Genomic DNA, 56,840 nt, shown 5'->3' with positions numbered 1-56,840 from the left:
ATGCGCAAAACCTTTCTTGATGATGAAGCGGTTAACCGCTATATCGCGCACGCCGATGAAGCCTGGGACGCCATGCTCAAGCTGAACGATGGCGGCATGCGCCGTATGGCTGACTATCTGAGCCGGGTTGCACGCCCGGAGGTGAAACTGGAACGCATAGCCGAACAGTTACAGGAGATTCGCCATGAGCTGGTGGAAGGTGGACTGGGCAACTGGTATCAGCCGGATGGTGAAGAAGAGGTAGCTAAAAAAGCCCAGATCGCTCAGGAAATTCTTGCCGCATTGAAAAAACGTAGCGGCATGCACGGCGAGTTGCTGGCGCGTCTGGTGCCGACGCGCCGCGATCTGCAAGCGCTCTATCTGCAACAAACCACGCTGCCGGTTCAGGAAGAAGATCCTGAAGAAGCAGACTTTTTTGATATCGGCGTGGGCGATGCCTTCGGTGCCGATGCGCCAGCCGCCGTTACCCACAGCCATGAAGTTGCCTTCGCTCACCAGAGCGTCCAGCACTGGATCAACCACCTGCGTGGCCTGTCGGAAACCCCGGCGATGCTGAACTACATCAATTTACCGCGTCGTATTGTCGATGTGCTGGCGGATGAGCTGATTACCGGGCTGCTGCGCCTGCGCCTGGAAGAAAAGCTGGTAGCCGTAATGACTAATACCGAACAGGCGGGCGTGCGGCGTGAACGTCTGGTCGATCGTCAGGTGTCACGCGTGTTGCACGTCATGGGCGATTTTATTACCTGGCTTGGCTATCTGGAGGTGCCGGAAGCAAAACGTCCGGTACGCCTGAATATGCCCGAACAGCCCATTTTTACCCGTCCTGCGCAGTGTGACAGCGTGGTATGGAAAGATGATGAACGCCTGGCGCACCTGACGCCGCAGCAGCTCAACTATACCGCCATTTTTATCATCGACTGGCTGGTTGGGCTGGAGTCGCTTATTACGGAAAACGCCGGGCATTCCGCCGGACGGGAAATCAGCGTGGCACAGAATGACAGGCTGGGCACCATCATTCGCCTTATTCAGACTTCACAGGAGTAATACCAGGTGATCAAACCAGAACTCAAAGCCCTGAATCCCGTGGTGCCAGGCTATGCGCAACTCATACTGCGGGCGTGGAAAGGTGGAACGGAAGGCGTCACCATCTCGGTGTTGCGTAACCAGGATAACCTGTATCTGGACGGCAATGGACAGTGGGGCAGCGGTGAAGTTTTCCTGGCACTGCCTACGTTGATGCTGGAGGAAGGCGTACCTGGCGTACAGATCGGCCCGTCGCTGCTCGATCCGTTACTGGCAAATCGCCAGGCCGCCTATCGCATCACCATCAAAGATGAGGCAACGCGTGACGCAGGCATCCTTATGATGAGCGATGGCTTGCTAACTTCGCAGGCCGGAGGGGAAAACCCGCTGCCGGTGAATGTTCATACGTTGAATGACGCACCGGTTCAACAGCCGGAAGCGCCACTACCTGAGCCGGTAACAGAGCCTGAACCAGAACCTGAATCAGAACCACAGCCTGCACCACAGCCACAGCCGGAGCTGCAACCGCTGCCAGCAGCTGCACCGTCGCCTGCCGCAGCGAAAAAAAGCGGAGCATTACTTTTAATCATCCTTTGTTTGCTGATTATTGCCGTCGCGCTGTGGTGGTTCTTGCGCGCCCCGGAAACACCCGCGCCTGTTGCCGCCGTGCCTGTCCCTGCACCTGCCGCCCCAGTCGTGACAAAAGTAAGTGGACCCTGCGGCGATGATTTGATGTCCAGCCTCAGCGAGCTGGAGTTTGTGAAGGGCTGCTTGCGTAGCCAGCCGAGCAGCGCCCGGCTCCTTGAGGTGATAACAAAAGCCAAAGCGGATAAGCATTGCGCTATCGCCCAGCGGCTATACGCCTATAAAGCACAGGCTGGGGATACACAAATGGCGATGCGCTATGCCCAGGAATACGATCCGCAAACGGCTGAGGCCGATGGCTGCTTTAGCCCTGACGTACCTACGGCCATTTACTGGTATGAAGCGGTCGTCAACCAGGATGCACAAAATAAAGAGGCCAAAGCGCGTATCGCCGAGCTGAAAAAATAGGACAACGGGATGAAATCTATCTATTGGTTTAGCGGACTGCTCTGCGCGGCCCTCTCTACGCTTCCGGCCTATGCGGATGCCGGGAAGCCGCTGTTGCAGGAAGGCAAACGCACCCTGTATCAACGTGTTTTAACCTCGCCTGGCTGTGAGTTAGCGCCCCAGCCGGGCGCAGGCGGCAAAGAGCAACCGGCGTTTAGCCGCTTCTATGTTTACCAGCGCCATATGCAGGGGCAGGAGGAATGGCTACAGGTCGGTCCGGACAGCTTTGGTCACCTTTCCGGTTGGTTAAAATCTTCCTGTACCGTTGACTGGAAAATGCAGCTTACGCTGGCGTTTACCAACCCCGCAGGGCGTCATCCAATGCTGTTTTTTCGTGATAAAAACGATGTGGAGACGCTGCTTAACAATCCGGATCCCGCCGCGGCGCTGGATCCGATACTGAAGGATTTGCAGAACCAGAAACCGGTGCCGCAGGTATTGGCCCGCGAGCCGGATTATATGGTTAATCAGTTGAAAAGCTTCTATCTGCTGCCGGTGTTGGGTTCGGATGATGTGTTTACCGATACGGGCTATCAGGTGCGGGTGCTTAATGTCGCCTCGGTAAGTGAAAAAGGATCTGCTGCCGCTGCCGGTAAGACGCCGGATGATAAAAATATGATGAAGGGGTTCTCCGCCTCCGTGGTTTTTGTCATCGACTCCACAATCTCCATGGGACCGTACATTGAGCGTACCAAACAGGCGATCGATAAAATCTATCAGCGCATTGAAAAAGAGCAGCTTCTTGATCAGGTGAAATTTGGTCTGGTGGCCTATCGTTCCAGCGTAAAAGCGGTGCCGGGGCTGGAATATGACAGCAAAATGTATGTCGATCCCGGTACGGTAAAAGACGGCAAAGATTTTCTCGCCAAAGTACACGATCTCAGGCAGGCAACGGTATCGAGCAGCAAAGTGGATGAGGATGCCTATGGCGGCGTAATGCTGGCGCTGGATAAGGTGGACTGGACGCAGTTTGGTGCTCGTTACGTGGTGCTGATTACCGATGCCGGTGCGCTGGAAGGGACGGACAACCTCTCCTCAACTCATCTTGATGCCGCGCAGGTGCGGCAGGAGGCGGCCTGGCGCGGTGTCGCACTCTATGCTATGCACCTGAAAACGCCCGGTGGCAAGAAAAACCATGCTTCAGCGGAGGCGCAATATCAGGATCTGACGCTGAATCCCTTCCTGCACAAGCCGCTTTATTACCCTATCGACTCCGGCGATCTGAACAGCTTCGGTGCCATGGTGGATAACCTGGCCAACGCCATTACCGGGCAAATTAAAACCGCCTGGAGCGGAGAAGAAACGGCGGGCAGCGCGTTGGGTGCCAGCGAGGAGTATGCCGGTAAGAAAGCCGATCCGCTGTTAAGCGATGCGGAAAAGTTGAGTAATGCGATGCGCCTGGCTTATCTCGGTGAGAAGCAGGGCACGCAGGTACCGCCGGTATTTAAATCCTGGATTAGCGATCGCGATCTGGTTAACCAGAATATTCCGGCAACGGAAGTACGGGTGCTGTTGACCAAAAGTGAGCTAAGCGACCTCAGCGACGTGATGAAAAAAATCGTCGATGCTGCTAACGAAGGGCTGATTTCGCCGGATGATATGTTTACCAGCCTGCGCTCGCTGGCGGCGACCATGGGCAACGATCCGCATCAGGCGAAAGGAAAAGATGCCACCCGTCTCGGTGAAATGGGGCTGCTGGGCGAGTATATCGAAGGGTTGCCCTACCTGAGTGAAGTGCTGAGCCTTGATGAGGAAACCTGGAAAAGCTGGGACGGCCTGGAGCAGGAACGCTTTATTCGTCGCCTTAACACCAAGCTTAATTACTATCAGCGTTATAACCAGGATGTCGATCGCTGGGTAGCGCTGGCACCGGACAGCGATCCCAGAGATTACGTCTATCCGGTGCCGCTGGAAAACCTGCCCTGATGCTGTGCATACGTGACATGGCGATCCGTCGGGGCGGGACACAGGGCTATCAGGTTTCGCTGCCGGAGCTGACCCTGACCCAGGGGGAAGTGGTGGCCTTAACCGGCCCCAGCGGCTGCGGAAAAAGTACGCTGCTGGAGATGATGGGGGCGATTCTTCGTCCACAGCACCTTGCTGAGTACCGTTTGGGTGAGCGCGATATCGCCGCGCCACTGCTGGCGGAAGATGAGGCTGCGCTGGCGATGATTCGTGCGCGGGAGCTGGGCTTTGTGTTGCAGCATGGCGGGTTACTGCCGTGGCTTTCGGTGTGGGAAAATATCATGCTGGCAAGGCGGCTGGTGGGATTAACGGCCACCACTCCCTGGCTGGATACCGCTATCGAGCGGCTGGGAATTGGCCCGTTACTCAAACAGATGCCCTCACGTCTGTCTATTGGTGAACGCCAGCGGGTCGCTTTTGTACGAGCGATCGCGCATCAGCCGCGTCTGCTGCTGGCGGATGAGCCTACGGCGGCGCTCGATCCTGACAATGCCGGACGGCTCTTTGCGCTGATGATTGAGATGGTGCAATCGCTGGAGATGGCGGCGGTGATCGTCAGTCATGACTGGCAGCGGGTAGCCGATTTCGGCCTGCGTGGTTATCGTGCCTGCATGCGGGAGGGGCAAAGTGTCTTTGAAGCCGCCTGAGACGCGTCCGGTGCCAGGTATGTTGCTGCATATGGCGATACGCGATTTAATCCACGATCGTAAGGTGGCGCTGTGCATTATCTTCTCACTGATAGCGGTGATTGCGCCGCTGCTGCTGCTGTTTGGCCTGAAAAACGGCATTGTTAGCCAGCTGCGTCACGATCTGCTGAACGATCCGCGCACGCGTGAAGTGCGCATGACCGGAAACGGTAACTACGATCTCGTCTGGTTTGAGCAGCTGGCCCGGCGTCAGGAGGTGGGATTTTCTATCCCTTTAACACGCTCACTTAACACGCAGGCCGATCTGGTACGCGACAGCCAGCATTTTGTCGCCGGAGCTGAAGTGATCCCCACAGCCGTGGGCGATCCGCTGCTGCACGGCATCACGGAAACGCCACAGGAAGGTCAGGCAGTGCTGAGCGCAAAGGCGGCGCACAGGCTCGGTATTCAGACGGGGGAACGCTTCCGGCTGCTGGTCAATCGCAAACTGAGCGGACAAAATCAGCGCGCTTCGCTGTCATTGACCGTTGGCGGCGTACTGGAGGAGGCGCGCTTTAGCCGCCCGGCGGTTTTTGTCTCGCTGCCGCTGCTGGTGGCGCTGGAAGATTATCGTGATGGTTTTCAGGTTCCTCTACTGGCGGTAAGCGACGGTGAAGCGCCACGGGAGCGCCTGCGTTTTTCCCGCGCCCGGCTCTACGCCGCCTCGCTGGACGATGTCGCACCGCTGGCGCAGTGGCTGGCGACGCAGCATATCGAAACCGTAACGCAGGCCGCGCAAATTGAGGCCGTGCGCGCTATCGATCGGGTTTTAGGGATCATTTTTGCGGTGATCGCCTGGATCTCGGCGTCAGGCTGCATCGCTTCTTTGATCGGCGCTTTTATTGCCAATATCGATCGTAAAAGAAAAGACATGGCGGTGCTGCGTCTGTTGGGTTTCCGTCGTCGGGCGGTGACCCTGTTCATTATGATTCAGGCGCTGTGCCTCACCGGCGCTGCCTTTGGCGTTGGTGTCGTGCTCTACCTGGCGGGCAGCCATATTTTCAACCTGCTGCTGGGCAGCGGGCTGTCGGAGCAGGCCTTTGTGTGCCGCCTCGATGCCGGTCATTTTATTGCTGCGCTGTTGAGCGTACTGGCGGTAGCGCTTGCCGTTGCTGCGATTGGCGCACTGCGTGCGTTGAAGATCGATCCTGCGGAGAGTTTACGTGAAATTTAATCTGTTAATGCCCCTGATGATCGCGGGGATGGGCTATGCCTGCGCCACAAAAGCGGCATGGGATGAGAAATACTGGAATCCACAACCGCTGCCGGACGATGTGATTCTGCCAATGCCCTGCGACGGAGCGATGGCGTTTCGTAAAATCAGCATTCCGCTGGATAAGCCGCTGGCCGATTACAGTATTACGCTCGGTCAGGAGGGCAGCGAGTGGGGCTACGTTGAGCAGTCTCGCCCTGAATATATTGCCGGTAGCTTCCCGGATGAGAAAGAAAAAGGGCGTTATTACCTGCTGGCGAAGTATGAGCTGAGCGACTTACAGTACCGCGCCCTCTCCGGAGAGTGCCCTGAGCTGAATATCAAAGGGCGTTTCCCTAAAGTCAATATCGGCTGGCCGGATGCGATGGCGTTCGCTAATCGCTACAACCTGTGGCTACGAAAAAATCAGCCGACCGCACTGCCGCAGGATGACGGACAACCGGGCTTTTTGCGCCTGCCTACCGAAACCGAATGGGAGTTTGCCGCACGCGGCGGCCTGGCGGTTTCCTCCGCTGAATTTCGCGATCGCTATTTTCCTATGCCGGAAGGGATCAATAGCTACGTCTGGTTTGCCGGATCGCAGTCATCGAATGGAAAAATTCAGCTGTCTGGCCTGCTGAAACCTAATCCGTTGGGGCTGCACGATATGTTGGGTAATGCGGCGGAAATGATGTTTGAACCCTTTCGCCTGAATAAGCTTGACCGGCTGCATGGCAAAGCCGGTGGCTATATCGTACGCGGCGGCAGCTTTGTCACCGCTCAGGCGGATATTCGCAGTTCACTGCGTACAGAAGAGCCTTACTACCGGGCGGAAGGGGAAAACGCGGGTAAAACCACCGGTATGCGTTTAGCGCTGGTTTCCGCCACGCTCACTTCGCGCGATCGTATTAAAGCGATCGAAAAAGAGTGGCAGGCCCTGGGCTCGGAGAAAAAGGGAAATAACGCTGCTGGTGAGGAAAAGGATTCGTTACAGAACCTGAATGCAATCTCTGCCAAAGTACAGGATGGAAGCGTTAAAAAGGAACTGGAACAGCTGCGCAGTGAGCTACGTGCTAATAGCCAGCTACGTAATGAACAGCGCGATCAGGCCATACGCACCTCTTTACAGCTGGGCGCGTTTCTCTGCACCAAGATGAAAGATGATGGCGAATTCTTTGATCGTCTGAATCAGCTTTATGCAAAAACCTGTGCGGCAGAGAGTCAGGTTGATGCTAACTGTGCACGTCGCCAGGAACAGCTGGATCAGCATCAAAAAGCATTAAATTTTATCACCAGCTATTACGCCGATACGCTGGTGGATATGGGATCGACCTACGATAAAAACCTTATTGAACAACAGATCGCGGTTGTTCAGCAGCAAATGGCCGCGCGGGGTAAAACCAATCTTAACGGATACCTGAACACCTACTGGAATAATCTTCAGGGGTATTGGCAGGATGGAAAAATTGCGCGTGATAGCTGGCTTAGCGCATGTAAAAAAAATAACTAATTATCAATCCGAAGGGGATATTAAGTAATGGCGATGTTTAAAACATTACGCACAGCAATAGTTACCGGTTTAATTGTCGTTCTCGCTGGCTGTCAAAACAGCGGCGGTATTAATACCGGTGGCAGTGTCGATCCACGTTTGTCGAGCAGTCAGGATATCGAATTCTTTAATAAATCAGGCATTATGGCCTGCGCCGGAGGCGCAGTACTGGGGGCGCTGGCCTGCGCGGCAAGTAACTCCAGCCATAAAGCCGTTTGTATGATTGCGGCGGCGGTAGCCGGTTGTGGTATTGGTGTGGGAGCGAACGCTTACCTGGATAATCAGCGTAAAAAATATGCTACCGAAGAAGAACAACTGAATGCATCCATTAAAGATGTTCAGGCAGAAAATAATCGCATTCAGAACGCTTCCGAGGTAGCGAAATTGGTTATAGCCAGTGATAAAGAGACGCTGGCGAAAATTGAGAAAGCGATGGCATCTGATGCGGTTAAAAAAGAAGAGCTGCAAAAGCAAATCAAAGGGGTGGATGCCAATATCGCTTATCTGCGTAACATTATCAGCGATATGAAAAAACATGAGAAGCAGTGGCAGGAGGTTTCAACCGTCATCAGTCAGTCAGGCAGTAATACTAAAAAGTTGGACACCGAAATTGCTCAAATGCGCGACAAAATCGGTTCGCTGCAATGGGAACTGGATAGCCTGTACGATCAACGTACCGCATTAAAAGTGAGCTGAGGAATAGCATGAAAGGTATATTCATCATTATCAGTACGCTGTTGCTGACAGGGTGTGTAACGAATATTAAGGATTGCGATCCTACTACCGGTGACGTGAGTATTATTACTAAGTTTAACTGTAATTATTCAGGGGCCTGGGATCAGCGTGTGGCGGATAAAAAACAGACTCTTCAGCATGAGCAGGCGCTGAATAAAGAGTTTCTTGCCGTTTATGCCGCTATTGCGGAAGAAAAAGCGCAGAGCAATGCCAGCGTTGCCAGCAAGCGGCAAAAACAGCAGGCGCTACAGCGTTCTATGACCACACTATTGACGCAGCTAAAGCAGAAAAATGCCGGACATGCAGAAGCGCAAAAACAGATCGCCGAGTTGGAAAAAAGTATGAAGGAGGCACAGAACCGTCCTTCCACCTCTGAAATGCAAAAACAGATGGAACTGCAAAAATTGCAGGATCAGCTTGCCAGTCTTCAGGAGATGCTGGCCTCACAGTAACACTTTACCCACCGATAGCCTGTCGGTGGGTATCATCCCATCCCGAACCATCCGTTATACGAATTTCCGCTGTTTCGTTGTTTTCTGGTAAATAACCATAATTTAATGCTGCCGGATTTGTTATGTGAACATTAACAATAAGATAAATCATTAACCACTCAGCGGAGTGAACAAGCCAATATTTACCCGTGGAATAGTAAATTTGTGACGTAACGCTATTCCATGAGAGTAATGATAGCGGGATAGTTTATCAGCGAATGCAGGAGATAAAAATACAGGGGAATAATGATATTAACCTGGTAAATTAATAAAAATTCAAAATATAGTATGCCCGGCAGGGTAAGGGACAGCATGAATAATAAAGCCGTTGCCAGATTAGAAGGCTGCCTTAATATAATTGCACGCATTGCCAGTACGAAAGCGTTGGTTGCTTTAAAAGATGGATTCGTTTTAACTATGCCAGCAACATTGATTGGCTCTCTATTTTTACTGGCCGCTAATCTGCCTGTTGCAGGATACCATGATTTTATGATTTCACTGTTCGGCGAGCGCTGGGATGCGGGCATAAACAAAGTTGTCGGATCGACGTTTGATATTATCGCCATCATTTCGGTTTTGGGTATCTCGTATCACTATGCGAGAAATGAACGTGTCGATGGCATATCCAATGCGATAACCGCATTAATTTCTTTCCTGATTGTTACTGCATCGTCGGTTGGTGCGCCTGACGGTGAGAAAATAGAATCGGTAATACCCAAGCTATGGACCGGCGGGCAAGGTGTGATTACAGCCATAATCATAAGTTTGGTTTCTTCTGCCATATTTTGTTACTTCGTTAAGCGAAAAATAACGATAAAAATGCCTGCCGGGGTGCCGGAAGGGGTGGCTAATGCGTTTATCGCCGTTATTCCTGGTTTCGTCATTATACTGCTATCGATGTTGACATACTGTTTTTTCAGTACGATGAATACTACCCTGACCGAGTATATTTTTACCGGACTGCAAACGCCCATGCAGACGCTAACCGATACCTGGATTGGTGCAGTTATCATGGTTTTTCTGTGCGCACTTCTGTTCTGGATGGGGTTACACGGGCCTAATATTGTTATGGGACCTATTCTTCCAATACTCACGGCTAACTCCCTGGCAAATGCGCAATTAGCCGCCGCAGGGACATTAACTCTGTCAGCCGGGGCTTATATTATGACGCCTCAGGTGCTTGACTACTTTGTAAAAACTGGCGGTACCGGCGTGACGATTGGGCTGTTAATCGCGGCGCTTCTGCGCGCAAAATCGAAGCAAATGAAAGATATATCCAGGCTGGCGCTGCTGCCGGGTTTGTTTAATATTAATGAGCCGGTTATTTTTGGCCTGCCGATTGTCTATAATTTTATTATGGTGATCCCGTTTCTATGCGTTCCGGTTATTACGCTTACCATCATCTATGCCGCTATTGCTACCGGGTTTTTACCTCCTTTTACCGCTATCCAGGTTCCCTGGACTATGCCCCCTGTTTTGTCTGGGTTTATATTGCAGGGCTATAAAGGCGTTATTGTACAAATTTTAATTATTATTGTTTCGGTGCTGATTTATTATCCATTTATGGTTATCCAGGACAAATTGTACCTGGAAAAAGAAAAGGCTCAGCAGGATAAAGATTAGCGTATTTCCTTGATGGTATTGATGATTAACTTCCTAACGCGTCTGAAAGAAGAATAAATTATGCAAAGAAAATCTTTAAAAGTAGTGACTATCGGCGGTGGCAGTACCTATACGCCGGAGCTGATTGATGGTTTTATCAAACGCTATGATGAGCTGCCGATTACCGAAATGTGGCTGGTTGACGTTGAGGAAGGCAGAAACAAACTGGAGATCGTGAGTAAGCTGGCGCAAAGAATGTGGGACGCCTCGCCTTATAACGTAAAGGTATATTCAACGCTGGACAGAAAAACCGCACTAAAGAATGCGGATTTTGTTACCACGCAGTTTCGCGTCGGGCAACTGGAAGCAAGAATAAAGGATGAAAGGATTCCCTTTTCATATGGGCTGTTGGGTCAGGAAACTAATGGGGCAGGCGGTATTTTCAAAGCCCTGCGTACCATTCCGGTTATATTAGAGATAATTGAAGATATGTCAGCGCTGTGCCCGAACGCATGGCTGATTAATTTTACCAATCCCAGCGGAATGGTTACCGAGGCGATACTCAGATACACCGGCTGGCGGCGCGTCATTGGCCTGTGCAATGTACCTGTTAACGCAATGATGAAAGAGCCGCAGTCTATCGATGCCACGCTGTCAGAACTTACCTACAAATTTGCCGGGCTTAACCATTTTCACTGGCATCGCGTTTTTGACCGTAACGGTAAAGAGGTGACTGCAAAGATTATCGACGCCATGTTCAATAACCGCGATACCGGTATACCGGCCAATATCCACAAGGTGCCTTTTTTGAAAGAACAGCTGAATCAAATGAATCTGCTGCCCTGCGGTTATCACCGTTATTATTATCGACAGGAGGAGATGCTACAGCGCGGTATAGAAGAGTACCACACTACCGGAACCAGAGCTGAAAAGGTTCAGGAAATGGAGGCGGCGCTTTTGGCGCTCTATCAGAATCAGTCGCTTAGCTCCAAACCTGAACTCTTATCGCAAAGGGGCGGACTCTATTATTCAGAATCAGCATGTGAGGCAATTTCGGCTATTTATAATAATAAACAATCACATATTGTTGTTTCCACGCAAAATAATGGCGCTGTGCCCGATCTTGATAATGACTGCGCGGTTGAAGTCTCCTGTTTTATTGGCGCAGCAGGCGCGCTACCTGTAGCCTTCGGACGGCTGGCACCTGCCGAGAGAGGATGGCTACAGTTAATGAAGAATATGGAGCTTTGCGTATGCGAAGCCGCCGTCACTGGTGATTATGGTCTGGTGCTCCAGGCTTTCATTATGAATCCGCTGATTCCGGGTGGTGAGACAGCAAAACGCGTAATGGATGAGTTATTTATTGCACATCAAAAATTTCTTCCGCGCTTTAAAGACGTGATTAACAGGTTAGTAAATATAGAGATAAAAGATCCTGTCGCCAGACGCCTATCTGCTTAATGTTTCATGTCAGCCGGAAGAAAACCATGCACTATTTAGGTATTGATATAGGCGGCAGCTTTATAAAATATGCCGTTGTCGATAAAAACTATACGATAATTAAATCCTGGCAGAAGCCTACGGTCGGGTTTGATGCAGTGCAGGATTTTTATGATTACCTGTGCCAGGGGATTGATTGTTCTGCCATTCAACGGGTGGGTGTGAGCGTCCCTGGCGTTATCGATAAGTCATCAAAAATTTTATCCAAAGCTGCCAGCAGCCTTGAAAGCATCTGTGGCACCACCGTTAATACTGAAGTTATGAAAAGGCTCAATGTCCCGGTCAAAACTTTAAACGATGGAAAAGCTGCCGCCTACTGTGAACTTAAAATGGGAAACGGCAGAAATAGCAAATCCAGCGCTTACTGGATTATCGGTACCGGCATTGGCGGGTGCATTTGCCTGGGCGATAAGATAATTTCTGGCGAAAACGGTATAGCCGGTGAGTTTTCACATATTCCATTGTCCATTACGCACGGAAAAATATGCGGTATTGGCCACGTGGCTTCCGCCAGCGCGTTGCTGGCTGCTTATAATGGCAAAGTCGCGGCGGCGTATAGCGTTACTGATGGTAAGGTGATTTGTGAAAGATACCTCAGCGGTGAGCCAGTAGCGCAGCAGGTTATTGATGAGTGGTGTCTGCATAATGTTATGGGTTTATATACTCTTACTGTGACCTTCAACCCTGAAGTGATATGTATTGGCGGTGCCATCAGCGAAGAAACCTGGCTGACAGAAAAGTTGCGGGATACCTATTACCAGGTGAGCTCCCGCTTTAATAAACTAATAACCACCAGAATAGTCGGCTGTAAGTATACGAAAAACGCTAATGTTTTAGGGGCGATTTGGTATGCAAGGGAAGGGGATATCGTTTCATCTTTACCCGCAAAGGAGTTATATACCTGATAAGAAGTGTTTACAGGAAAGGATATTTTAGAACAATTAATGGCACCTTAGCCAGATGCCGTCCTGACTTTGCCATTAGTGAAGCGGTAGTCTGTTATTGCTTTTAGCTCGTTATTGTTTTCCGTGAACCCAGGATGATTTGACCAGGGATAATAAATGTCGTGAAGTCAATTTGATTGTTTTTAATTATTGCCAGCCAGCCCGCTAAACGGCGGACATTTTTATTATCTTGCCGGAATGTGGAAGAGACTATCCTTCAACATATGCTGTTGTTCTGTGACTCGCAGCAAATTTTTATCTCCTGTTCAGTCTGTTAGCAGTAGGTCATTTTTCTGCGGCTATCATCTTTGCCTCTCGTCGCGGTTGGCAACTTTTGTGAGATGTGGTTCACGCTGTGATTCAATTGATTGTAACAATTGAAAGGTATAAGTGATCTGTATTGCAAATTTCACCTTTCCACTTGCTCAAGCTACGCGGGTAGATCTATTACTCTGCGCTAAAAAATTACAATCTACGCGAGTAGAATGAAAAAGGGATAAGCCTGCGGCCCTTTGTTGACAGTTACTTTAAGGATTCCTTATGAACACTCATTCAACCTCTGTTTCTCCGTCCGGCGATCAACAGGCCGCGCAGGAACGCCTGGCAACCTCTGAGGGACGCCGTGAATTTTGGCGAGCAACGCTTTCCTGCTGGCTGGGCACAACAATGGAATACGCTGATTTCGCCCTCTATGGTCTTGCTGCCGGTATTATCTTCGGCGACGTCTTTTTTCCGGAGGCGACGCCCGTTATGGCTCTGCTTTCCAGTTTTGCCGCCTATTCAGTCGGTTTTATTGCCCGTCCTATCGGTGCGCTGCTTTTCGGCTGGATAGGCGATCGTCATGGCCGTAAGGTTGTTATGCTTATCACTATTGGGCTGATGGGACTATCGACTATGCTGATAGGGCTAATCCCCAGCTATGCCCGGATTGGAGTGTGGGCCCCGATATGTCTGGTAATTCTGCGCTTTTCTCAGGGGTTAGGGGCCGGAGCGGAACTTTCAGGCGGCACCGTTATGCTGGGCGAATATGCGCCCGTAAAGCGACGCGGGCTGGTTTCTTCAATCATCGCCCTGGGTTCCAATAGCGGGACATTGCTGGCTTCGCTGGTCTGGCTGATCGTATTACAAATGGATAAAGAGGATTTGCTGAGCTGGGGATGGCGCATTCCGTTCCTGTGCAGCATTTTCATTGCCGCCGCAGCCCTGTTAATCCGCCGCCATATGCGTGAAACACCGGTTTTTGAGCGGCAAAAAGCTCAGCTACAGGTGGAACGTGCGCATGCGCTACAGCTGGGGCAAAAGATGCAGCGCCATGATACCCGTAGTTTCTGGCGGCGTACCAGAGCCTTCTGGACGATGGTTGGCTTGCGCATCGGCGAGAATGGCCCTTCTTACCTCGCTCAGGGATTTATTATTGGCTATGTCGCTAAGGTGCTGATGGTGGATAAATCCGTACCGACGGTTGCCGTATTCCTCGCCTCCGTGCTGGGGTTCGCCGTTATTCCTCTGGCGGGCTGGCTTTCTGACAAATTCGGCAGACGTATCACCTACCGCTGGTTCTGTCTGCTCTTGATTCTCTACGCTTTTCCCGCCTTTATGCTGCTGGATACGCGTGAGCCCTGGATTGTTATCGCCACCATCGTTACGGGAATGGCGCTGGCGTCGCTGGGTATTTTCGGCGTACAGGCTGCCTGGGGCGTCGAGCTGTTTGGCGTAACCAACCGTTATACCAAAATGGCATTTGCTAAAGAGCTGGGTTCTATTATGTCTGGCGGAACGGCTCCGCTGGTGGCCTCGGCATTGCTCTCTTTCTACGGACACTGGTGGCCTATCGCCCTCTATTTCGTGTTTATGGCAGCCATCGGCCTGGCAACCACCTTTTTCGCCCCGGAAACGCGTGGACGGGATCTTAATCTGCCGGAGGATGCGATTTAAAGGCGGTAGAACTGAAATGCACATGCTTCAGCCGGGATTTTTGGGTTGCAACGCCTTATGCTGTCAGGAAAAAATGGCTTAATCTAAACCAGGTAGGTGCCCTGTGACCCAATCACATTTGCAGCGCGTAACGCGCTCCGACGTCGCTCGCGAGGCGGGAACGTCAGTGGCGGTAGTCAGCTACGTTATCAATAATGGTCCGCGGCCCGTTGCGGAGGCGACCCGGCAGCGCGTGCTTCAGGCGATTGAGAAAACCGGCTACCGTCCGAATGGTATAGCGCGTGCGCTGGCTTCGGGCAGTACGCAGACCTACGGCCTGGTCGCACCCGATATCTCCAACCCGTTTATCGCTTCAATGGCGCATGCGCTGCAGCGCGAGGCTTTTGCTGACGGCAAGGTGCTGCTGTTGGGGGACGCTGGTGACAACAGCGGGCGTGAGCGTGAGCTTATCAACAATATGTTACATCGTCAGGTTGACGGTCTGATTTATACCAGTGTCGATCGGCATCCACATATTGGGCTAATCCAGCAGAGCGGAACCCCCTGCGTCATGCTGGATCGCGTGGATCCAGGGTTAAACGTCAGCGTTATTCAGGTTGATGAACAGCTGGCGGCCTGGCAGGCAACGCGTCATCTCATCAGCCACGGATACCGGGAGATCGGTATTATCTGCGGTCCGCGTGAAATGCTTAATACTCAGGATCGTATACGGGGATGGCAAAGGGCGCTGGAAGAAGCGGCGCTGAGCATCAACCCGGCGTGGATCTTTGCTACCAACTATACGCGAGCGGGTGGATATGAGGCGACAAAACGTATGCTGCGAGGAAGCGTGCCGCGCGCGTTGTTCGCTACCAATGAGCTGCAGGCGCTTGGCTGCCTGCGCGCTTTGGCGGAACAGGGGCTGGGCGTTCCACAGGATGTCGCTCTGGTCTGCTTTAACGCAACAGAGGAATCTGCTTATAACGTCCCGTCCCTGACGGCGGTCCGTCAGCCGGTAGATAAAATGGCCCGTGCAGCAATTGATATGCTGAAAAGCTGGGATGGAGAAGTACGCCGCGTTGAATTTGATTTCTATTTAAGAGTGGGAGAGTCGTGTGGCTGTCAAGGATATGAAGTGCGCCCTGAAGAGGGCTGAAGGCGAACCGATACGCATGATTATTGACTGCGATCCGGGCAACGGCATCCCTGGGGCTAATATTGATGATGGTTTGGCGCTGGCGTTGGCTATTGCCGCGCCGCAAATCTCTCTGGAAATGATATCTGTCGTAGCGGGTAACACCCCGGTCGCAACGGGATATGCCGTCGCCCACGATTTAATCCAGCAGCTGGGAGTAGCGTTACCGGTATACCAGGGCGCTTCACGAGCGCTGCTGGAAGATCCCGAGCCGTGGCGCGACAGGCTGGATAATGGGGTAGATCGTTTTGGTTTGCGCGAACTGTGGTCAGCGGTTCCTGCTCCGGCATCCTGTCAGGCGGCAAGCCCGCTGGCACCCAACGCTATCGGTGAGCTTATATGCAACAACCCTGGCGAAATAACCCTGGTGGCGACCGGCCCGCTGACCAACGTTGCGATTGCGTTGCAGCTCCATCCCGCGATGGTCTCTGCGGTAAAAAATATCGTTATTATGGGAGGAGCCTTTAACGTTGCTGGCTATATAAAAGATACTAACTTTGGTCTGGATCCAGAGGCTGCCCATGCCGTATTGACCAGCGGAGCGCCGATAACGTTGGTTCCGATGGATGTCACGACACAAACCCAAATGCTTCATGCCGATCTGGATCGTCTGGCGAAGGCAGATAATGTTCTGAGCCGCTATCTGGAACAAACTATTCGGCCATGGATCGCTTACTCCATGCAGACCCGTAATCTGCCTGGATGCTGGATCCACGATGTGTTAACCGTCGCCTGGCTACTTGAGCCTTCACTGGCTCCAATCGCGGAAGACTATCTGGATGTTTCACTGGACGGCATTACGCGCGGGATGACCTGCCGTTATGGACGTGAAGCCTTACGCCTGGATGTCGGCGTGCCTGTACCGACAGGCGCAGCGATCCAGATATTGCAAAGCATAGATAATAAACGGCTGCTTTCGTTGATAGAACACTATATTCACAGCTATACGCCATAGCGCTGGCCGGGCGGATAAAGAGAAATATTCTTTTGCACTGTTGCAGGATGTTTCCGGAGAATAATAATGAATACTCTGGCGGTAATTTTATCGGGTCAGGGAGAGACGCTTTTAATAACGTTGTGCAAAACCAGCGTCGCTTTTATTCTGGGAGGGGCGATCGGGCTGGAAAGAGAATCAAAAGGGAAACCTGTCGGATTTAAAACCTGCACGATTATTGCGGTAGCAAGCTGCATACTCACCATTGTATCTATTCAGTCGGCGGAGTATTACGCCGCGCTTTCCAGCAATATCCGTAGCGATCCGATGCGGCTGGCTGCGCAAATTATCAGCAGCGTCGGGTTTCTGGGCGCTGGCGTGATTCTGCATCGTCATGATGATGCGATTTCAGGCCTGACAACGGCCGCCATCGTCTGGGCCTCTGCTGGAGTAGGGATAATCAGCGGTGCCGGTTTTTTTGTTCACGCGCTGCTTGCTACCGGTTTATTCCTGTTGGCGATTAAACTCAGCTACTTTGTTGTTTTTTTGCAAAGTAAAAATCACCTGCCGGGCAAAGTAAAAATCCGCGTCATTCTTGATGAGAAATCCGGACTGAAAACGTTAACGGATACTATTTATCAGCAGCAAAATATTATTGAGGCCGTTACTATTCGCGATTTGAAAAAGGGAAAAATTGAAGTCAATCTTAAGGTGGCGATCAGAAAAAAAATGACGCTGCCTGAACTCTATACGCAGCTTTCCGCTATCGATCACGTCTGCGCCATTGCCCTGGAACACTAAGATTCGCCGTGTTTATCTGTTTGTGTGCTGCAAGGATCAGGATTTAGCCTGGATGGTTATCCCTGTGGTATAAACGAATAATTATAAGAGCGTTAATCTGAATTCTTTTCGTATACTCAGAAGGTGGGTTTTTACAACTGTTTAACTGGCGATAAACTAAAATAGCAATGATATGACGTTTTTGGGAGGGATATGTACGCCCTGGCGGCATAACATGATTATTATGATTGTATCCTGTCTGACATCCTGATGCGATTGCTTCAGATTTTTGATCTGATCCCCCGATCGTCAGGAACCAAATTTAATTATCTTGACAATCCACGGGATTCTTTTAGGTTTACCGGGCACAGCCTTAATTTCCGCTAAAAGAGGCGTGAAGGGTAGGCTCTAAGAGTCTGGATTTAGTATGCCTGTGGAGTGTTATTAAGGCTACCTGCTATGCAGGTAGCCTTTTACTGTTGTCTGTATCAGGTAAGAGAGGTGTTAGCTTAGCGAGATATACACATATATTTTCTCTCTACAAAAATGTAATTTAAAAGAGTAACAATACAGAGAATTACAGTTGAGATAAATATACTTTTATAATATCCTATATTATTGCTTATAAGGGAGAAAACTAAATGCATAATAAGTGCATGCATTATATAGATGCCATAACTACTTTTCCCAGCCCAATGCAAAGGTTTCAATTTTAGAACACCGAAAAAAGAATTTCCAGAAATTACAATTAAAATAAAGATGAAGGATGAGAATGTTATTTGTAAAGTGTATGAATTAGCAGTATTAAGAAAAGAGTAAATATAAAGTGCCATACAAAAAATTGCTGCAAATGGATTACCTAGCCACTTTTGCATGATTAATGGATAACTTTTAATTATTAATGCAATTGCCAGTCCAGACATGAAACATGCGTATATAGAAACTTCCTTTTCTGTTAAGTAATTAATGTTATATAGATAAATAATAAGACCTAGCGTTGAAATTAAAAATATGATGGCAGTTTTCCCATTGGAAATAAAATAACTGAGGAATGGAATTAAAATATAGAATTTCCATTCTAAAACTAAAGTCCAAAATACACCAGCAGTAACTGACCATCCAGGGATGGTGTCTGATAAATTAGGTAGACCTATAAATCCGAAAGAAAACCATGATACAATATAGCTGAGGAAATTATTTGATTGCGTTTCGTCTTTTAGTATAATTATAACAAGAATGTAAAGGAAAAAACCTGAAACCATGGCAGGAAGAAGCCTTTTAATTCTTGATTTGAAAAACTGTCTAACGTTTAATGGTGTATCAAAATTAAGTATCTTACTAAAAAAGAGAAAACCTGTGATCATGAAAAATAGCATTACAGATGTTTGTCCGAAATGAATATACACCTTTCTCACTATTAAAGATGAATAATGAAATATTCCATGAGGAGAAAATTTTCCAGTAACATGCTGGTTATAAACCATTCCTGAGTGGTGTATGAAAACAAGAAGCGCTGCAATGCCTCTGACAGGGTCAAGATAAATGTATTTCCCTGGAGTTTCAGAAGACATTAATTTATTTAATGGTGCGGTTTTTGTTAATAAATAAAATACTGCCAAGGGGATAGTGATAGAGTACAGAATGCTCAGAGGGGTTAACATTAAAGTTGTCATTTTTAACCATGTATATAATTTAAAGTGCAATAATATCAAAGAAGTTTAGCATAGCACGGGGTGGATATCGATCTTAATAAATCTACAAGCTGTTCATACGAGCCATTATCGAGCGGAAAAGATGGACAAGTTTGTGGTTCTGCTGTCATTCTACTATGTCGCAGTCGAGGAGACACCTTGTCATCACATGTCATTTTTGTGTCACACAAGGTAAGCATTGTCTACTATCTTACATTATGCGTTATTGAATTGTGTAATATGTGTGCGATTATATGCATATAAAAAATTAGTTATATGTAATTTTAATAATTTGTAATATGCGAAGGTCATGTTATTTACCATATAATCAATCCGTCCACCCATATGTTATTTTTCGATGTTTATCAATATATTGGTTATGGCTATAGATACCGCCAATATTATTGCAGCCTATGTGAGCAAGCTATCTTTACAGCTTCATAAAACTAGCTATGTTCGTTAATTAACAGGGCTAAATTGCGACCGCTTGCCAATCCCTTATAACCAGTCTGGTGAATTACATGAAAAATAGAGCCCTCACAAATTGATTTGTTTTGTCGTTCGATCGGCGAAAACAAAAGGGGAGATGTATATATTCGTTGTAGCTGCCTTAGCAAGTTATGAATTTGCCAAGACATAGGATCAAGTGCTGTTTTCAGTTTTCCATTACTTTAGCATCGATAGTGATAAGCCTGTTATCAAAATTGTTGCCCATCTATGGCATATTCAGAAGTTTTTTTGTACGTATCACTGCGTACTGCAAAACATACGTCGCAATCTTTGGAACGATACCACCTGAATAAACGGTAAGTGCCTGGTTGAAAGTAGGCATCTGCTTGGGGGCAGGAAAAGGAAGCTTTTTTAAGGTGTCTCTTTTCTTTGCAGCCGGATTAAGCCCGCTGGTAATGTTGCGTTTTATCTGAGAAGTAGTGTTGCGTGCATTTCCTGCCCGGTCTCTGGATACTTATCTACCGTTTGATTTTTTCCTTTCCCTCAAACTGACATTTCAACCGCCAAATCTTTTTTCCAGAGGCCGGGATATAAAGATAAAGCCCGTTACCGTCTGAAATCCTGTAGGGCTTATCCCTGGGCTTTGCTGCATCACTCTGCTTAACGGTGAGCATTGGGTAAAATCTTGATGGGTAAAAATGGTTTACCCATAATTTACTCAGTTAAAAGTCAGGCTGTTAACGTACAACGACGAACAAGCGCGAACGATTGTTTAGCATGAGCCTTAACAGGAGCGGATTTTTGCGAACTTTAGCGGATGGGTTACGAACGGTGAGATGGCGTCCCTGCAGGAATCGAAAATATGTTTATTGTTATGTTTTTTAATGATTATTTGTACGTTCATTTTTTCGATACCATCATGGATACCATCAGCCGATAAAAACGTCTCATTAAGACCATAGAGATCGGCCTATTTCGTCAGTTCCAATAATGAATAGAGGAATGAAATAACGGCGGGGCAGGGGACTGGCAAATCTGCTATTAGGCTGAAAAATGCTCAAAAAAGTTATCACACCCCACGCATTATACAATGCTGCTCGCAAACCAGCGCCAATCCTGACTTGAGGGGGTATAACCCTGAATGTATTTTAGGTATACCAAATGTGATAAAAACACGAACAAAGCCAGCGTTCATGCTGGCTTGCCCGTGTATACACGCATTCTGTTATAAATCGTATCCTCCCTGATCGCTGTAGTTGCTTCGGGCGCGGGATGCCAGTTGCCGCTGTTTCGCTTCAATGCGTTTCATCACTTCATCAGCAAGGTCTGCGGAGCTTTGGCCTGGTAATTGATGAATATGAATCTCGACTTTCCCTATAGAAGAACTCTGGACAGGTGCAACAACCGGAGACGATGGCGGCTTTTTATACTCCGATTTTGGCAGACTGTACGGATGCATTGGCTTTGCTTCTGCAGGCACAGATGCGACACCCATAACGCCAGCGACGACTGTAGCCAGAAGCATCTGACGCGCAGGCAACCCACCACCTGAAAAACCAGTATTATTTTTCAGGATATTAGCCGGGTTCATCGACGCTGCGAGCTGTGCCAGCTCAGCAGTACGTCTCCGGCTGGTTACTTTTGCCGGACCGTTCACAATCTCAGGTCCGTTCTCTCCCACAATGCCAAACTGACCGCGAGGAATAACGCCTCCACTGTCATACATCCCGGCGAACGGAACCGAAGCAGGCGCACTGCCAGACACCTGTAATTGCGCTTTACCCGTTATTTTATTGTTTCCCGTCATCCAGTCGGGCAGATAATCGGTGACGGATGAAAGTTTGTTTTTGAGTGCCTCCCATCTGGCATTAATTCCATTGAGAATACTGTCAATAATGGCGCTGCCCATATCCTGAAATTTCGCAGGAAGCGCGGCAACATCAGCCAGGATCGAATTCCATTTATCGCTGATTGATTGCCTGATACCGGCCCATGCCTCAGTAACGCCAGATTTTATTGCATCCCAATTTTTAGCGATTAATCCCGGCAGGGTATAATTAAAGAACAGCGATTTAATTCCTTCCCACGCAGTGCTGGCCTTTTCTTTGATCCAGTCCCATGCCGCACCTGTGGCATTACATACGGCATCCCACATGGCTTTAAACTTTGGTCCCAGCGTATCCCAGTTCCGCCAGATATAAACAGCACCAGCGGCGATCAGCCCAATGACCGCCAGTATAGGGTTTGCAAACATCAAACGGCCCAGCCATAACACGGAGCTGCCCACTGCTCTGACTGCATTACCAATAAGGGCAAATGCAGATGAAAATTTCAGCCTCAGCACGCCTGCACTCATTCGCACAACTGCCATCGGCCCCAGCACAGAAGCCAGCGCAAGTGAGGCAACCCCTGCACCAGTGGCAACAACCGCAAATCCTGCCGCCAGTTTAAACAGCGCAGAAGTCAGTTGCGGGTGTCGCTTGACAAAACCATCCAGACGTGACGCCAGCTCCCCCAGCCAGTCAGCCAGTTTCTTTAATGCCGGGGCAACTGTTTCACCAATGCTTGCCATAGCATTGGTGAAGGAGCCGGTAGCGGCTTCCCATTTATTACCCAGGGTATTCAGGGACGCATCGACGCGTTCCCGCAGTGAAGCCTGATTTTCAAGTTTGGCGGCAGTTTCACGATAGCCATTAATACCTTTTTCAATCATGGTGTTAAGGACTTTCATGACTTCCGCATCATTACCGAACAGATCCTTAATCGTTGCCATCCGGGTTTCATCGTTGAGCTTACTAAGCTTTTCCAGCTGGGCGTACATATTTTCCAGCCCGCCGAATCCACCTTTACCATTGGAAAAATTGAAGTTGATACCGGTGCCTTTCAGATCGTCGTTGACTGACTGAATATTTTTTGAATCCAGCGCTGCCTGGAAAATTTTTCGGTAAGCATTACCTGCAGACTCACCAGCCATCCCGCTCTGATCAGCCATCACCAGCAACGGAGCAAAAGTTTTAGCTGCTTCAATCCCTTTTTGATTAATAATGCTCATGGCGCTGCTGATATTAGAAAATCCCTGCAGCATATTCCCGGAGTCAACACCGGCATAAAAACCCTTCTGGATCAGATCCATCAGGCTCATCATGTCTTTTTCTGAGGTCTGTGTTGCATCCTGCAATTTTGCGGCAAACTCAGCCGCAGCAGTGGGAGCCATCTGCAACTGCACCCCCAGATAAGCCGCCGATTCCCCCAGCCCGCCAAGAATGACCTGTGCTGACATCCCCTGACGACGCAGCATTGTCATCATGTTCTGGAAATCTGCAGTGGTTCCCGGCAGCCTGTCTCCAAGCGCTACCGCCAGCTGGTTAATTTTCTCAAATTCAGGTGCGACCTTTCCGCCCGGCCCCATCATTGAACCGGCGAGCTGATTAGCGGCATTTTCAGATTCAGAATAGGCTTTCACCGGCGCAAGCAACGTCATACCTGTCGCCATGCCCGCAGCCACAGCACCGGCCCCATTGCCGGCAAGTTTATTTCTCAGATCATAGGTTTTATCTGCTCTTGCCCGGATCGCATTCAGCTTTTGCTGGCGTTCTCCTGCTTCCCGCAGTCGGCGCTCCTGCTCTGCCAGTTGCCGGTTGTATCGCTCAGTTTCGCGGGTGATACGCGAGGTTTCCCGCGCTCCGCCGCCTGCAGACAGCCCCAGCCGGTAGAGTTCGGCTCTGGCTGCCGCCATCTGCCGGGTTTCCTGCTGCTGCTTTTGCTCCAGAGTCGATACAGCACGCCACTGCGCTTCAAGCGCCTGTGTTTGCTTTTTGGTTGGTGACTCCAGTGACGACATTTCGCGCGTTAACATCTGCGCCCGCAGCCTCGTATGGTCCAGTTCTGCGCTGGTCCGGCTGAGACTTTGGGTAAGATTATCAAAGGACTGCAGACGGGCACCGGCGTCAGTCAGATTTTTAATCTGCTCACGGGTTTGTCGAATTGCAGAAGCCAGCTCTTTAGAGCCAGCCTGGGCATTTTTGAAGGGGCGGGTCATTTTATCCACCGCCCCCAGAACGACCTGCAGACGCAGGTTATTATTACTCATCGCTGACTCCGCTTCTCACGATCGCTTTATGCCGCCATTCCAGAACCTCAGTCAGCGGCATGACGTCAGTGATGGACGGCGACCAGTGAAAGATGGTGGCAATATCTGCCACCAAATCATCAACCGTCAGGCTGGCAGGGAACCCGACAACACCGATTTCGGCAGCAAAAAAGCCACAACCTCCAGCGCCAGCGCTGAAAGATCGGCAGGGTCCAGCTCCGCCATCTCCTGCTGGGTCAGCGCCGGAGTCGAGATACGCGGGATCACCGTCATCATTGCGGTAACGTCCATCTCCATAATAGCGTGCAGGCGGAGGCCTCTCAGCGCCCCGGACTGTGGTTTACGCAACACGATTTCAGTAATGGCTGTGTCACCACGTTTAACTGGCGTATCCAGAACAACAGTGGTTTCATTTTTAGCGGTAACAGTTTCGCTCATAATACGATCCTCAATGGCTGTCAATGTGCTGGCAGTGTAACGTGTTCAGCACAACCATTCGGGGTTGGGAGATTGTTCCGCTGACTATACAACTGCAGCGGCGGACAACCAGCCGGAGAACGTACTTTCCCCCCTCAGCGCGCGCTGCCCCGCCCGCCTGCCCGCTTCGCTTAACAGACTGGTTTTCATGCACCCCGTAAATCGTCTCAGAAGCCGCCGCACAAGGGCTTTTGCGTCAAAAATGGTGCATGAGACTCATGCGTTTTCATGCGCCATAGACATGCACTCATGCGCTCTCAGGCCAGCCAGGGAAAAGGCGTAAAAAATCCCGGTACTGGACCGGGATTACGTGGGCGTTTTTTGCTAATCAGACAGGGATTTGCTGACGGCTTGACAGCTTTGACGCGGAGCCATAGCGATTGAGCGTTTGCTGTTGTTTTTCCGGCATTTGTGCCTGGTCTGATTCCTGTTCATTGCGCCGGGGCTTCATAATTATCGTATCCACACTCTCCAGTGCCGTAAACGTGCAGGAACATTCCAGATTCTGACACTGATACCATGAGCGTTTAACCGACGGCGCTTCATAGGCGGAGGTTCTGGCATGTGCAACCGTGCCGCATTCGGGACATTTAAGTGCCATTAATATCACTCCTGTATATCGTTAACGTCATTCAGGCGTTGCTGAAAGCGAAGATGTTGTGCCGGGGTATAAGAACGCTGACAATCACGACTCATCAGGGGGTCTGGCATCACACCAGATTCATCCAGAATCTCACGATAATCCCCGGCAATTTCAGGCGGGGTTATTGCCAGCTGGTGAGCCAGGGCACTGCGTAACATACGGGACGCAACTTCCAGCCCTCCGCGCCCCTTAAGAAACGGAGCCAGCGCAGATGTCAGAGCCGCTCCGTTCGCCTGCATAAAATTGCTGAGAGCGTCTTCTGTGCAGGCTTCCATCAGTAAATGCTGCGAGTAAATACACTCACGCGCAGCACAGTTAATTTGCCATTTCAGCACATCCAGACGTTCCCGCTGTAACTCAAGCTGTCGGGCATAATCTGCTGGTTTTTCCGTGGCAGTGAGGAGAGATTCTATCTGTTGTTCAACGGCTTTTCGGCTCTCACTATGTCCGGCCCACAGAATACGGGCATTTCGAAAACCGGTAAGCGCCTGGGCGGGAGTGGCTCGGGTCGTCATACTGATTTCTCCTTCTCAGCCCGTTCCTGACGAACCTTCATTTTATGAATGGCTGCCGGAGAGAGTTGATTACTGAAATCCAGACGGGCCGCATAATCCGGCGCAACGCCCGCCAGTTTAAACACAGGGTCCTGTTCCGGCATCGCAGCGTTAGTAAGAGCCGGTTTGGTGATATGTTTGTGAATAAACTCTTTCAGCAGTGTGTCCGGATCATTAACTGAATGCACCACACCGACAACTGCGCTGGCTTCCCGGCCCATTGTGGATTTGAGCAGGCTCAGTGTCTGGATTAGCGCCTTACCATGCGCCTGCATAAAATCTTCCCAGATTTGTTTTGCGCGAATACTCGCAAGGGTGTCGTGCGCGTGGATATACTTTCCGGCTAATTCCGCAGCCTCCTGCGGCAAAAGTGCATTTTCGCATTCCTGAGCCGCCAGCAGCTCGTCAAAATCCTCAAGCGTTTCGCGTCCCAGCGCAATTTCCGTGCGCAGCTTTCTCATTTCCTTTGAGACAACGCCCTGACTTTCACGAAACAGCGTGCGCCACTCCTCATTCAGTGCGTTCGTCGTGGCTTCCATTTCAGCCCGGCGCTGGCGGATAGTTGCAATATTATCCGCTGCCGCTTTCTGCCGACGACGTGCTTCAAGCCATGCGCTTCTGGCTGTGTTCAGGGTTTCCAGCGCCCGCTGCGTGACAGCCGGAAAAGTGGAAAGGTTGTTATTCTCTGCAGTGTTGTTCATGACTTCTCCTGTCGGGTTGGTTCGTTACGTCAATTGTGTCGTGGCTGACACAAGCGCACTATCGGTGCTCAGTGTGTGGTAGCTGGCACAACGGGCGTTTGCGGTTATTCAGACGTGGCTATGAAAGCCAGCCAGATAAAAATGCCTCTGCTTCAGCCTGCTTTATGTCCCCGGTGCGGTGGAACAGGTGGAACAGGTGTTACAGCCTTGTTTTGTAATGCATTTATAGGTACAGCACAGGTGGAACATCGCGGGTAACAAGGTGGAACAGCGGATCGGCTGGCGTTCCACCTGTTCCACCTCACTATTTCAGAAGGTGGAACAGTTTCAGCCCTTGTAAAACACGGTTGTTCCACCTGTTACACTTGTTACCCTTAATAAGTAAAACTCACGCAAAGCCTTAACCCGGAACCTCGCTGTTGAAGACATAGAGCCTGCGGGGATTCATCTCTGGCGGGCGAATGTTTGTCTGCAGCTTGCCATCGGTGGAGGGCAGCAGATATCCACGATCCGCGCACAGACGTGCCACCTTGCGCGGGTCAAATCCCCGGCAGATTTCTTTCCAGCCGGATGGCATGACGTAGAACGTGGTGACGGCTTCCGTGCCCTGCGCGGTACTGCCTTTCTCCACCCTGCGCCAGCCCACCATATTGCCGGGGCGGTTACGCTCGTCGTGCCAGTCAGCAAAGCGGCTGTACTGATTCGCGGTAAAGAAGCTGCGTACCTGCTCCAGTGCGGCAATATCTTCCTGATTGGCGGTGTGCCCACGATCTTTCAGCCATGCGTTCAGGCAGACGCGGGTTGCCCGCAGCGCTTCACCCTCAGGCCAGCCGGTGATACCCAGCCGGGTTGCCAGCTCGCCCGCCATCGCCACCAGTGCAAAGCGGTTCACAGCCCGGCCTACCTGATTACCCGCATCTTTCGGGGTCAGGGCGGCGGTATATTCCTTCATCAGTGACTTTGCCTGTGCCGTCAGCCCGTTAAGATCAGCGGTCAGGGCTTTCAGCCACTCACGGAACGGCGAACCGTAGTAACTGGACGTGGCCCATTCAAGATGCTCCGCCAGCGCTTTGCCGCTGTCGAAGCCGTGCAGCTCCTCAAATACGCCAAACTTCCCGGAATCGCTGGGGATCTGGATCATCCTGACTTCCATCCCGGCAAAAGTACGCTCTCCGGCTTTTGCCGCATGTTCAGTCAGTGACAGCTCGCCGGTTGAAAAGAACAGCAGCCGCCACTGCTTACGGGTGCGCAGCTCACCGTCCGTACCGGCCCGGCCCTTGCCCTGACCGTTTGCCAGCATGTAGGCGATATTGCCCGCTTCGCGTCCGTCCACCTCCCGGATCTCATCGAGCATCATGGCGGCATCGTTGCGGCGGCTGGCGCATCCCTCCAGCGCGTTGCCGGTTGCCCGCCACGTCTGCCAGTAGTCAGGCCCGCCGCAGACGGAGGTTGCCGCTTTCATGGTGGTGGTCTTACCGTCCGTCGATTCCCCCTTGAGGTGGTAGCCGCCGCCGTCCATACCAACCAGCCGTAACAGGGGTGCAGCAAAAGCCAGACTGACGGCAAATGCCACGCGGGAGTTGCCGGTGCAGTAGCGGGATACGTGCTCCCGCCATTCCTCCGTTGTGCCCGACACACGGAAATCGCGCCCCTGCACGGAAGTGGTCTGGAGAATGACCCCCTCTGCACCTTCACCGCTGACCTCATCCTGCAGGACGTAAACCTGACCATGCCAGCCGGTGCGGCTGACGCAGGTCACGCGGCGTTCCGGTTTACACAGCGAGATATATTCCATCAGGCGGGCGCGGGCCTCGCCGGTGGTGCTGATATAGGAAAGCCCGTTAACCAGTAGTACCCGGCGCAGCTCCTCACCGCTGCCGCTCAGCATTTCCATTGGCATCGCCCAGCGGCGGCGCTCTCCCCACGTATCTTCCCACTCCAGCAGTCGCCCGAAGTTACCGCCATCGGCATCGCAGGTGATTGCCGTCACGCGCAGCGGGTTGCATATTTTGACGTTCTGGATCTCCGTCTCGCCGTTGCGCTGTACCTGTTTTTCATACCAGAGATATTCCTGGGTAAGACGGAACCCGTGCGGCAGCTGCGTGCGGCCTTCCCCACACAGCACCAGACCGTTACGAAAGGCTTCACGGGCGCGGGTAATACCGTGCTCCCGATGGAAATCATTCCAGTCAGCCTTAATCTCTCCCGGTGGCAGCGTCATCCAGCCGCCAACGGCTTTTGCCGCCCGTTCAGCAAAGGATCTGCCGGGGTTTTCGCCCCCGTCCTGAAAATCGTTATCACCGGCGATGATAATTTTTACCTCAGGCCAGCGTGCCCGCAGCGACTGCGCCACGTTGGGCAGGTTGCCCGCAGATATGGCAGCCACTACGCATCCGGCGGTGAGCTGGCTTACCGTCAGCGCCGTGGCGTAACCTTCGGTAATCACCACCTGTACCGGCGGTTCAGGCGGTAACGGGCTGAGCGCCACAAACGCGCCTTTCATCGTGCTGCCGGGCAGTATGCTTTTTTCACCCGTCGGGGCGATAAGCTGCGCACCGGTCACGGCTCCGGCATTGGTGGTGAGCGGTAGCAGCAGGGAACCGGCAGGAAAATCCTTGCCGCTGATATGCTGCACGCTCCCGGTCAGGGAGGCCGGGTATCCGGCAAACCCTTTCCCGGTCAGATAGGGGCTTTCTCCCGTGTGGCTCTCTTTCATCAGCGCCGCCACGGTAAGGCTCATGTCGCGTTTAGGGGCTTTTTGCCTGGCGGGCTTAACGGGCAGTTCCTGCACATCCGGCACATTAAGCACCTGCGCCACCTCCTGCGCGGCCTTTCTGACGCCGTAGCCGGTCATGAGCTTAACCAGATCCAGACCGTCACCATTGCCGCACTGGCTGCAAATCCACGTCCCGCGCCCGTCAAGGTCATCGAGGCGAAAACGATCCTTGCCCCCACATTTCGGGCAGGGACCGTGCCTGCCGTTTTCAGGTACATCAATACGCAGCATCTGCAGAATAACGGGCCATTTCCCCCGCGCGGCGGCTGAAATCTGCGTAACCGTCTGTGTTGTCATACTTCCCCCTGATACAGCGCCACACCTGTGCTGCAGAAATCATCAAAGGCCGCCGGAAGCGTGCGGTACAGCTCCGCCATCACTTCACAGCCGCGCGCGGTCAGTACCGGCGGCGCGGTCAGCAGTGACGGCTCCAGCATGTCAGTCAGCAGTGCCAGCGCAGCAGCGGCTCCCTGTGCTTCGCCGTACTCGTTAATCAGTGCGCATTCGATATGCAGCGCAATGGCCATTTCAATACGCTCAACCGTCAGGCTGTGCGGACCATACTGATCGCTGCCGGTTTCGTTCAGAGTTTTCTGCCGCCATGCCGACGCAATAGCCCGCCGGTACAACGCGGTAGTCATTTCTGCCGGGAAAATGGAAACCTGCGGCTGGTTCATTTGGCACCTCCTTCAATCAGTGCGCAGCTGTGCGCAATATCCGTCAAATCTGCCCGCAGGTACTCCATCAGCGCGGCGACGCCCGGCGCACAGCCTGTATCGAGCGCTCCGACCTGAGACGGGTATTCAGAAAAGAGAAGCTGGAGCAGGTCGCAGGCATTTCTTGCGCGGGTCAGCTTTCCGAAACCGTCCTCTGACAATCCATAGGCAAAAGCACCGGTATGGTGTTTTTCAGGCAAAGTGTGGCCCTGAGCACTGTTGTGCCCGTTTGAAATATTCATCGTGGATTACTCCGTTTTCAGCGGTGTTTTGTCAGAGAAACTTTGAATAGTGACTGTCGTCAGGTTCAGCAGAACGCCGTATGCTGCGCTCCCGCCAGCGGGTAAATACCACAGACGGATGCAGCGTCAGCGGGCCGGAGCCACTACCGCCTGCCGGAGCTGGCGAAGGTTTTAAGAGCGGTGCATCAAACAGGCGCGTATACCGCTGTTCAAACCATGCCAGAGGGCAGGAAGAAAGCTGGTTGTCGCTGTCATGACGTATCAGTACTTCACAGCTGAATTCAGGATTAACCAGCGCCACGGAGGGCGAGGCTTCAATTAATCGGATGATTGTTACGGTCCAGCCACGTTCATGCTGCCAGCGTTCGCCGGGTTGCGGATAATTACGCATGTTCACCTCCGCAGGGAATGCGACCGGCAAAGCTCAGCACATAGTCCGGGGCAAGTCTGCGCCGCGCTGACCGCTCGTTATCTGCGGTGATCCTTAACATCACGGGGCGGGCATTGCGTTGACTGCGGTTGATCGCCGCAAATAACCAGGTACACTTCTGTTTAGCCATCTTCGTTGCCTCATATAGCGGTTTGGTCAGATGCCTGATTTGTGTTCCAGCACAGTTCGGGCATTGTTTTTTTGTAGCTTTGATGTTTATAATGGTAATCACCATGTAGGTTAATATAGGGTCTGGTCACCACCATGTCAACACCAAAAGAAAAACGTTCACCTCCTTTCCAGATGCGTCTTACAGATGAGTTCCGCCAACAACTTGAAGAAGAAATGCGCAAAGATGGAGATTCAGCTCTTGCATCTTGGATCAAGCGAATTTTGCGTAAAGAGCTACTAAATCGTGGCATCGATCCAAAGAATTGATTAATTGATGGGGGAGAATTTTTTCTCCCCAATTTAGTTAAGGTTTCCATTATATTCCCTTTATTCCCGCTGATTGTGCTTTAACCCACTGCCTAATTTCTTGTGCATCGTAGATTGTTACTCTCTCGGTTAATCGAGTCGCCTGTGGAAAACCGGGTTTATTTTTGGTCCAGCGCCAGAGAGTCACTGAACTGATGTTGAGAAAATCAGCAGTATGTTTAGCTCTGGCATTGCCTGACAGGGGGTAATTTTTGATTGTCATATGAATCACCTGCAATCCTACTTAACGTAATGAAACGAACGGATGCAGGCTACTTTTAGGTGTGCAGCAATGCGCGGAGTTTTTGAAAACTCGTCAGAATTATCAAAAATTATCTACCTTTTACCTGCCCTTTGAAGCCAGTCATCTAAAGTATCATCAGTGATTTCAGGTAGTTCCATTTCAGGGCCTGCTTTTCTGCTCAGATGATCTTTTATTTGAGTAATAGATGAAAATCTCATCATTTCTTCCGTTACTCCCAAAGCATTCATCAGGGATGCTATGTAGGTTGATTGCTTTGCTGTAGTCCTGACTTTCGGCGTTTCAGTTGTTTGATATGAGGTTAATGTTCTTGTATCTTTATCCTTGCTTATTACAGGCATGTGTGTGCCAGATAAAGCATGTTTATTTATATATTCAATATAGTAACCAGTAATTTGCAGCTGATAGTGCTTGTCGTTTATATCAGGAGCGTGCTCGCAAAGATACTGTAAGTATTTAATATCAACCTCTACGCAGTTCTTTAATTTTCCAGAAAATTGATTGTTTATCAAAATTGGAGAAATGAGTTGAAATCTTTCCCCTTCTGATTTAAATTCGGGGTTTTCTTCACTAAATAAAGAAAGTTCAATTGAATCCATTAATCCCGTATTTATTGCAGATAAAATATTTCCATCTACAGGCCATATTCCATTAAGATATGTTTGTACCAAGTAATGTTCTTCGGTTTCGACCAAATGAAATTTTTCAGGTATGTAAAAATAACCTGACTTAAATTTATCTGAGAAAATATATGGTATGCCATCAGCAGATGGCAGAGCTTCAAGATTGAGGGTTTCAACTTGCTCTAAAATATTACCATCAGATTTTAAGAATGGAATGTAGAAATAATATATTTTTTGAAAATTTAAGCAGAGGTTAATTTTTCCTGTATAACACCAGTGGAATATATCATCAATTTCACAATCAAGTATTTTTGCCGCTCTTGATATAGAGCAATATTCTAATGGGGCTAAGCCGTTACGTTTCCAAATATTTTTTTCGTTATGTCTGCTCATTATTTGACCACCTTAAGCATTGTCAATGGTTTTTCACTAATTTCATAGGGTGCAATATAACTTTCACAATTGCTGATTATATAATGTGACCACCATTGCATCATTCTCCGGCGTTCTTGCATGTGTTGTGCCAGGTGAACATAAGCCGCTCGCACTTCATTTCGTTCTTGATGGCTCATTTGCCGTTCCACTGCATCCCTAGACCATAACCCTGATTCTGTCAGGGCTGAGCACGCCATTGCTCTAAATCCGTGAAGGCAAATGTCCGCCTGCGTGTCGTACCCCATAATCCTCAATGACTTATTAACTGTGTTCTCACTCATCGGCTTGTAAGGGTTACTATCTCCGGGGAAAATAAGCTCATACTCACCACTTATTTTTTTAATGGCTTCGAGAACATCAATAGCTTCATTAGATAATGGAACATAATGAATACTACCCATTTTTGCCCCGCGTTCTGAATATTTTACCCCCTCAATTCTTTTTCTTTGAGCAGGAATAGTCCACATTGCAGTTTCAAAATTAATTTCCCCCCATCTTGCATGTCTCAGTTCACTGGAGCGAACAAAAGTATGAAGGGAAAATAATACCGCCAACTTAGTTAACGGTCTCCCAGTATAGCTATCAATTTTTGATATTAATTCGGGTAATCGTTCTAACGGAAGTGCAGGGCGATGCTTTATTTTGGGGCTGGCAATTGCTCCTCTTAGATCATGGGTAGGGTTGTATTCAACAATTCCACGCTGAATAGCGTACCGGAAAACACTTGCAAGAGTAGTTTTCACTCTTCCTGTTGTCGCTCCAATTCCCTGATCACTCATCCTCACCAATAATGGCAACAGATCACTTGTTTTTAATGAATCGATGGGTTTATTTCCGATAAATGGGAAAATATGATTTTCCATTTCTCTTAAAATTTTAATGCGGGTAATCTCTTTCCATGAGGGATGGCCTATAGAGCCTTTATGCCACTCTAAAGCGATTGTCTGGAATGTAGCCGAGGTGGGTTCTGTTGGCGCTGCTTTTTTAGATACTCTGGGGTCAACACCGTCGGCTAAAAGTTGCCTTGCTTCATCTCTGCGCTTACGGGCAAGTGCCAGCGAAACGTCTGGGAAAACGCCCAAAGCCAGCGTAGCTTGTTTGCCGTTAAATCTGTAGTTCATTCGCCATGCCTTGGTCCCGTTCTTTTTAACTAAAAGATACAGGCTGCCCCCATCCGTCAGTTTGTAGTCTGTTTCTTTGGGTTTAGCGTTTTCAACTTTCTTAGGTGATAGCTCATTTAGTGCCATGGAGGGTAATCTTTGTTGTCAGTTGATGGTATCGGCTTATCGAACCGTGAGTACCATCAACGATACCATCAGAATCATGTAATGTCATGAAATGAACTGAAACCATGTTCAAGGCGTCAAGCCCTGATTTTGCTGGTTTTAAGGGAGGAGGTGAAGTGTGTTGAAACGTGATGAAATGAAAGGGTATTGTCCCCTGCAGGAATCGAACCTACAACTAGCCCTTAGGAGGGGCTCGTTATATCCATTTAACTAAGGGGACGGCGGCGGGCAGTATAGCGCAATTTCTTCCGTAGATTAACCACTTACCCGCCTGATTGCTCATAATACCAGCAGCATGGCGATCAGGTGGCCTTTTTGCCGGTTTTCTCCTGCCTTTTGCGTTTTGCTTCGGCCTCCGCTTTTGCTTTATTACTCATATCGTTACGAATTTGCGCGTGGCTGAGCAGCGCAAAGATAAAGGTGCCGCCGATAATATTGCCAACAAGAGTGGGCAGGGCGAAGGGCCAGATAAATGCCTGCCAGGGAAGATCGCCGGTAAAAACCAGATACCAGACTTCTACCGAACCCACGACAATATGTGACAGATCGCCCAGGGCTACCAGCCAGGTCATCACCACAATAATTAGCACTTTCGCGGCGGCAGCCGAAGGAAACATCCAGACCATAGTGGCGATAATCCAGCCAGCTACAATGGCATTTGCAAACATCTCACCAGGCGGATTCGCCATAACTTTTTCACTGATATGGGTAAAGGCAAGGCGTGTCGGGTCGTCAAAGATGGGCATATGCGTAAAGGCCAGCGCCGCCAGCCCGGTACCGATCAGGTTGCCCAGCAGCACGATGCCCCACAGACGCAGCAACAGCAGGAAATTACTGCCGGATGGTTTATGCATTACTGGCAATACGGCTGTGACCGTATTTTCAGTAAACAGCTGCTGACGAGCCATAATGACAATAATAAAGCCGAAGGTATAACCTAAATTCTCCAGCAGAAATGCGCCCGGGACGTCTGTCAGGTGCGTTTGAAAGATACCTTTTGCCATCAGTGAAGCCCCCATAGAAAGCCCGGCGGCGATAGCTGACCACAGTAGTGCCATGCCATCCCGTTCCAGTTCTTTCTCTCCATCCTGACGTATCTGCTCGTGAATAGCCGCGGCGCGTGAGGGAAGTCGCTTTTCATCTACTTCTATCTCTTTGCCATGCTCCTTCTCTTCGCTCTCGACTTCCGGTTCATGTTCCTGCTGCTGTTGCGATGACATAACGTCCCCAGTGATATCAAATAGTGATTTAAGCGTAGCCAGGTTTCACGTAAGTAAAATGTGACTAATTTTTAGTGGAAAGGTAACAAAGCTTTAATGTCGTTGTATTTTTCACCAAAAACTTGATCTGATGCGGGTTGTTTAATCAAATCAACCAGTTCGCAGAGGCTGGCTACGCTTCGGGGTGATACTGACTTATGTTATTATCGCGACCCGATTTAATAGTGCGATATTTCCCCCCATGCTGGAAGCCATCAATCTGACCTGTGTACGCGATGAACGCGTGCTGTTCAGCGATCTTCATTTTGCGGTAAATCGCGGCGATATCGTCCAGATTGAAGGACCGAACGGTGCCGGTAAAACCTCGCTGTTGCGCCTGTTGGCAGGGCTTAGCCGCGCCGAGCGGGGTGAAGTGTGCTGGCAGGAAGAGCCGCTACGTCGACAGCGGGAACGCTGGCATCGCGATCTGCTGTTTCTCGGGCACCAGCCTGGGGTAAAAAGCGTGCTTTCGCCGCTGGAAAATCTCGCTTTTTATCATGCCGAATGTTCTGAAGAACAGCATTTTGCCGCTCTGGAGGCTGTCGATCTGCTGGGCCTTGAAGAGGTTGCCGTAGCGCAGCTCTCAGCAGGGCAGCAGCGGCGCGTGGCGTTGGCGCGGCTGTGGCTCAGCAAAGCGCCGGTCTGGATCCTTGATGAACCCCTGACGGCGATAGATGTTAACGGGGTAGAAAAACTGATGGCGCTCTTTGTGCAACACGCGCGGCATGGCGGCCTGGTTATTTTGACCACGCATCAGCCGTTGCCCTCTGCTGCCTGGCCGCTGCGAAAAATAAGCCTGACGGCAGGAGAGATAAGCTAATGCTGTGGCGCGTGATCGGCCGGGAACTGCGCATCGCTTTTCGTAGCGGTTCTGAAGTCATTAATCCGCTGTGGTTTTTTTTAATCGTGATTACGCTGTTTCCGCTGGGGATTGGCCCTGAACCGCAGCTGCTGGCGCGCATTGCGCCGGGCGTGGTGTGGGTAGCCGCGTTACTCTCTTCGTTGCTGGCGCTGGAAAGGCTGTTTCGCGATGATTTTGCCGATGGATCGCTGGAACAGCTGCTGTTGCTGCCGACGCCGTTGCCGGTCACGGTGCTGGGAAAGGTCATCGCGCACTGGACGATCACCGGTTTGCCGCTGCTGCTGCTTTCACCACTGGCAGCACTGTTACTGTCGCTCAACTTTGCCAGCTGGTGGGCATTGGCGCTGACGCTATTGCTGGGCACGCCTGTTTTCAGCTTTCTGGGCGCGATCGGTGTGGCGTTAACCGTTGGCCTGCGCCGTGGCGGTATCTTACTGAGTTTGCTGGTGCTGCCGCTGGCGGTGCCGGTGCTTATTTTCGCCAGCGCGGCAATTGACGCAGCCGGTATGGGGTTACCCATTAACGGCTATCTGGCGATTTTGGGCGCTATGCTGGCGGCCAGTGCAAGCCTTGCGCCATTCGCTACGGCAGCGGCGTTACGTATCAGCCTGCACTGAGCGCAACCGTTTTATGTTTTTACTGTGAGCAATAATAATGTGGAAATGGATTCATCAGCTGGCTAAGCCGGAACGGCTTTATCAGTTTAGTGGCCGACTGGTTCCCTGGTTCGGCCTGGCGGCGGCACTGGCATTACTTATTGGCTGGATTTGGGGATTTGGTTTTGCTCCGCCCGACTATCAGCAGGGCGAAAGCTATCGCATCATCTATATCCATGTGCCTGCCGCGATCTGGTCGATGGGCGTTTACAGCGCGATGGCCGTAGCGGCCTTTATCGGCCTGGTGTGGCAAATGAAAATGGCTGATTTAGCCGCCGCTGCGATGGCTCCGGTCGGCGCTACCTTTACTTTTATCGCGCTGGTAACCGGTTCCGCATGGGGCAAGCCGATGTGGGGCACCTGGTGGATTTGGGATGCGCGTTTAACCTCCGAGCTGGTGCTGCTGTTTCTCTATATGGGGGTTATTGCGCTCTACAATGCTTTTGACGATCGGCGTCTTGCCGGACGTGCCGCCGGGATTTTAATTCTCGTCGGTGTGGTCAATATTCCCATCATCCATTTTTCCGTACAGTGGTGGAACACGCTGCATCAGGGATCATCCGGCGCGATGCAGCAGGCGATAGCGCCCGTCATGCGCAGCCCGCTGCGCTGGTCAATCGTTGGCTACCTGCTGTTATTTATCTCCCTGACGCTGATGCGTCTGCGTAACCTGATTTTGCTGACCGAACGCCATCGCCCCTGGGTTGCCGCGCTGGTAAACCGAAAAGGAGACGCCGTATGAATCTCGCATTTTCATCATGGCAGGATTTTCTGGCGATGGGCGGCTACGGCTTTTATGTCTGGCTGGCCGTCAGCTTTACGCTGCTGCCGCTGGCGCTGTTGATTGCGCATACCTTCTGGCAGCGTCGCCAGCTGTTAAAAAGCGTGCACCAGCATCAGGCGCGTGAACGTCGCATCAGGGCGGCAAAAATGAAACAGGCCGCAAGCCAGGCGGCAGGAGAATAATGTGAATACCCGTCGTAAAAATCGGCTTTATATGGTGGTGGCGATCCTTATGGGACTGGGCCTGGCGACGACGCTGGTGATGTATGCGCTGCGTTCAAATATCGATCTCTTCTATACGCCCAGCGAAATTATTAACGGCAAAGGCGAGGCGCTGGCGAAGCCTGAACCGGGCCAGCGGCTGCGCGTCGGCGGTATGGTGATGCCCGGTAGCGTAAAACGTGATGAGAAAACGCTGCGCGTCAATTTTAAACTCTATGACGCTAACGGCGTTGTTGATGTCAGCTATGAAGGCATCCTGCCCGATCTGTTTCGGGAAGGGCAGGGCGTTGTGGCGCAGGGCGAGTTGCTGACGGGCAACCGGATCAACGCGAAAGAGGTGCTGGCGAAACATGATGAGAAATATACGCCGCCGGAAATTGCTGACGCGATGAAGAAGAATCATCAAAGTCCGGCAGCGATAGCGCTGCCGCAGGGTGGCCGCCCATGATGCCGGAAATCGGGCATTTTCTGCTCTGTCTGGCGCTGGCCGTATCGCTGCTGCTGAGCGTCTATCCGCTATGGGGCGTATCGCGCCAGGATAGCCGCCTGATCGGGCTGGCGCGTCCGCTGGCCATCGGGCTGTTTCTCTGCGTGGCGGGCAGTTTTTTGCTGCTGGTTCATGCATTTATCGTCAATGATTTTACTGTTGCCTATGTAGCGAATAACTCTAACAGCCAGCTGCCGGTTGGCTATCGTATCGCCGCTACCTGGGGCGCGCACGAAGGCTCACTGTTGCTGTGGCTGCTGATGCTTAGCGGCTGGACGCTGGCGGTGGCAATCTTTAGTCGCGGTATGCCACAGGACGCTATCGCCCGTGTGCTGGCGGTAATGGGGATGATCAGTTTCGGTTTTCTGCTGTTTATTATTTTTACCTCTAATCCCTTTGCCCGCACGCTGCCCGATTTTCCCATTGACGGGCGCGATCTGAATCCGATGCTACAGGATATCGGGCTGATTTTTCACCCGCCGCTGCTCTACATGGGCTATGTCGGATTCTCCGTCGCCTTCGCCTTTGCTATCGCCTCGCTGATGGCCGGGCGGCTTGACACCGCCTGGGCACGCTGGTCGCGCCCGTGGACCATTGCGGCCTGGCTGTTTCTGACCATCGGTATCGTACTCGGTTCGGCCTGGGCCTATTACGAGCTGGGCTGGGGCGGCTGGTGGTTCTGGGATCCGGTGGAAAACGCTTCCTTTATGCCGTGGCTGGTGGGAACCGCATTGATGCATTCGCTGGCAGTCACGGAGAAGCGCGGCACCTTTAAGGCCTGGACGGTGCTTTTGGCGATAACCGCCTTTTCGCTTAGCCTGCTCGGCACTTTTCTGGTTCGCTCAGGGGTGCTGGTATCGGTTCACGCCTTCGCGTCCGATCCCGCGCGCGGCATGTTTATTCTCGCCTTCCTGGTGATTGTTATCGGCAGTTCGCTGTTGCTGTATGCCCTTAAAGGCGGGCGGGTGCGCAGCCGAGTGCAGAACGATTTCTGGTCGCGTGAATCTTTCCTGCTCGGTAATAACGTACTGTTGATTGCCGGAATGCTGGTTGTGCTGCTGGGAACGCTGCTGCCGCTGGTACATAAGCAGCTGGGGCTTGGCTCCATCTCTATCGGTCAGCCGTTTTTTAACACCATGTTCAGCTGGCTGATGGCGCCGTTTGCGCTGATGCTGGGTATCGGTCCGCTGGTACGCTGGCGTCGTGATGAACCGCAAAAACTCTGGAAACGGCTGGCGCTGGCGCTGCTGATCACCTTGTTGCTGTCGGTGCTGCTGCCGTGGCTGATGCAGGATCGTATTGAGGCGATGACGGTGGTTGGGCTGATGATGGCGCTGTGGGTCATTATATTGACGCTGCTGGAGCTGCATGAACGCGCCACGCATCGACACAGCCTGCTGCGCGGTATGAGCAAACTGTCGCGCAGCCACTGGGGCATGGTGCTGGGGCACCTCGGCGTTGCCGTTACGGTAATCGGTATCGCCTTCAGCCAGAATTACAGCGTTGAGCGCGATGTGCGTATGAAGGGCGGTGACAGCGTTGATATCCATCAGTACCGCTTCCTGTTCCGCGAAGTGCGGGAGCTACAGGGGCCAAATTACAGCGGCGGCGAGGCATTGATCGACGTAACGCGTAACGGCAAACCAGAGGCGACCCTGCGGGCGGAAAAACGCTACTACAACGTGGCGCGCAGTATGATGACCGAAGCGGCAATTGACGGCGGCCTGACGCGCGATCTTTATGCTGCGCTTGGCGAGGAACTCAGCGATGGTTCCTGGGCGGTGCGGATTTATTACAAACCTTTTGTGCGCTGGATATGGTACGGCGGCCTGTTTATGGCCTGCGGCGGGCTGCTTTGCCTGCTCGATCCGCGTTACCGCAGCCGTCACAAAGCGCAACGGGAAACGGTATGAACAAGAAGATCCTTTTTATTCCGCTGATTCTTTTTCTGTTGCTGGCCGCAGCGCTGATGTGGCAGCTATCGCGTAATGCCGACGGCGACGATCCGACGCGGCTGGAATCGGCGTTGATCGGCAAGCCGGTGCCGCTGTTTAAGCTGGAAGCGCTGGATATTCCGGGTAAAACCTTTAATCAGTCGGTGCTGGCGGACGGCAAACCGCTGTTGCTGAACGTCTGGGCAACCTGGTGTCCTACCTGCCGCGCTGAGCATCAATATCTCAACGTCCTGGCGGAACAGGGCGTGCGCGTGGTGGGGCTGAACTATAAGGACGATCGCGCAAAAGCGATTAACTGGCTGAATACGCTTGGTAATCCTTATGCGCTCAGCCTGTATGACGGCAGCGGTATGCTCGGCCTGGATCTGGGCGTGTATGGCGCACCGGAAACATTTTTGATTGATGGTCAGGGCATTATTCGTTATCGCCATGCGGGGGATTTGAACGATCGTGTCTGGCAACAGGAACTGGCACCGCTGTGGCAAAAATACAGCAAAGAGGCGGAGAGATGAGAAAAGTAATTCTGTTACTGGCGGGGATGCTGCTCAGCCTGAGCGCGCTGGCGGCAATTGAAACCTGGCAGTTTGATTCCGCACAGCAGGAGCAGCAGTACCGTGAGCTTACCACCTCGCTGCGCTGTCCTAAATGCCAGAACAACAGCATTGGCGATTCCAACGCGATGATTGCCGCCGATATGCGAATGAAAGTTTATCAGCTGCTGAAGCAGGGACAGAGTGAAGAGCAGATTACAGAGTATATGATTGCGCGCTACGGCGATTTCGTTACCTATCAGCCGCCGATGCGGGCATCAACGCTGGTGCTGTGGGCCGGGCCGCTGCTGTTTATCCTGGCGGGCGGTCTGGTGATTTTTTTACGCAGCCGCCGTCTGCCGGCCGAGAGCGAGCAGCTGGACGAAGCGGAGCAGCAGCGGCTTGATGCGCTGCTGAACGGTGACAGGAAACCATAATGACGCTTTTCTGGATAGTAGTTATAGCGCTGCTGGCGGCATCGACTGTGCTGTTGCTTGCAGCGGGCTGGCGGGGCGATCGCCATGCTGCCGTCGATCGCAACGCGCTGAATACGCTTTTTTATCAGCAGCGGCTGAAGGAGCTGGAGCAGGATGAGGCGCTGGGCGTTATCGCCGCGCGTCAGCCGATGGTGCAGGAGCTACAGCAAACGCTGCTGGCGGATATTCCTGCCGATGCGACGCCCGCGACGCCGGTGCGCCCGCTGAGCCGCTGGGTGTTGTTGCCGGGCGTGCTGGTTCTGGTGCTGGTTAGCCTGGGCTGTTACCTGAAAACCGGCGATCTGCCGGGTCTGGTTGGCTGGCAGCAGGTACAGGCGGAATATCCCGCGCTGCGTGCGCGCCTGCTGGACGCGGAAGCGAAGCCGCTGTCGGTAGAAGAGCTGGCACGTCTGGGATTGGGGATGCGTACTGCGCTACAGCAGGATAAGGACAGCGTACATGACTGGCTGATTCTGGGACGCATCGGCATGGTGTTAAATAATCGTAATACTGCCGTGCAGTCGTTTCAGCGTGCGTTACAGCTGGCACCGAATAATGAAGAGATCAAGCTCAGCTATGCAGATGTGCTGACGCGCTCCAGCGATCCGCAGGATAATCGGGAAGCGCAAGCGATGCTTAACGCGATGTTAAAGCAGAATCCCGATAATGTGCGCATACTTAGCCTTGCGGCGTTTAACGCATTTGAGCAGCAGCAGTACCAGCGGGCCATCGGTGCCTGGCAAACCATGCTGTTGCTGTTGCCCGCGGGCGATACGCGTATTGCGCAGGTAAAGCGCAATATTGAACAGGCGAAGACTGCCGCAGGGCTGCAAACCAGCAAGCTGTCGCTGACCATTACGCTGGCACCGGAAGCAGAAAAAATGTTACCGCAGGGCGGAGTCATGTATATTTCTGTTTTCGACGGTGTTTCACCGGTTCCGGTGGCGGTTAAGCGGTTGCCGCTGAGTCATTTTCCGCTATCGCTGACGCTGGATGATAGCAACGCCATGGTAGCGGATCGTCTGCTTTCTGCGCAGCATCAGGTGCTGGCACGCGTGCGCATCATACGTGAAGGCAGCGCTACTCCGCAAACCGGCGACTGGTTTGGCGAGAGCGCACTGACGCCCTTTGATGGTCAGCAGCATCTGACTGTTGAGATCAATCAGCAGCAGCCCTGAAACGGTAAGCACTCAATCAGTACAGGGAGAAGATTATGAACTACCGCCTGACGGGGTTGGCGCTGGCAAGCATACTGTTAGTCGGCTGCGCCAGCTCTCAGGATAATCGCGAACCGCAGGGGCGTTCCGATTCGCTGGAAGGTTTTAACCGCACGATGTTTAATTTTAACTACAACGTGCTGGATCCTTACGTTTTGCGCCCGGTGGCGGTGGCATGGCGCGATTATGTGCCCGTTCCGGCGCGTACCGGCCTCAGCAATTTCCTGGGAAACCTTGATGAACCGGCGGCGATGGTGAACTCCTTCCTGCGCGGCGATCCCAGGCGCGGCATGATTCACTTTAACCGCTTTTTCCTGAATACCGTGCTGGGCATGGGTGGCTTTATTGATGTTGCGGGAATGGCTAACGAGAAGCTGGCGCGCGAGGAGCCGCAGCGTTTCGGTGGCACATTAGGAGCCTGGGGCGTTGGCTACGGGCCTTATGTGGTGTTGCCCGGCTACGGCAGTTTTACGCCGCGTGAGGATGGTGGTGACTATGTGGATACGCTCTATCCGGTGCTGGGCTGGCTGAGCTGGCCGATGACCGCCGGTAAATGGATGCTGGAAGGCGTCGAGACGCGCGCGCAGCTGCTGGATTCCGATGCGATTTTGCGTAATACCAGCGATCCCTATGCGTTTATACGTAACGCCTATTTCCAGCGGCACGATTTCCTGGCAAACGGCGGTAAGCTGAAGCCAGCGGAGAACCCGAACGCGCAGGCGATTGAAGGCGATCTGGACGATATCGACGCTGCCGAGGCGGAGTAAGAGCAGAAAGCGGAAGGGGTTCCGCTTTTAAAAGATAAAGACCGTGACTGCACAGGGAGGCCGGGCCGAACGTAAAGACGCAAAATCCGTCATCCATGACCGCTCGGCCCGCGCCGTCCATGGCGCGGGACGCTTTACTCTTCTGCCCGGCCTCCCTGTGCCTTAAGCTTAGTGCCATAAAAAAAGCGGGAATCTCCCGCTTTTTTCCTTTCAGCTCTGCTATCAGAAGCGATAGTTAAAGTTAGCGCCGTAAAGCCAGGCTTTACCTTCTGAATCGAATTCATAAGGGGTGCTTGCGCCGTTACGTGCGGTGGCAACCGGATCCACACCTTCACGTACCGTCACTTTCTGACCGTGCATATAAGATACGCCAACGTCTACTGACGCATTATCGTTAAAGGCATACGAGGCACCGGCGCTCAGCCACAAACGATCCTGATCGGGAATAGAAATTGAGCGTCTGTCAGCCGGAACCGGGCTGTCATCAAAGGCGATACCGGCACGGAACGTCCAGTTCTTATCGTAAAAATAAGAGGTGCCCAGCGCGATGCGGTAAGCATCTTTATAGCCTTCTTGCTTATAAAACAGCTCCTGACCGTTGTTACCGGTAGCTTTCAGCTCCTGGAACTGACTCCAGCTGGTATAGGCCAGGCTATAGTGTACCGCCCACTGTGGCGCGACTTTATGGTAGCCTGAAACTTCCCACATCTCCGGCAGGTTCAGCGTCAGTGCGCCCGGGATGGTACTGCCACCGGTGCCATAAGGCAGGCCCAGCGCACCGGCAATGGTGTTCAGCTGCGGTGGAATTGAACTCTTATAGTCGCCGTCGAAATCGATTTTCACTTCAGAACGGTAGGTCAGGCCGAAGCGGTTATTTTCATCCACTTCGTAAAGCACACCAGCATTCCAGCCGTAGCCCCATTCGTCACCTTTCAGGTGCGCTACCTGCGTATCGGCACGAGCCGGAAGTCCGGTTGCGGCGGTAACCAGGCCGCTGTATTCGCCAAGATAGCGCTCAATCTTCGCCCGCGCATAAACGGCATCAAAGCCCACGCCGAAGCTGAAATGTTCATTCATGCGCCAGGCAGTGCTTAAATTCAGGTTGGTAGTCAGCAGATCGGTTTTGCCGCCGTAGGCACCGCCTGCGTAGTCATCATTAAATTCGGTGGCAAGGCCGTAATTGGTGGTGGCAGAGGCGCCAATCCACCAGCGATCGTTAATCGGTTGCACATAATGAATATTAGGCACCCACTCCGTAGGCGCGATATTTTCGGCTTTCAGGCTGTTGCCAGAAGCGCTATCGCCATCAATATTCACGTCCGGATCGATAAATACCGCACCGACAGAAAACATCGGGCGATCCATTAATGCCATGGTAGCCGGGTTGCGGCTGGCGGAAGCCGCCGTATCGCCGATTGCGCCTTCGCCAGAATAGGCGCGTCCTAAACCAACGGAAGAAAACTCATTGAGCTGGAAGCCCGCTGCGTAAAGATTGCCGGAAGCTAGTGCCACTGCAGCCGCCAATGCTGTTTTTGCACACAGGTTTTTATGGTTCATGACCACAACCTCATTATGTGATTTTTATAAATTCTGTTACACGACGTAACAAGGGACCGGGGATTGTAGGGGCTGAAATACAACGCACAAATCAGACCAGTGCGCACAGTATAGGTCTGACCTGTGTGTATGTTGCAATATTGTTTTTAAAATATTTCAAATATGATCGATGAAATAAGATCCACGTAGCAAAAACGTGTGTCTTTTAGCCGATGCGCCGCTTTATTCCTGCGCCAGATCAATAATATCAGTGATAGCACTCACACTATTTAGTGATGGATGAATGAACGGCGTAAAATAACGAACAATTTATTCATGCCTTATAAAGCGAATAGTGGGAGATAATAATGAGTGATGCTCTGAATAAATGTAGCGCCAATGAAACGGCGGCCTGCTGCTGTGTGGATGTAGGCACCGTAATGGATAACAGCGACTGCACCGCTTCCTGGGCGCGGCTGTTTGATAACCGCCAGCAGGCGGAAGCGATGCTGGCAACGCTGACGGAAAAAGCGCGTGGCGTGGAATCTGAACCTTGCGAAATTAACGCCCGCTTTACTGACCAGCCAGATGGCGTTCTTCTGAACGTCGATTTTACTTTCAGCTGCCAGGCTGAAACGCTGATTTTCCAGCTGGGCCTGCGCTAATTCTCCGCCGCGGCGCTGTGTTCAACGGCGCCGCCTGTCTGTCCTTTCCCGCTTTTGCACCGTATTTCCTCCCGTTAACGGCAACTGTGCCGCTGCTCTCATTTTCTGCGCGCACCGCTGGCAGCTTGTTACAAACTGGTTAACACTGGTCGGATCTGACCTCTTTGGCAATGATGCTGCGGTCGTGGTTAACAGGTGAAAATAATGAGCAGAGCGCTTCCTTTGCTGACGCGTCAGGGCGATCGCATCGCCATTACCCATGGGCTTCGCACGCCTTTCGCCCGTCAGGCCACGGCGCTGCACGGTATTCCGGCTATCGAGCTGGGACGCATGGTTATCAGTGAACTGATGGCCCGCAGCGAAATACCGACAGAGATTATCGAGCAGCTGGTCTTTGGTCAGGTCATCCAGATGCCGGAAGCGCCCAATATCGCCCGTGAAATTGTGCTCAGCAGCGGACTGAATGTCAGAACCGATGCTTACAGCGTCAGCCGTGCATGTGCCACCAGTTTCCAGGCGGTCGCTAACCTGGCGGAAAGCATGCTGGCTGGCAATGTCAGCGCCGGGATCGCTGGCGGCGCGGATTCTTCTTCAGTACTGCCGATCGGCGTCAGCAAAAAGCTGAGCCGAACGCTGGTCGATCTCAGCAAAACGCGCACCCTGGGAAAAAAGCTTAAGCTGTTTAGCCAGCTACGTCCGCGCGATCTGCTGCCGATGCCGCCCGCAGTGGCTGAATACTCCACCGGCCTGCGGATGGGCGATACCGCCGAACAGATGGCAAAAAGTTACGGTATCAGCCGCGAACGTCAGGATGCGCTGGCGCATCGTTCCCACCAGCGTGCAGCGCAGGCCTGGCGTGAAGGCCGCCTTGATGACGAAGTGATAACCGCCTGGGTGGCACCGTGGCGTAGCGCTCTGCGTCAGGATAATAATGTGCGGGAGAACAGCGCCGTTGAAGATTACGCGCGACTGCGTCCCGCTTTCGATCGGCGGCACGGCAGCGTGACGGCGGCTAACAGCACGCCGCTTACCGACGGCGCTGCGGCGGTCGTGTTGATGACGGAAACCCGAGCGCGAGAGCTGGGTATTACGCCGCTGGGCTATCTGCGCAGCTACGCTTTTACCGCTACCGATGTCTGGCAGGATATGCTGCTGGGGCCAGCGTACGCTTCGCCGCTGGCGTTGGATCGTGCGGGTATCACGCTGAATGATTTAACCCTGATTGATATGCACGAAGCCTTTGCCGCACAGACGCTGGCTAACCTGCAACTGTTTCACGATGCGCGTTTTGCTCGCGAACAGCTTAACCGCGATCGGGCGCTGGGTGAGGTCGATGAGGCAAAATTCAACGTGCTGGGCGGCTCTATCGCTTACGGTCACCCTTTTGCCGCCACCGGCGCACGCATGATAACCCAAACGCTGAACGAACTGCGCCGTCGCGGCGGTGGGCTGGGGCTGGTTACCGCCTGTGCGGCGGGTGGTCTGGGTACGGCGATGGTACTGGAGGTTGAATAAGATTATGGAACAGCAATCCGCATTTCATTTCAGCGTGCGCAGCGACAATATTGCCGTGGTGACCATCGATGTACCCAACGAAAAAATCAATACCCTCAGGGCGGCATTTATTCAGGAGATCCGTGGCGTTATCGCCCAGCTGCGTCAGCAGCCGGATTTGGTTGGGTTGATTTTTATCTCCGGCAAACCCGATTCTTTTATCGCCGGTGCGGATATCGGCATGATTGACGCCTGCCGCAGCGCCGATGAGGCGCGCCAGCTGGCGGAACAGGGGCAGCGTATTATGTCGGAAATTGCCGCGCTGCCGGTGCCGGTGGTGGCTGCGATCCATGGGGCCTGCCTCGGCGGTGGTCTGGAACTGGCACTGGCCTGCGACAGGCGCGTCTGTACGCTGGATGATAAAACCCGGCTGGGGTTACCGGAAGTACAGCTGGGCCTGTTGCCGGGCAGCGGCGGGACGCAGCGCCTGCCGCGGCTGATTGGTGCCTCGCAGGCGCTGAATCTGATGCTGACCGGCAAAGCACTACGGGCAAAGCAGGCGTTAAGGCTGGGACTGGTGGATGAGGCGGTTCCGCACGCCATTCTGCTGGAAACGGCGGCGGCGCTGGCGTTACAGGGAAAAAGCCCGCGTCGCCGGCTGCCGCTGCGTGAGAGGTTGATGAACGGGCCTGCGGGGCGCACGCTGCTGTTTAACCTGGCGGCGCGCCAGAGCGAGGCGAAAACGCACGGCAACTATCCGGCGATACGTCGCATCCTGGAGGCGGTACGTATCGGGCTGGAGCAGGGGATGCGAGCTGGTCATGAAGCCGAGGCGCTTGCTTTCGGCGAACTGGCGATGACGCCACAATCTGTCGCGCTGCGCCATCTGTTCTTCGCCTCTAACGCAATGAAAAAGGAGCGTGGCGCTGAGGCGGAGCCTGCACCGCTGCGTACGGTTGGTGTGCTGGGCGGCGGGCTGATGGGCGGCGGAATCGCTGCCGTTACCGCCATCAGGGCGGAACTGCCGGTGCGCATAAAGGATATCAGCGCGGAAGGCGTCGGCCACGCGATGAAATATAGCTGGCAGCTGCTGGAAAGCAGGGTAAAGCGTCGCCAGATAACCGCAGCGCAGCGACAGCGGCAGATGGCGCTGATTACCGGGGCGACCGACTATCACGGCTTTGCCCGACGCGATGTGATTGTCGAGGCGGTATTTGAAGATTTAGCCCTCAAGCAGCAAATGGTGGCGGAAGTGGAGCAGCACTGCGCGCCCCAGACGATTTTTGCCTCTAATACCTCCTCTCTGCCAATCGGTGAGATTGCCGCGCAGGCGCAGCGGCCTGAAAACGTTATCGGGCTGCACTATTTCAGCCCGGTAGACAAAATGATGCTGGTGGAAGTGATACCACATCAGGGGACCGCCGATGCGACTATCGCCACCACGGTGGCGCTGGCTAAACGACAAGGGAAAATGCCTGTCGTAGTAGCCGATCGCCCCGGCTTTTACGTTAACCGCATCCTGGCTCCCTATATAAATGAAGCGATGCGCTGCGTGCTGGAAGGCGAGCCGATAGAGAAGGTTGATGAGGCGCTGGTAAAGTTTGGTTTTCCGCTGGGCCCGGTACGGCTGCTGGATGAGGTGGGCATCGATGTCGGCACAAAAATTTTGCCGATTCTGGAACAGGCCTGGGGAGAACGTTTTGCTGCGCCGCAGGCGTTTGCTGCCGTGCTGAACGATAACCGTAAAGGAAAGAAAAACGGGCGTGGTTTTTATCGCTATGACGGGCAGGGCAAGGGCAAACGCGCCGATAAAGCGATTTACGCGCTGTTGCATATTCAGCCGCAGCATCGTCTGGACGGTGCGCTGATTGCGCAACGCTGCGTGATGATGATGTTGAACGAGGCGGTGCGCTGTCTGGATGAGGAAATCGTGCGTAGCCCACGCGACGGTGATATCGCCGCAGTCTTTGGCATCGGCTTCCCGCCCTTTCTCGGCGGCCCTTTCCATTATATCGATCGTCTGGGGGCAGCCAACGTGGTTAATACATTAGTGAATCTGATGCATCAGTATGGCGATCGTTTTGCACCCTGTGCTGCGCTACGTGCCTGTGCCGGGCAGGGGACAAAATTTTACACATCGTCAGATGACGCGAATAACCATAATGATTCAGCGGCTTAGCAGAAACGTTTTTTGCCACGCGGAACGCTATATTTTATGAATAGCTCGTTTAATAAACAATCGGTTGACTATACTCAAGCCATTAGGTTACAACACAGCCTTCATTCGCAGAATGAAGCGTCGGACAGCCCCATGATCCGACGATTTTGTTAAACAACAGCGGTGCTTTATGCAAGTTTTTATCATGCGTCACGGCGACGCTGCACTTGAGGCAGCCAGTGATTCGGTACGGCCTCTTACCCATTGCGGCTGTGATGAATCGCGCCAGATGGCCAACTGGCTGAACAGCCAGACTCTGGGTATAGAACGGGTGCTGGTCAGCCCTTATTTACGGGCAGAACAGACGTTAATGACGGTACGCGAGGCTTTGCCGCTGCCGCCGGAGCAGGAAGTATTGCCTGAGCTGACGCCCGGTGGCGATCCGGCACTGGTTGCCTGTTATTTACAGGCGCTGGCAAAAGAGGGCGTTGCTTCCGTGCTGGTGATTTCACACCTTCCTCTGGTCGGCTATCTGGTTTCGGAACTTTGCCCGCAGGAACCGCCGCCGATGTTTGCCACTTCCGCCATCGCCTGCATCGATTTCGATGCGGATAAAAGCGAAGGCAGCTTAAAGTGGCAGATCAGTCCTTCCAAACTGGCGAAAGCGATGTAACGCCACGAGCCGTCAGGGTAACTCTGGCGGCTGCCACTCTTCCACTTCTATCAGCACCAGCAGGGCCGCATCGCCGCCGAACATTTTTGGTGCCTGATGAAAGGCCATGACGTCCGGGTGCTGTGCCAGCCACAGCGGCGTCTGCTGCTTCAGAATATGTTTACCGTGCCCGTGCATCACGCTGGCGCAAAAAATATGTTCGCGACGACAGGCGGCGATGAGCGCCCCCAGCTCCTGCTTCGCCTGCTGCTGCGTTAGTCCGTGCAGATCGAGAAATATTTCCGGCGTATAGTCGCCGCGCCGCAGCTTCTTCAGTTCATAGTGGCTGACATCGCTGCGTACATAGCGCACCGGGCCATCCTCCGCCAGCAGCGGCTGAAATTCGTCCGAAAAGTAGTGGCTGTTATCCGCCTGCTCCGACAGCTGGCGCTTCAGCGACACCTCCGCTTTTTTACGCATGGGCTTATGCACCATCGTATCCTGCTTCAGCTTACGGGTGCCGGTCATCAGCTGGCGAAACAGCGCTTTATCGTCATCGCTGAGCTGCTCTTTTTTCTTCATAGTGCCTGATTTCTGTGTGTTAAACGTCATGGCCTGCACGGCCTGAGGGCTACGATACCCCGCATTGTAAACAAAAGTTAGCTTTTTCACCCAGCTGCGCTGAATTCTCATGCACTTCATGGCAAACTAACCGCCGTTATTACGGAACGGCCTGTGGAGGGCAACGTGGACAAAATTTTCGTCGATGAAGCAGTGAATGAGCTGCACACCATTCAGGACATGCTGCGCTGGGCGGTCAGTCGTTTTACCGCTGCCAATATCTGGTATGGCCACGGCACGGATAATCCCTGGGACGAAGCTGTTCAGCTGGTTTTGCCAACCCTGTACCTGCCGCTCGATATTCCTGAAGATATGCGCAATGCGCGTCTGACCTCCAGCGAGCGTCATCGTATCGTTGAACGCGTGATTCGCCGCGTGAACGAACGTATTCCGGTCGCCTATCTTACCAATAAAGCCTGGTTTTGCGGTCACGAGTTCTATGTGGATGAACGCGTGCTGGTGCCGCGTTCTCCGATTGGCGAGCTGATCAACAACCGCTTTGCTGGTCTGTTGAACCAGTCGCCGCAGCATATTCTGGATATGTGTACCGGCAGTGCCTGCATCGCTATCGCCTGCGCTTACGCTTTCCCGGAGGCAGAGGTGGATGCGGTGGATCTCTCTGTCGACGCGCTGGCGGTTGCCGAGCAGAACATTGAAGATCACGGGCTGATCCATCACGTCACGCCGATCCGCTCCGATCTGTTCCGCGATCTGCCGAAGCTGCAATACGATCTGATCGTGACCAATCCGCCCTATGTGGATGCCGATGATATGGACGATCTGCCGGGCGAGTATCGCCATGAGCCGGAGCTGGGCCTGGCGGCGGGCAGCGATGGCCTGAAGCTGGTGCGGCGCATTCTCGCCTGCGCGCCTGATTATCTTCAGGAGGAGGGCGTGTTGATTTGTGAAGTCGGCAACAGCATGGTGCATATGATTGAGCAGTATCCCGATGTGCCTTTTACCTGGCTGGAGTTTGATAACGGTGGCGACGGCGTCTTTATGCTCACCCGCGAGCAGATTGTAAACGCACAACATCACTTTAAATATTTCAAAGATTAATCGCACAATAACGGAGCCGAGATGGCAGGCAACACGATTGGAGAGATTTTTCGCGTCACCACCTTTGGTGAGTCGCATGGCATTGCGCTGGGTTGCATCGTCGATGGCGTGCCGCCGGGCATTCCGCTCACCGAGGCGGATTTGCAGCACGATCTTGACCGGCGTCGTCCGGGCACCTCGCGCTACACCACCCAACGCCGTGAACCGGACCAGGTGCGCATTCTGTCCGGCGTGTTTGACGGTGTTACTACCGGCACCAGCATTGGCCTGCTGATCGAAAATACCGATCAGCGTTCGCAGGATTACGGTGCGATTAAAGATCTTTTTCGCCCCGGTCATGCCGATTACACCTATGAGCAGAAATATGGCCTGCGCGACTATCGCGGCGGCGGGCGCTCATCGGCGCGTGAAACGGCGATGCGCGTAGCGGCGGGCGCGATTGCGAAAAAATATCTACGCATGAAGTTTGGCGTCGAGGTACGCGGCTATCTGGCGCAGATGGGCGATATTGCCTGTGAGCTGAAAGCGTGGGATCAGGTGGAGCAGAATCCGTTCTTCTGCCCCGATCCCGATAAGCTGGAGGCGCTGGACGAACTGATGCGCGCGCTGAAAAAAGAGGGCGACTCTATCGGCGCGAAGGTCACCGTGGTGGCGGATCACGTACCGCCGGGTCTCGGCGAGCCGGTCTTCGATCGTCTTGATGCCGATCTGGCGCATGCGCTGATGAGCATTAACGCGGTGAAGGGCGTGGAAATCGGCGATGGCTTCGCGGTGGTTAACCAGCGCGGCAGCCAGCATCGCGACGAGATCCGTACCAGCGGTTTTCAGAGCAATCATGCCGGTGGCATTCTGGGCGGCATCAGCAGCGGTCAGCCGCTGATTGCTCACCTGGCGATGAAGCCCACCTCCAGTATTACCGTGCCGGGTAAAACCATTACCCGTGATGGGGAAGAGGTGGAGATGATCACCAAAGGGCGCCACGATCCCTGTGTCGGTATCCGCGCCGTGCCGATCGCCGAGGCGATGATGGCGATCGTGCTGATGGATCACCTGCTGCGTCATCGCGCCCAGTGTGCCGATGTCTCTACCACTATTCCGCGTTGGTCAGTATGAAAAAGAGGCTACTTCTGCTGGCGGGGCTGCTGCTTGGCAGCTCCGCGCTGGCCGCCACGCCGTGGCAACGTATTACCCATCCCATTCCCGGCTCGCCGCAGGCGATTGGCGCTTTCGCCAACGGCTGCATCGTTGGTGCCGAGGCATTGCCGCTGAATAATCCCGCTTATCAGGTGATGCGCCAGGATCAACGCCGTTACTATGGTCATCCCGATCTGGTGTTGTTTATTCAGCGGCTGACCACGCAGGTACATAATCTGGGGCTGGGGCAGGTACTGATTGGCGATATGGGCATGGCGGCTGGCGGGCGCTTTAGCAGCGGTCACGCCAGCCATCAGAGCGGGCTGGATGTGGATATCTGGCTGCAACTGCCGAAAAGCCGCTGGACGCCGCAAATGCTGCTGAAACCGCAGCCGCTCGATCTGGTCAGCGTGGACGGCAAGCGTGTAGTGGCGCGCCACTGGCAGCCGGAGATTGCCAGCCTGATTAAGCTGGCAGCAAAAGATGATGAGGTAACGCGCATCTTCGTTAATCCAGCGATTAAAAAGCAGCTGTGCGCCGATGCGGGCAGCGATCGCGACTGGCTGCGTAAGGTGCGCCCGTGGTTCGGCCATCGTGCGCACATGCATGTGCGTCTGCGCTGTCCGCCGGAAAGCCTGGAGTGTGAGGAGCAGGCGCCGCCGCCGCCGGGTGACGGCTGTGGTGCCGAACTGGAAAGCTGGTTTATTCCGAAAAAACCGGGTAGCGGCACGCCGGTAAAACGTACGCCGCCGCCGTTACCGCCGTCCTGTCAGGCGCTGCTGGATAAACATCTACTTTAGGATCGGATATGGACTGGTGGATCGTCTCTCCCGGTATGCTGGGTGTGCTGTTTGTTATCGCCATGCTGGCCTCGTTTATCGATTCGATTGCGGGCGGCGGCGGTTTGTTGACCGTCCCTGCGTTGCTTTCCGCCGGGCTGTCGCCCGCGCAGGTGCTGGCGACCAATAAATTGCAGGCGGTCGGTGGCTCTTTTTCCGCCAGCCTCTATTTTGTCCGTCGTGGCGCGGTAAAGCTGCGCGAGCAGCGGCTCAATATCGCAATGACCTTTATCGGTGCGCTCTGCGGCACGCTGCTGGTGCAGCATATCCACTCCGGCTTTCTGCGGCAGGTGCTGCCACTGTTGATTATTGGTATCGGTCTTTACTTCCTGTTGATGCCACGACTGGGAGAGGAGGATCGTCAGCGGCGGCTGGATGGCCTGGCTTTTGCACTGGTAGCGGGCGGTACGGTTGGTTTCTATGACGGTTTTTTCGGCCCTGGTGCCGGCTCGTTTTATGCGCTGGCGTTTGTGACGCTGGCGGGCTTTAACCTGGCGAAATCTACCGCCCATGCCAAAGTTCTGAATTTCACCTCCAATCTGACCAGCCTGCTATTTTTTATCCTTGGCGGCAAAGTGGTATGGAGCGTTGGGCTGGTCATGCTGCTGGGATCGGTGTGCGGTGCCCGGTTGGGCGCGCGCATGGTGCTGGCGCGCGGGCAGACGCTGATCCGCCCGATGGTGGTTATCGTGGCAGTAGTGATGAGCAGCAAGCTGCTGTATGAAGATTACGGTGCGGCTATCGGCCAGTGGCTGAGTCACTTCGGCTGATAATGCTCGTCAACCTGCGTGCTAAATGCGACAATTGCGCGTTTTTTTACAGCTGACCTATATATGGATATGAGCACAACACATCACTATCAGGATTTGATTACCTTATTCGATCGCTGCTTTCAGGATGAATTTCAGACCCGTTTAATTAAAGGGGATGACGAGCCGATCTATCTTCCAGCAGACGATGAGTCTCCCTGGCATCGCGTGGTGTTTGCTCACGGTTATTACGCCAGCGCGCTGCATGAAATTTCGCACTGGTGCATCGCCGGAGCCGAGCGCCGTAAGCTGGTTGATTTTGGCTACTGGTATTGCCCTGACGGGCGTGATGCCGTAACGCAGAATAAGTTTGAGTCAGTAGAAATTAAGCCGCAGGCGCTGGAGTGGATGTTCAGCGTGGCGGCAGGTTTTCCCTTCAACGTAAGCTGTGACAATCTCAACGGAGATTATGAGCCGGACCGCATTGCGTTTCAGCGCCAGGTTCATGCACAGGTTATGCGCTATCTTGAAGACGGGATCCCGGCACGTCCGGCTCGTTTTATCGCTGAGCTTCAGCATTTTTACCAAACGCCCCCGCTGACGGCGGCGCAGTTTCCCTGGCCGGAAGATCTGCGCTGAACGGAGGCGCGACTGAATGAGGAATTGAGATGATCGCAGAATTTGAAACGCGTATTCTGGCCCTGATTGACGATATGGTTGAACATGCCACGGATGATGAGCTTTTTGCCAGCGGCTACCTGCGCGGTCACCTCACTCTGGCGGTTGCCGAGCTGGAGCAGAGCGGTGAATACACCGCGGAAGCGCTGCAAATTCAGGTGCAGAACAGCCTGCAAAATGCCATTGCCGCCGGTGAGCTTTCGCCGCGCGATCAGGCGCTGGTCATTGGCATGTGGGATAATCTCTTCCTGCAGGCGCGCCAGCCAGCCTGATAAAAAGCGGCCTGCGGGCCGCTTTTGCTTTCTCTGCTGTTTTGCCGTTCGGTATCAGCTGACCGGTTTACCTTTCAGTAACTTACGCACCCAGTAACGTCCCGGATGCAGCGCGGCCAGCGTGGCGCGATCCAGCGGCAGCGGCTCATCGCACAGCTGCGCCGCCAGCGTTTCTGCCGCCAGTGGCCCGCTGCACAGGCCGCGCGAGCCGAGTGCGCCCAGCACGAACAGGCCGGGCCAGACTGGAGAGGGCGCAATGTCCAGCTGCCGTTGACGCTGGCGCGGCAGATCCTGATAGCAACGTACTAACGCATCATAGTCGGGCAGATTGCCGACCAACGGCAGATGGTCACGGGTGGCGCAGCGCACGCCATTACGCGCCTCGCCCGCGCTGACGTCTACCGCCTCAGTCCATGCACAGTCCGGCAGGCAGCGCCGCAGCCGCTCGCGGTTTTCCTGCTGATCGTCTTCACGGTAGGCGACGGATGTATCGCCGCGATGGTAACTGGCACCGATACAGTGGGTGCCGAATGCCGGGCTGAGCGGCGTCAGATAGCCTTCATAGCACAGCACCTGCTTCAGCGCCGTCAGGCCGGGGCGAGTAGGGATGTGGCTGACCTGACCGCTGACCGGATAGGCCGGAAGTTTCGCGCTTTGCGCCAGTGACGTAATCGCATGTCCGTTGGCTAACACCACGTTTTGATGATGCGCCGTGCTGTCGTCGGCAAAGCGCAGTCGCCAGCCGCCATCTTCTGTCTCCAGTGTCTCCAGACGATGCTGCCAGTGAATCTCCAGCCCCTGCTGCCGGGCCAGTTCAAACAGCGCGGTAGTTAACTGCTGCGGTGCCAGCCAGCCACCGGAAGGATAGTGGATGCCGCCGCAGGTCAGCGGTACGCCCGCCAGCCGTGAAGCCTCGTCAGCATTCACCGCCCGAGCCAGCGCCTCCGGTAATCCCATCGCCAGCATATGCGCGATTTTCTCCGCGCTTTTACTGTCCCAGGCCAGCTGGGTAACGCCGCACCATTGATGGTCGAAGCTTACCGGCAGGCGATCGTAGAGCCGTCGCGCAAAATCAAAGGCGGCAGGGAAAAAGCGCGCCAGCGCCGGATCGTGCTGGTTAAGCAGCGGATAGAGTGCGCCCTGGCGGTTGCCGGAAGCATTTTGCGCCGGGGCGTTGTCGGCGCAGTAAAGCGTTACCTTTTTACCACGGCGCAACAGCGCCAGCGCCAGCAGCACGCTGGCAACGCCGCCGCCGATCAGCGCGATATCATCGCCCTCGGCGCGAAAGCGCGCGTACCAGGGGGCATGCAGGGAAAGCGCAGGTGCCTCGGTGAGCGTACCGCACAACATCTCACGTTTCGGCCCAAAGCCTTTACGCTTGTTGATGGTAAAACCCGCCTGCTGAAGTCCGCGTCGAACAAAGCCTGCGGCGGTGAAAGTTGCGAAGGTGCCTCCGGGCCGCGCCAGACGCGCCATCGCCTCAAACAGCGCGGCGTCCACATCTCGGGATTTTTTGATGGCGCAAAGCCGTCCAGAAACCAGGCGTCGATGCTGCGCTGTAACCCCTCATCAAAATTTTCTGTCAGCGCGTTTATGTCGCCGAACCAGAGATCCAGCGTCACGCGGCCTTCATCCAGCAGCAGGCGATGGCAGCCCGGTAGCGCCAGTGGCCACTGTTGGCGTAGTTCGTCGGCCCAGGGCGCCAGCTCCGGCCAGCGTGCATGCGCGGCGGCAAGATCCTTCCGGGTGAGAGGATATTTTTCCATACTGATAAAGTGCAGGCGCTGTAGCGTTGCCTGCGGATGCGCCTGGCGGAAATGATGAAACGCCCGCCACAGCGTCAGAAAATTGAGACCGGTACCAAAGCCGGTTTCCGCAGCGATAAACAACGCACGCGGATGGTCAGCAAAACGGGCGGGCAGGCCGTTGCCGCCAAGAAAAACATACTCAGCCTCCAGCAGGCCGTTCTGATTCGAAAAGTAGACGTCATCGAATTCTCGGGATACAGGTGTACCCTGATCGTTCCAGTCCAGTTTAGCGTGTTCAATTGGTGAGTTATTCAACGGGAATGGCTCATTTATCAGGCAGTGCCACGATTTTATCGGGAGCGGCAGGCCCGCGCAAATTTACACAACAATTTTGCTGATCGGACTTGTTCGGCTTACAAGTGTACGCTAAAGTGCGTGTCAAATCCTAATAGTGAGTTGGAAGAGGTATTTTAATGAAACGTGCGGTGATTACTGGCCTGGGAATCGTTTCCAGCATTGGTAACAACCAGGAAGAAGTGCTGGCATCTCTGCGTGAAGGCCGC

At 53.0% G+C, this 56,840-nt stretch carries 56 protein-coding genes, 1 tRNA gene and 1 pseudogene (2 of these 58 running past the window's edge); 37 read left to right on the top strand and 21 right to left on the bottom strand.

Annotated features, from left to right (window positions below):
• The 15 genes from C7M51_RS10960 to C7M51_RS10890 all read left to right on the top strand — a co-directional run.
• Window positions 1-1,047, top strand: partial view of a putative virulence factor gene (locus tag C7M51_RS10960; RefSeq protein WP_160621824.1) — the final stretch only. It extends 1,620 nt beyond the left edge of the window; 1,047 of the gene's 2,667 nt are visible here — the last part of the coding sequence; its start codon lies off the left edge, out of view; its stop codon occupies window positions 1,045-1,047.
• Window positions 1,048-1,053: 6 nt separating this feature from the next.
• Window positions 1,054-2,079, top strand: coding sequence for a hypothetical protein (locus C7M51_RS10955; RefSeq protein WP_160621823.1), 1,026 nt, complete (start codon window positions 1,054-1,056; stop codon window positions 2,077-2,079).
• Between the two features lie 9 nt (window positions 2,080-2,088).
• Window positions 2,089-4,044, top strand: a complete 1,956-nt coding sequence (locus C7M51_RS10950) for a vWA domain-containing protein (RefSeq protein WP_160621822.1) — start codon at window positions 2,089-2,091, stop codon at window positions 4,042-4,044.
• Window positions 4,044-4,730, top strand: a complete 687-nt coding sequence (locus C7M51_RS10945) for an ABC transporter ATP-binding protein (protein ID WP_160621821.1) — start codon at window positions 4,044-4,046, stop codon at window positions 4,728-4,730. Before C7M51_RS10950 ends, C7M51_RS10945 begins: the two co-directional genes overlap by 1 nt.
• Window positions 4,711-5,943 carry an ABC transporter permease gene (locus C7M51_RS10940; protein ID WP_244323821.1) on the top strand — a complete coding sequence of 411 codons (1,233 nt, stop codon included), beginning with the start codon at window positions 4,711-4,713 and terminating at the stop codon, window positions 5,941-5,943. Before C7M51_RS10945 ends, C7M51_RS10940 begins: the two co-directional genes overlap by 20 nt.
• The gene (locus C7M51_RS10935; RefSeq protein WP_160621820.1) at window positions 5,933-7,471 is read left to right on the top strand and encodes an SUMF1/EgtB/PvdO family nonheme iron enzyme; all 1,539 of its coding nucleotides are present in this window, start codon (window positions 5,933-5,935) and stop codon (window positions 7,469-7,471) included. The genes C7M51_RS10940 and C7M51_RS10935 overlap by 11 nt, the downstream gene beginning before the upstream one ends.
• A 27-nt stretch (window positions 7,472-7,498) precedes the next feature.
• Window positions 7,499-8,206, top strand: coding sequence for a coiled-coil domain-containing protein (locus C7M51_RS10930; RefSeq protein WP_160621819.1), 708 nt, complete (start codon window positions 7,499-7,501; stop codon window positions 8,204-8,206).
• 8 nt (window positions 8,207-8,214) lie between these two features.
• Entirely contained in the window at window positions 8,215-8,697 is a 483-nt protein-coding gene (locus C7M51_RS10925; protein ID WP_160621818.1) for a hypothetical protein, read from the top strand.
• Between the two features lie 351 nt (window positions 8,698-9,048).
• Window positions 9,049-10,359: a PTS sugar transporter subunit IIC gene (locus C7M51_RS10920; RefSeq protein ID WP_160621817.1), complete on the top strand. Its 1,311-nt coding sequence runs from the start codon at window positions 9,049-9,051 to the stop codon at window positions 10,357-10,359.
• 60 nt (window positions 10,360-10,419) lie between these two features.
• Window positions 10,420-11,799, top strand: coding sequence for a 6-phospho-beta-glucosidase (locus tag C7M51_RS10915; RefSeq protein WP_160621816.1), 1,380 nt, complete (start codon window positions 10,420-10,422; stop codon window positions 11,797-11,799).
• A gap of 26 nt (window positions 11,800-11,825) precedes the next feature.
• Window positions 11,826-12,743: an ROK family protein gene (locus tag C7M51_RS10910; protein WP_160621815.1), complete on the top strand. Its 918-nt coding sequence runs from the start codon at window positions 11,826-11,828 to the stop codon at window positions 12,741-12,743.
• Window positions 12,744-13,322: 579 nt separating this feature from the next.
• Complete coding sequence (locus C7M51_RS10905; RefSeq protein ID WP_160621814.1) at window positions 13,323-14,717, top strand: MFS transporter; 1,395 nt, start codon at window positions 13,323-13,325, stop codon at window positions 14,715-14,717.
• Window positions 14,718-14,820: 103 nt separating this feature from the next.
• Window positions 14,821-15,852, top strand: coding sequence for a LacI family DNA-binding transcriptional regulator (locus tag C7M51_RS10900; RefSeq protein ID WP_160621813.1), 1,032 nt, complete (start codon window positions 14,821-14,823; stop codon window positions 15,850-15,852).
• On the top strand, window positions 15,827-16,846 hold the full coding sequence (locus tag C7M51_RS10895; RefSeq protein ID WP_160623631.1) for a nucleoside hydrolase: 1,020 nt from the start codon (window positions 15,827-15,829) through the stop codon (window positions 16,844-16,846). Before C7M51_RS10900 ends, C7M51_RS10895 begins: the two co-directional genes overlap by 26 nt.
• 66 nt (window positions 16,847-16,912) lie before the next feature.
• On the top strand, window positions 16,913-17,626 hold the full coding sequence (locus tag C7M51_RS10890; protein WP_160621812.1) for an MgtC/SapB family protein: 714 nt from the start codon (window positions 16,913-16,915) through the stop codon (window positions 17,624-17,626).
• 488 nt (window positions 17,627-18,114) lie between these two features.
• Here the strand turns inward: C7M51_RS10890 and C7M51_RS10885 are convergent, their stop codons facing one another.
• The 13 genes from C7M51_RS10885 to C7M51_RS10830 form a co-directional block, all read right to left on the bottom strand.
• On the bottom strand, window positions 18,115-19,266 hold the full coding sequence (locus tag C7M51_RS10885; protein WP_160621811.1) for an acyltransferase family protein: 1,152 nt from the start codon (window positions 19,264-19,266) through the stop codon (window positions 18,115-18,117).
• A 998-nt stretch (window positions 19,267-20,264) separates the two neighbouring features.
• Window positions 20,265-20,420 carry an Arm DNA-binding domain-containing protein gene (locus C7M51_RS22750; RefSeq protein WP_425281000.1) on the bottom strand — a complete coding sequence of 52 codons (156 nt, stop codon included), beginning with the start codon at window positions 20,418-20,420 and terminating at the stop codon, window positions 20,265-20,267.
• A gap of 551 nt (window positions 20,421-20,971) precedes the next feature.
• Window positions 20,972-23,836 carry a phage tail tape measure protein gene (locus C7M51_RS10880; RefSeq protein WP_160621810.1) on the bottom strand — a complete coding sequence of 955 codons (2,865 nt, stop codon included), beginning with the start codon at window positions 23,834-23,836 and terminating at the stop codon, window positions 20,972-20,974.
• Entirely contained in the window at window positions 23,829-23,948 is a 120-nt protein-coding gene (locus tag C7M51_RS10875; protein ID WP_048994105.1) for a GpE family phage tail protein, read from the bottom strand. Before C7M51_RS10875 ends, C7M51_RS10880 begins: the two co-directional genes overlap by 8 nt.
• A gap of 14 nt (window positions 23,949-23,962) precedes the next feature.
• The gene (locus tag C7M51_RS10870; RefSeq protein ID WP_045330926.1) at window positions 23,963-24,274 is read right to left on the bottom strand and encodes a phage tail assembly protein; all 312 of its coding nucleotides are present in this window, start codon (window positions 24,272-24,274) and stop codon (window positions 23,963-23,965) included.
• A 367-nt stretch (window positions 24,275-24,641) separates the two neighbouring features.
• Window positions 24,642-24,914: an ogr/Delta-like zinc finger family protein gene (locus tag C7M51_RS10865; protein WP_160621809.1), complete on the bottom strand. Its 273-nt coding sequence runs from the start codon at window positions 24,912-24,914 to the stop codon at window positions 24,642-24,644.
• Window positions 24,915-24,919: 5 nt separating this feature from the next.
• On the bottom strand, window positions 24,920-25,471 hold the full coding sequence (locus C7M51_RS10860; protein WP_160621808.1) for a phage polarity suppression protein: 552 nt from the start codon (window positions 25,469-25,471) through the stop codon (window positions 24,920-24,922).
• On the bottom strand, window positions 25,468-26,211 hold the full coding sequence (locus C7M51_RS10855) for a phage polarity suppression protein (protein ID WP_160621807.1): 744 nt from the start codon (window positions 26,209-26,211) through the stop codon (window positions 25,468-25,470). Before C7M51_RS10855 ends, C7M51_RS10860 begins: the two co-directional genes overlap by 4 nt.
• A 400-nt stretch (window positions 26,212-26,611) precedes the next feature.
• Entirely contained in the window at window positions 26,612-29,284 is a 2,673-nt protein-coding gene (locus C7M51_RS10850) for a TOPRIM and DUF927 domain-containing protein (protein WP_160621806.1), read from the bottom strand.
• Window positions 29,281-29,664: a DUF5375 family protein gene (locus C7M51_RS10845; RefSeq protein WP_009309598.1), complete on the bottom strand. Its 384-nt coding sequence runs from the start codon at window positions 29,662-29,664 to the stop codon at window positions 29,281-29,283. Before C7M51_RS10845 ends, C7M51_RS10850 begins: the two co-directional genes overlap by 4 nt.
• Window positions 29,661-29,945, bottom strand: a complete 285-nt coding sequence (locus C7M51_RS10840; RefSeq protein WP_160621805.1) for a hypothetical protein — start codon at window positions 29,943-29,945, stop codon at window positions 29,661-29,663. Before C7M51_RS10840 ends, C7M51_RS10845 begins: the two co-directional genes overlap by 4 nt.
• Window positions 29,946-29,976: 31 nt before the next feature.
• The gene (locus tag C7M51_RS10835; RefSeq protein WP_160621804.1) at window positions 29,977-30,336 is read right to left on the bottom strand and encodes a hypothetical protein; all 360 of its coding nucleotides are present in this window, start codon (window positions 30,334-30,336) and stop codon (window positions 29,977-29,979) included.
• Window positions 30,329-30,505, bottom strand: a complete 177-nt coding sequence (locus C7M51_RS10830) for a host cell division inhibitor Icd-like protein (RefSeq protein WP_001118612.1) — start codon at window positions 30,503-30,505, stop codon at window positions 30,329-30,331. The genes C7M51_RS10835 and C7M51_RS10830 overlap by 8 nt, the downstream gene beginning before the upstream one ends.
• 134 nt (window positions 30,506-30,639) lie before the next feature.
• On the opposite strand from C7M51_RS10830, the gene C7M51_RS22250 reads away from it, so the two are divergent.
• The gene (locus tag C7M51_RS22250; RefSeq protein WP_162837907.1) at window positions 30,640-30,813 is read left to right on the top strand and encodes a hypothetical protein; all 174 of its coding nucleotides are present in this window, start codon (window positions 30,640-30,642) and stop codon (window positions 30,811-30,813) included.
• 49 nt (window positions 30,814-30,862) lie between these two features.
• Here the strand turns inward: C7M51_RS22250 and C7M51_RS10825 are convergent, their stop codons facing one another.
• The 5 genes from C7M51_RS10825 to C7M51_RS10805 form a co-directional block, all read right to left on the bottom strand.
• Window positions 30,863-31,075 (bottom strand): helix-turn-helix transcriptional regulator, encoded by a 213-nt coding sequence (locus tag C7M51_RS10825; RefSeq protein ID WP_000153152.1) that lies wholly within the window; start codon window positions 31,073-31,075, stop codon window positions 30,863-30,865.
• A gap of 113 nt (window positions 31,076-31,188) precedes the next feature.
• Complete coding sequence (locus C7M51_RS10820; RefSeq protein ID WP_160621803.1) at window positions 31,189-32,130, bottom strand: hypothetical protein; 942 nt, start codon at window positions 32,128-32,130, stop codon at window positions 31,189-31,191.
• Window positions 32,130-33,419 (bottom strand): tyrosine-type recombinase/integrase, encoded by a 1,290-nt coding sequence (locus C7M51_RS10815; protein ID WP_160621802.1) that lies wholly within the window; start codon window positions 33,417-33,419, stop codon window positions 32,130-32,132. Before C7M51_RS10815 ends, C7M51_RS10820 begins: the two co-directional genes overlap by 1 nt.
• A 187-nt stretch (window positions 33,420-33,606) precedes the next feature.
• A tRNA-Arg gene (locus C7M51_RS10810) sits at window positions 33,607-33,678 on the bottom strand.
• A gap of 82 nt (window positions 33,679-33,760) precedes the next feature.
• Window positions 33,761-34,678, bottom strand: a complete 918-nt coding sequence (locus C7M51_RS10805; protein WP_160621801.1) for a formate/nitrite transporter family protein — start codon at window positions 34,676-34,678, stop codon at window positions 33,761-33,763.
• 241 nt (window positions 34,679-34,919) lie between these two features.
• On the opposite strand from C7M51_RS10805, the gene ccmA reads away from it, so the two are divergent.
• From ccmA to mlaA, 10 genes are read left to right on the top strand one after another with little or no spacing between them, the layout of a single operon-like run.
• Window positions 34,920-35,537, top strand: a complete 618-nt coding sequence (ccmA, locus tag C7M51_RS10800; RefSeq protein WP_160621800.1) for a cytochrome c biogenesis heme-transporting ATPase CcmA — start codon at window positions 34,920-34,922, stop codon at window positions 35,535-35,537.
• Window positions 35,537-36,196 (top strand): heme exporter protein CcmB, encoded by a 660-nt coding sequence (ccmB, locus tag C7M51_RS10795; protein WP_160621799.1) that lies wholly within the window; start codon window positions 35,537-35,539, stop codon window positions 36,194-36,196. Before ccmA ends, ccmB begins: the two co-directional genes overlap by 1 nt.
• Window positions 36,197-36,233: 37 nt before the next feature.
• The gene (locus tag C7M51_RS10790; RefSeq protein ID WP_160621798.1) at window positions 36,234-36,977 is read left to right on the top strand and encodes a heme ABC transporter permease; all 744 of its coding nucleotides are present in this window, start codon (window positions 36,234-36,236) and stop codon (window positions 36,975-36,977) included.
• On the top strand, window positions 36,974-37,201 hold the full coding sequence (ccmD, locus tag C7M51_RS10785; protein ID WP_160621797.1) for a heme exporter protein CcmD: 228 nt from the start codon (window positions 36,974-36,976) through the stop codon (window positions 37,199-37,201). Before C7M51_RS10790 ends, ccmD begins: the two co-directional genes overlap by 4 nt.
• Before the next feature lies 1 nt (window position 37,202).
• The gene (gene ccmE, locus C7M51_RS10780; protein WP_160621796.1) at window positions 37,203-37,688 is read left to right on the top strand and encodes a cytochrome c maturation protein CcmE; all 486 of its coding nucleotides are present in this window, start codon (window positions 37,203-37,205) and stop codon (window positions 37,686-37,688) included.
• A complete protein-coding gene (locus C7M51_RS10775) occupies window positions 37,685-39,640 on the top strand; it encodes a heme lyase CcmF/NrfE family subunit (protein ID WP_160621795.1) in 1,956 nt (651 codons plus the stop codon). The genes ccmE and C7M51_RS10775 overlap by 4 nt, the downstream gene beginning before the upstream one ends.
• Window positions 39,637-40,194 carry a DsbE family thiol:disulfide interchange protein gene (locus tag C7M51_RS10770; RefSeq protein WP_160621794.1) on the top strand — a complete coding sequence of 186 codons (558 nt, stop codon included), beginning with the start codon at window positions 39,637-39,639 and terminating at the stop codon, window positions 40,192-40,194. Before C7M51_RS10775 ends, C7M51_RS10770 begins: the two co-directional genes overlap by 4 nt.
• Window positions 40,191-40,649, top strand: coding sequence for a cytochrome c-type biogenesis protein (locus tag C7M51_RS10765; protein ID WP_160621793.1), 459 nt, complete (start codon window positions 40,191-40,193; stop codon window positions 40,647-40,649). Before C7M51_RS10770 ends, C7M51_RS10765 begins: the two co-directional genes overlap by 4 nt.
• The gene (gene ccmI, locus C7M51_RS10760; protein ID WP_160621792.1) at window positions 40,649-41,866 is read left to right on the top strand and encodes a c-type cytochrome biogenesis protein CcmI; all 1,218 of its coding nucleotides are present in this window, start codon (window positions 40,649-40,651) and stop codon (window positions 41,864-41,866) included. Before C7M51_RS10765 ends, ccmI begins: the two co-directional genes overlap by 1 nt.
• A 35-nt stretch (window positions 41,867-41,901) precedes the next feature.
• Entirely contained in the window at window positions 41,902-42,672 is a 771-nt protein-coding gene (gene mlaA / locus C7M51_RS10755; RefSeq protein ID WP_160621791.1) for a phospholipid-binding lipoprotein MlaA, read from the top strand.
• A 222-nt stretch (window positions 42,673-42,894) separates the two neighbouring features.
• On the opposite strand, the gene fadL is transcribed toward mlaA, so the two are convergent.
• The gene (gene fadL, locus C7M51_RS10750; protein ID WP_160621790.1) at window positions 42,895-44,229 is read right to left on the bottom strand and encodes a long-chain fatty acid transporter FadL; all 1,335 of its coding nucleotides are present in this window, start codon (window positions 44,227-44,229) and stop codon (window positions 42,895-42,897) included.
• A gap of 347 nt (window positions 44,230-44,576) precedes the next feature.
• Here fadL and C7M51_RS10745 point away from each other — a divergent pair, with 347 nt between their 5' ends.
• From C7M51_RS10745 to sixA, 4 genes are all read left to right on the top strand, one after another.
• The gene (locus C7M51_RS10745; protein WP_160621789.1) at window positions 44,577-44,873 is read left to right on the top strand and encodes a YfcZ/YiiS family protein; all 297 of its coding nucleotides are present in this window, start codon (window positions 44,577-44,579) and stop codon (window positions 44,871-44,873) included.
• Between the two features lie 204 nt (window positions 44,874-45,077).
• On the top strand, window positions 45,078-46,388 hold the full coding sequence (fadI, locus tag C7M51_RS10740; RefSeq protein ID WP_160621788.1) for an acetyl-CoA C-acyltransferase FadI: 1,311 nt from the start codon (window positions 45,078-45,080) through the stop codon (window positions 46,386-46,388).
• A 4-nt stretch (window positions 46,389-46,392) separates the two neighbouring features.
• Window positions 46,393-48,546: a fatty acid oxidation complex subunit alpha FadJ gene (gene fadJ, locus C7M51_RS10735; protein WP_160621787.1), complete on the top strand. Its 2,154-nt coding sequence runs from the start codon at window positions 46,393-46,395 to the stop codon at window positions 48,544-48,546.
• Between the two features lie 169 nt (window positions 48,547-48,715).
• Window positions 48,716-49,198, top strand: coding sequence for a phosphohistidine phosphatase SixA (gene sixA / locus C7M51_RS10730; RefSeq protein WP_160621786.1), 483 nt, complete (start codon window positions 48,716-48,718; stop codon window positions 49,196-49,198).
• A 12-nt stretch (window positions 49,199-49,210) separates the two neighbouring features.
• Here the strand turns inward: sixA and smrB are convergent, their stop codons facing one another.
• Window positions 49,211-49,759: an endonuclease SmrB gene (smrB, locus tag C7M51_RS10725; RefSeq protein WP_160621785.1), complete on the bottom strand. Its 549-nt coding sequence runs from the start codon at window positions 49,757-49,759 to the stop codon at window positions 49,211-49,213.
• Between the two features lie 165 nt (window positions 49,760-49,924).
• Between smrB and prmB the strand changes: the two genes are divergently transcribed.
• The 6 genes from prmB (at window position 49,925) to C7M51_RS10695 (ending at window position 54,529) form a co-directional block, all read left to right on the top strand.
• Window positions 49,925-50,857, top strand: coding sequence for a 50S ribosomal protein L3 N(5)-glutamine methyltransferase (gene prmB, locus C7M51_RS10720; protein WP_160621784.1), 933 nt, complete (start codon window positions 49,925-49,927; stop codon window positions 50,855-50,857).
• 21 nt (window positions 50,858-50,878) lie between these two features.
• Complete coding sequence (gene aroC / locus C7M51_RS10715; protein ID WP_160621783.1) at window positions 50,879-51,970, top strand: chorismate synthase; 1,092 nt, start codon at window positions 50,879-50,881, stop codon at window positions 51,968-51,970.
• Window positions 51,967-52,791, top strand: coding sequence for a penicillin-insensitive murein endopeptidase (mepA, locus tag C7M51_RS10710; RefSeq protein ID WP_160621782.1), 825 nt, complete (start codon window positions 51,967-51,969; stop codon window positions 52,789-52,791). Before aroC ends, mepA begins: the two co-directional genes overlap by 4 nt.
• Window positions 52,792-52,799: 8 nt before the next feature.
• The gene (locus tag C7M51_RS10705) at window positions 52,800-53,600 is read left to right on the top strand and encodes a sulfite exporter TauE/SafE family protein (RefSeq protein ID WP_160621781.1); all 801 of its coding nucleotides are present in this window, start codon (window positions 52,800-52,802) and stop codon (window positions 53,598-53,600) included.
• A 69-nt stretch (window positions 53,601-53,669) separates the two neighbouring features.
• Complete coding sequence (locus C7M51_RS10700; RefSeq protein WP_160621780.1) at window positions 53,670-54,218, top strand: elongation factor P hydroxylase; 549 nt, start codon at window positions 53,670-53,672, stop codon at window positions 54,216-54,218.
• 29 nt (window positions 54,219-54,247) lie between these two features.
• Window positions 54,248-54,529 (top strand): YfcL family protein, encoded by a 282-nt coding sequence (locus tag C7M51_RS10695; RefSeq protein ID WP_160621779.1) that lies wholly within the window; start codon window positions 54,248-54,250, stop codon window positions 54,527-54,529.
• Between the two features lie 54 nt (window positions 54,530-54,583).
• On the opposite strand, the pseudogene mnmC reads toward C7M51_RS10695, so the two are convergent.
• Window positions 54,584-56,592, bottom strand: a pseudogene (gene mnmC, locus C7M51_RS10690) (bifunctional tRNA (5-methylaminomethyl-2-thiouridine)(34)-methyltransferase MnmC2/FAD-dependent 5-carboxymethylaminomethyl-2-thiouridine(34) oxidoreductase MnmC1).
• Between the two features lie 158 nt (window positions 56,593-56,750).
• Between mnmC and fabB the strand changes: the two are divergent.
• On the top strand, window positions 56,751-56,840 hold the 5' portion of the coding sequence (fabB, locus tag C7M51_RS10685) for a beta-ketoacyl-ACP synthase I (RefSeq protein ID WP_160621778.1). The gene runs 1,128 nt beyond the window's last position; 90 of the gene's 1,218 nt are visible here — the first part of the coding sequence; the start codon lies at window positions 56,751-56,753; the stop codon falls past the right edge of the window.

Origin of the sequence: Mixta intestinalis, assembly GCF_009914055.1 — a bacterium.
Classification (GTDB): Bacteria; Pseudomonadota; Gammaproteobacteria; order Enterobacterales; family Enterobacteriaceae; genus Mixta; species Mixta intestinalis.
This window is presented reverse-complemented; position numbering and strand designations above follow the sequence as displayed.

What these genes read in the sequence shown, in the direction of transcription:
- C7M51_RS10950 (WP_160621822.1), top strand. Translation starts at nt 2,089, where the DNA reads ATGAAATCTATCTATTGGTTTAGCGGACTGCTCTGCGCGGCCCTCTCT.
- C7M51_RS10945 (WP_160621821.1), top strand. Translation starts at nt 4,044, where the DNA reads ATGCTGTGCATACGTGACATGGCGATCCGTCGGGGCGGGACACAGGGC.
- C7M51_RS10930 (WP_160621819.1), top strand. Translation starts at nt 7,499, where the DNA reads ATGGCGATGTTTAAAACATTACGCACAGCAATAGTTACCGGTTTAATT.
- C7M51_RS10925 (WP_160621818.1), top strand. Translation starts at nt 8,215, where the DNA reads ATGAAAGGTATATTCATCATTATCAGTACGCTGTTGCTGACAGGGTGT.
- C7M51_RS10920 (WP_160621817.1), top strand. Translation starts at nt 9,049, where the DNA reads ATGAATAATAAAGCCGTTGCCAGATTAGAAGGCTGCCTTAATATAATT.
- C7M51_RS10915 (WP_160621816.1), top strand. Translation starts at nt 10,420, where the DNA reads ATGCAAAGAAAATCTTTAAAAGTAGTGACTATCGGCGGTGGCAGTACC.
- C7M51_RS10910 (WP_160621815.1), top strand. Translation starts at nt 11,826, where the DNA reads ATGCACTATTTAGGTATTGATATAGGCGGCAGCTTTATAAAATATGCC.
- C7M51_RS10905 (WP_160621814.1), top strand. Translation starts at nt 13,323, where the DNA reads ATGAACACTCATTCAACCTCTGTTTCTCCGTCCGGCGATCAACAGGCC.
- C7M51_RS10895 (WP_160623631.1), top strand. Translation starts at nt 15,827, where the DNA reads ATGAAGTGCGCCCTGAAGAGGGCTGAAGGCGAACCGATACGCATGATT.
- C7M51_RS10890 (WP_160621812.1), top strand. Translation starts at nt 16,913, where the DNA reads ATGAATACTCTGGCGGTAATTTTATCGGGTCAGGGAGAGACGCTTTTA.
- C7M51_RS10885 (WP_160621811.1), bottom strand. Translation starts at nt 19,266, where the DNA reads ATGTTAACCCCTCTGAGCATTCTGTACTCTATCACTATCCCCTTGGCA.
- C7M51_RS22750 (WP_425281000.1), bottom strand. Translation starts at nt 20,420, where the DNA reads ATGCTCACCGTTAAGCAGAGTGATGCAGCAAAGCCCAGGGATAAGCCC.
- C7M51_RS10880 (WP_160621810.1), bottom strand. Translation starts at nt 23,836, where the DNA reads ATGAGTAATAATAACCTGCGTCTGCAGGTCGTTCTGGGGGCGGTGGAT.
- C7M51_RS10870 (WP_045330926.1), bottom strand. Translation starts at nt 24,274, where the DNA reads ATGAGCGAAACTGTTACCGCTAAAAATGAAACCACTGTTGTTCTGGAT.
- C7M51_RS10865 (WP_160621809.1), bottom strand. Translation starts at nt 24,914, where the DNA reads ATGGCACTTAAATGTCCCGAATGCGGCACGGTTGCACATGCCAGAACC.
- C7M51_RS10860 (WP_160621808.1), bottom strand. Translation starts at nt 25,471, where the DNA reads ATGACGACCCGAGCCACTCCCGCCCAGGCGCTTACCGGTTTTCGAAAT.
- C7M51_RS10855 (WP_160621807.1), bottom strand. Translation starts at nt 26,211, where the DNA reads ATGAACAACACTGCAGAGAATAACAACCTTTCCACTTTTCCGGCTGTC.
- C7M51_RS10850 (WP_160621806.1), bottom strand. Translation starts at nt 29,284, where the DNA reads ATGACAACACAGACGGTTACGCAGATTTCAGCCGCCGCGCGGGGGAAA.
- C7M51_RS10845 (WP_009309598.1), bottom strand. Translation starts at nt 29,664, where the DNA reads ATGAACCAGCCGCAGGTTTCCATTTTCCCGGCAGAAATGACTACCGCG.
- C7M51_RS10840 (WP_160621805.1), bottom strand. Translation starts at nt 29,945, where the DNA reads ATGAATATTTCAAACGGGCACAACAGTGCTCAGGGCCACACTTTGCCT.
- C7M51_RS10835 (WP_160621804.1), bottom strand. Translation starts at nt 30,336, where the DNA reads ATGCGTAATTATCCGCAACCCGGCGAACGCTGGCAGCATGAACGTGGC.
- C7M51_RS10830 (WP_001118612.1), bottom strand. Translation starts at nt 30,505, where the DNA reads ATGGCTAAACAGAAGTGTACCTGGTTATTTGCGGCGATCAACCGCAGT.
- C7M51_RS22250 (WP_162837907.1), top strand. Translation starts at nt 30,640, where the DNA reads ATGTCAACACCAAAAGAAAAACGTTCACCTCCTTTCCAGATGCGTCTT.
- C7M51_RS10825 (WP_000153152.1), bottom strand. Translation starts at nt 31,075, where the DNA reads ATGACAATCAAAAATTACCCCCTGTCAGGCAATGCCAGAGCTAAACAT.
- C7M51_RS10820 (WP_160621803.1), bottom strand. Translation starts at nt 32,130, where the DNA reads ATGAGCAGACATAACGAAAAAAATATTTGGAAACGTAACGGCTTAGCC.
- C7M51_RS10815 (WP_160621802.1), bottom strand. Translation starts at nt 33,419, where the DNA reads ATGGCACTAAATGAGCTATCACCTAAGAAAGTTGAAAACGCTAAACCC.
- C7M51_RS10805 (WP_160621801.1), bottom strand. Translation starts at nt 34,678, where the DNA reads ATGTCATCGCAACAGCAGCAGGAACATGAACCGGAAGTCGAGAGCGAA.
- ccmA (WP_160621800.1), top strand. Translation starts at nt 34,920, where the DNA reads ATGCTGGAAGCCATCAATCTGACCTGTGTACGCGATGAACGCGTGCTG.
- ccmB (WP_160621799.1), top strand. Translation starts at nt 35,537, where the DNA reads ATGCTGTGGCGCGTGATCGGCCGGGAACTGCGCATCGCTTTTCGTAGC.
- C7M51_RS10790 (WP_160621798.1), top strand. Translation starts at nt 36,234, where the DNA reads ATGTGGAAATGGATTCATCAGCTGGCTAAGCCGGAACGGCTTTATCAG.
- ccmD (WP_160621797.1), top strand. Translation starts at nt 36,974, where the DNA reads ATGAATCTCGCATTTTCATCATGGCAGGATTTTCTGGCGATGGGCGGC.
- C7M51_RS10775 (WP_160621795.1), top strand. Translation starts at nt 37,685, where the DNA reads ATGATGCCGGAAATCGGGCATTTTCTGCTCTGTCTGGCGCTGGCCGTA.
- C7M51_RS10770 (WP_160621794.1), top strand. Translation starts at nt 39,637, where the DNA reads ATGAACAAGAAGATCCTTTTTATTCCGCTGATTCTTTTTCTGTTGCTG.
- C7M51_RS10765 (WP_160621793.1), top strand. Translation starts at nt 40,191, where the DNA reads ATGAGAAAAGTAATTCTGTTACTGGCGGGGATGCTGCTCAGCCTGAGC.
- ccmI (WP_160621792.1), top strand. Translation starts at nt 40,649, where the DNA reads ATGACGCTTTTCTGGATAGTAGTTATAGCGCTGCTGGCGGCATCGACT.
- mlaA (WP_160621791.1), top strand. Translation starts at nt 41,902, where the DNA reads ATGAACTACCGCCTGACGGGGTTGGCGCTGGCAAGCATACTGTTAGTC.
- fadL (WP_160621790.1), bottom strand. Translation starts at nt 44,229, where the DNA reads ATGAACCATAAAAACCTGTGTGCAAAAACAGCATTGGCGGCTGCAGTG.
- C7M51_RS10745 (WP_160621789.1), top strand. Translation starts at nt 44,577, where the DNA reads ATGAGTGATGCTCTGAATAAATGTAGCGCCAATGAAACGGCGGCCTGC.
- fadI (WP_160621788.1), top strand. Translation starts at nt 45,078, where the DNA reads ATGAGCAGAGCGCTTCCTTTGCTGACGCGTCAGGGCGATCGCATCGCC.
- fadJ (WP_160621787.1), top strand. Translation starts at nt 46,393, where the DNA reads ATGGAACAGCAATCCGCATTTCATTTCAGCGTGCGCAGCGACAATATT.
- sixA (WP_160621786.1), top strand. Translation starts at nt 48,716, where the DNA reads ATGCAAGTTTTTATCATGCGTCACGGCGACGCTGCACTTGAGGCAGCC.
- smrB (WP_160621785.1), bottom strand. Translation starts at nt 49,759, where the DNA reads ATGAAGAAAAAAGAGCAGCTCAGCGATGACGATAAAGCGCTGTTTCGC.
- aroC (WP_160621783.1), top strand. Translation starts at nt 50,879, where the DNA reads ATGGCAGGCAACACGATTGGAGAGATTTTTCGCGTCACCACCTTTGGT.
- mepA (WP_160621782.1), top strand. Translation starts at nt 51,967, where the DNA reads ATGAAAAAGAGGCTACTTCTGCTGGCGGGGCTGCTGCTTGGCAGCTCC.
- C7M51_RS10705 (WP_160621781.1), top strand. Translation starts at nt 52,800, where the DNA reads ATGGACTGGTGGATCGTCTCTCCCGGTATGCTGGGTGTGCTGTTTGTT.
- C7M51_RS10700 (WP_160621780.1), top strand. Translation starts at nt 53,670, where the DNA reads ATGAGCACAACACATCACTATCAGGATTTGATTACCTTATTCGATCGC.
- C7M51_RS10695 (WP_160621779.1), top strand. Translation starts at nt 54,248, where the DNA reads ATGATCGCAGAATTTGAAACGCGTATTCTGGCCCTGATTGACGATATG.